General features: G+C 43.6%; 46 protein-coding genes and 2 tRNA genes (1 of these 48 only partly in view). 36 read left to right on the top strand and 12 right to left on the bottom strand.

All coding sequences use genetic code 11. The features are described from left to right. Window positions 1-739 precede the first annotated feature (739 nt). Together ABCW47_RS12380 and ABCW47_RS12375 are read right to left on the bottom strand one after the other, a co-directional pair. Complete coding sequence (locus ABCW47_RS12380) at window positions 740-1,726, bottom strand: DUF4349 domain-containing protein (RefSeq protein WP_343210242.1); 987 nt, start codon at window positions 1,724-1,726, stop codon at window positions 740-742. Window positions 1,727-1,837: 111 nt separating this feature from the next. Continuing rightward, window positions 1,838-2,737 carry an NAD(P)-dependent oxidoreductase gene (locus tag ABCW47_RS12375; RefSeq protein WP_343210241.1) on the bottom strand — a complete coding sequence of 300 codons (900 nt, stop codon included), beginning with the start codon at window positions 2,735-2,737 and terminating at the stop codon, window positions 1,838-1,840. Window positions 2,738-2,948: 211 nt separating this feature from the next. Between ABCW47_RS12375 and ABCW47_RS12370 the strand changes: the two genes are divergently transcribed. Together ABCW47_RS12370 and ABCW47_RS12365 are read left to right on the top strand one after the other, a co-directional pair. Then, entirely contained in the window at window positions 2,949-3,353 is a 405-nt protein-coding gene (locus tag ABCW47_RS12370; RefSeq protein ID WP_343210240.1) for a MarR family transcriptional regulator, read from the top strand. Beyond that, on the top strand, window positions 3,350-4,186 hold the full coding sequence (locus ABCW47_RS12365) for a DegV family protein (RefSeq protein WP_343210239.1): 837 nt from the start codon (window positions 3,350-3,352) through the stop codon (window positions 4,184-4,186). Before ABCW47_RS12370 ends, ABCW47_RS12365 begins: the two co-directional genes overlap by 4 nt. Before the next feature lie 44 nt (window positions 4,187-4,230). Here the strand turns inward: ABCW47_RS12365 and ABCW47_RS12360 are convergent. The 9 genes from ABCW47_RS12360 to dnaA all read right to left on the bottom strand — a co-directional run bounded on the left by ABCW47_RS12360 (window position 4,231) and on the right by dnaA (window position 14,849). Continuing rightward, window positions 4,231-4,318, bottom strand: a tRNA-Ser gene (locus tag ABCW47_RS12360). 144 nt (window positions 4,319-4,462) lie between these two features. Continuing rightward, a complete protein-coding gene (locus tag ABCW47_RS12355; protein ID WP_343210238.1) occupies window positions 4,463-5,032 on the bottom strand; it encodes a Fe-S-containing hydro-lyase in 570 nt (189 codons plus the stop codon). Window positions 5,033-5,186: 154 nt separating this feature from the next. Next, a complete protein-coding gene (locus ABCW47_RS12350; RefSeq protein ID WP_343210237.1) occupies window positions 5,187-6,029 on the bottom strand; it encodes a fumarate hydratase in 843 nt (280 codons plus the stop codon). Window positions 6,030-6,036: 7 nt separating this feature from the next. Beyond that, window positions 6,037-8,550 (bottom strand): DNA gyrase subunit A, encoded by a 2,514-nt coding sequence (gyrA, locus tag ABCW47_RS12345; RefSeq protein ID WP_343210236.1) that lies wholly within the window; start codon window positions 8,548-8,550, stop codon window positions 6,037-6,039. 14 nt (window positions 8,551-8,564) lie between these two features. Further along, window positions 8,565-10,493 (bottom strand): DNA topoisomerase (ATP-hydrolyzing) subunit B, encoded by a 1,929-nt coding sequence (gyrB, locus tag ABCW47_RS12340; RefSeq protein WP_425516085.1) that lies wholly within the window; start codon window positions 10,491-10,493, stop codon window positions 8,565-8,567. Between the two features lie 232 nt (window positions 10,494-10,725). Beyond that, on the bottom strand, window positions 10,726-11,811 hold the full coding sequence (gene recF / locus ABCW47_RS12335) for a DNA replication/repair protein RecF (protein ID WP_343210235.1): 1,086 nt from the start codon (window positions 11,809-11,811) through the stop codon (window positions 10,726-10,728). A gap of 34 nt (window positions 11,812-11,845) precedes the next feature. Beyond that, window positions 11,846-12,061 (bottom strand): RNA-binding S4 domain-containing protein, encoded by a 216-nt coding sequence (locus ABCW47_RS12330; protein ID WP_343210234.1) that lies wholly within the window; start codon window positions 12,059-12,061, stop codon window positions 11,846-11,848. 21 nt (window positions 12,062-12,082) lie between these two features. Further along, window positions 12,083-13,189, bottom strand: a complete 1,107-nt coding sequence (gene dnaN / locus ABCW47_RS12325) for a DNA polymerase III subunit beta (RefSeq protein ID WP_343210233.1) — start codon at window positions 13,187-13,189, stop codon at window positions 12,083-12,085. Between the two features lie 268 nt (window positions 13,190-13,457). Further along, the gene (dnaA, locus tag ABCW47_RS12320; RefSeq protein ID WP_343210232.1) at window positions 13,458-14,849 is read right to left on the bottom strand and encodes a chromosomal replication initiator protein DnaA; all 1,392 of its coding nucleotides are present in this window, start codon (window positions 14,847-14,849) and stop codon (window positions 13,458-13,460) included. 642 nt (window positions 14,850-15,491) lie between these two features. Here dnaA and rpmH point away from each other — a divergent pair. The 22 genes from rpmH to ABCW47_RS12210 all read left to right on the top strand — a co-directional run bounded on the left by rpmH (window position 15,492) and on the right by ABCW47_RS12210 (window position 37,585). Further along, the gene (rpmH, locus tag ABCW47_RS12315; RefSeq protein WP_343210231.1) at window positions 15,492-15,626 is read left to right on the top strand and encodes a 50S ribosomal protein L34; all 135 of its coding nucleotides are present in this window, start codon (window positions 15,492-15,494) and stop codon (window positions 15,624-15,626) included. Between the two features lie 79 nt (window positions 15,627-15,705). Beyond that, window positions 15,706-16,038, top strand: coding sequence for a ribonuclease P protein component (gene rnpA / locus ABCW47_RS12310; protein WP_343210249.1), 333 nt, complete (start codon window positions 15,706-15,708; stop codon window positions 16,036-16,038). Beyond that, window positions 16,038-16,250, top strand: coding sequence for a membrane protein insertion efficiency factor YidD (gene yidD / locus ABCW47_RS12305; RefSeq protein WP_343210230.1), 213 nt, complete (start codon window positions 16,038-16,040; stop codon window positions 16,248-16,250). Before rnpA ends, yidD begins: the two co-directional genes overlap by 1 nt. Window positions 16,251-16,380: 130 nt before the next feature. Next, complete coding sequence (locus ABCW47_RS12300) at window positions 16,381-17,652, top strand: YidC/Oxa1 family membrane protein insertase (RefSeq protein WP_343210248.1); 1,272 nt, start codon at window positions 16,381-16,383, stop codon at window positions 17,650-17,652. Between the two features lie 5 nt (window positions 17,653-17,657). Next, window positions 17,658-18,428 (top strand): RNA-binding cell elongation regulator Jag/EloR, encoded by a 771-nt coding sequence (gene jag, locus ABCW47_RS12295; RefSeq protein WP_343210229.1) that lies wholly within the window; start codon window positions 17,658-17,660, stop codon window positions 18,426-18,428. Between the two features lie 114 nt (window positions 18,429-18,542). Further along, window positions 18,543-19,919 (top strand): tRNA uridine-5-carboxymethylaminomethyl(34) synthesis GTPase MnmE, encoded by a 1,377-nt coding sequence (gene mnmE / locus ABCW47_RS12290; protein WP_343210247.1) that lies wholly within the window; start codon window positions 18,543-18,545, stop codon window positions 19,917-19,919. A gap of 27 nt (window positions 19,920-19,946) precedes the next feature. Beyond that, window positions 19,947-21,833 carry a tRNA uridine-5-carboxymethylaminomethyl(34) synthesis enzyme MnmG gene (gene mnmG / locus ABCW47_RS12285; RefSeq protein ID WP_343210228.1) on the top strand — a complete coding sequence of 629 codons (1,887 nt, stop codon included), beginning with the start codon at window positions 19,947-19,949 and terminating at the stop codon, window positions 21,831-21,833. 7 nt (window positions 21,834-21,840) lie between these two features. Beyond that, window positions 21,841-22,566, top strand: a complete 726-nt coding sequence (gene rsmG, locus ABCW47_RS12280; RefSeq protein WP_343210227.1) for a 16S rRNA (guanine(527)-N(7))-methyltransferase RsmG — start codon at window positions 21,841-21,843, stop codon at window positions 22,564-22,566. Between the two features lie 15 nt (window positions 22,567-22,581). Beyond that, complete coding sequence (locus tag ABCW47_RS12275) at window positions 22,582-23,037, top strand: GNAT family N-acetyltransferase (RefSeq protein ID WP_343210226.1); 456 nt, start codon at window positions 22,582-22,584, stop codon at window positions 23,035-23,037. Window positions 23,038-23,060: 23 nt separating this feature from the next. Further along, window positions 23,061-23,483, top strand: a complete 423-nt coding sequence (locus ABCW47_RS12270; RefSeq protein ID WP_343210225.1) for a hypothetical protein — start codon at window positions 23,061-23,063, stop codon at window positions 23,481-23,483. 252 nt (window positions 23,484-23,735) lie between these two features. Further along, window positions 23,736-24,506 carry a ParA family protein gene (locus ABCW47_RS12265; protein WP_343210224.1) on the top strand — a complete coding sequence of 257 codons (771 nt, stop codon included), beginning with the start codon at window positions 23,736-23,738 and terminating at the stop codon, window positions 24,504-24,506. Beyond that, window positions 24,506-25,396: a ParB/RepB/Spo0J family partition protein gene (locus ABCW47_RS12260; protein WP_343210223.1), complete on the top strand. Its 891-nt coding sequence runs from the start codon at window positions 24,506-24,508 to the stop codon at window positions 25,394-25,396. The genes ABCW47_RS12265 and ABCW47_RS12260 overlap by 1 nt, the downstream gene beginning before the upstream one ends. Window positions 25,397-25,499: 103 nt before the next feature. Further along, window positions 25,500-26,069, top strand: coding sequence for a DUF4446 family protein (locus ABCW47_RS12255; protein WP_343210222.1), 570 nt, complete (start codon window positions 25,500-25,502; stop codon window positions 26,067-26,069). Window positions 26,070-26,398: 329 nt separating this feature from the next. Beyond that, window positions 26,399-27,277 (top strand): DUF3881 family protein, encoded by an 879-nt coding sequence (locus ABCW47_RS12250; RefSeq protein WP_343210221.1) that lies wholly within the window; start codon window positions 26,399-26,401, stop codon window positions 27,275-27,277. A 6-nt stretch (window positions 27,278-27,283) separates the two neighbouring features. Further along, a tRNA-Arg gene (locus ABCW47_RS12245) sits at window positions 27,284-27,357 on the top strand. A gap of 406 nt (window positions 27,358-27,763) precedes the next feature. Beyond that, window positions 27,764-28,816 (top strand): substrate-binding domain-containing protein, encoded by a 1,053-nt coding sequence (locus ABCW47_RS12240; protein WP_343210220.1) that lies wholly within the window; start codon window positions 27,764-27,766, stop codon window positions 28,814-28,816. Window positions 28,817-29,059: 243 nt separating this feature from the next. Next, window positions 29,060-30,580, top strand: coding sequence for a sugar ABC transporter ATP-binding protein (locus ABCW47_RS12235; protein WP_343210219.1), 1,521 nt, complete (start codon window positions 29,060-29,062; stop codon window positions 30,578-30,580). Further along, the gene (locus tag ABCW47_RS12230; protein WP_343210218.1) at window positions 30,564-31,586 is read left to right on the top strand and encodes an ABC transporter permease; all 1,023 of its coding nucleotides are present in this window, start codon (window positions 30,564-30,566) and stop codon (window positions 31,584-31,586) included. The genes ABCW47_RS12235 and ABCW47_RS12230 overlap by 17 nt, the downstream gene beginning before the upstream one ends. Before the next feature lie 236 nt (window positions 31,587-31,822). Next, window positions 31,823-32,293, top strand: a complete 471-nt coding sequence (locus ABCW47_RS12225) for an RpiB/LacA/LacB family sugar-phosphate isomerase (protein WP_343210217.1) — start codon at window positions 31,823-31,825, stop codon at window positions 32,291-32,293. 351 nt (window positions 32,294-32,644) lie between these two features. After that, entirely contained in the window at window positions 32,645-33,595 is a 951-nt protein-coding gene (locus ABCW47_RS12220) for a carbohydrate kinase family protein (protein WP_343210216.1), read from the top strand. Between the two features lie 130 nt (window positions 33,596-33,725). Next, window positions 33,726-35,213, top strand: a complete 1,488-nt coding sequence (gene malQ, locus ABCW47_RS12215) for a 4-alpha-glucanotransferase (protein WP_343210215.1) — start codon at window positions 33,726-33,728, stop codon at window positions 35,211-35,213. A 38-nt stretch (window positions 35,214-35,251) separates the two neighbouring features. Beyond that, complete coding sequence (locus tag ABCW47_RS12210) at window positions 35,252-37,585, top strand: glycogen/starch/alpha-glucan phosphorylase (protein ID WP_343210214.1); 2,334 nt, start codon at window positions 35,252-35,254, stop codon at window positions 37,583-37,585. 96 nt (window positions 37,586-37,681) lie between these two features. On the opposite strand, the gene ABCW47_RS12205 is transcribed toward ABCW47_RS12210, so the two are convergent. Next, window positions 37,682-37,906, bottom strand: coding sequence for a YaaL family protein (locus tag ABCW47_RS12205; protein WP_343210213.1), 225 nt, complete (start codon window positions 37,904-37,906; stop codon window positions 37,682-37,684). A gap of 243 nt (window positions 37,907-38,149) precedes the next feature. On the opposite strand from ABCW47_RS12205, the gene ABCW47_RS12200 reads away from it, so the two are divergent. From ABCW47_RS12200 to ABCW47_RS12145, 12 genes are all read left to right on the top strand, one after another. Beyond that, complete coding sequence (locus ABCW47_RS12200; RefSeq protein ID WP_343210212.1) at window positions 38,150-38,416, top strand: pro-sigmaK processing inhibitor BofA family protein; 267 nt, start codon at window positions 38,150-38,152, stop codon at window positions 38,414-38,416. 85 nt (window positions 38,417-38,501) lie between these two features. Then, a complete protein-coding gene (locus ABCW47_RS12195) occupies window positions 38,502-38,999 on the top strand; it encodes an A24 family peptidase (RefSeq protein ID WP_343210211.1) in 498 nt (165 codons plus the stop codon). A gap of 13 nt (window positions 39,000-39,012) precedes the next feature. Next, window positions 39,013-39,978, top strand: a complete 966-nt coding sequence (locus tag ABCW47_RS12190; RefSeq protein ID WP_343210210.1) for a P-loop NTPase family protein — start codon at window positions 39,013-39,015, stop codon at window positions 39,976-39,978. Between the two features lie 152 nt (window positions 39,979-40,130). Continuing rightward, on the top strand, window positions 40,131-41,222 hold the full coding sequence (locus ABCW47_RS12185; protein ID WP_343210209.1) for a TadA family conjugal transfer-associated ATPase: 1,092 nt from the start codon (window positions 40,131-40,133) through the stop codon (window positions 41,220-41,222). Next, the gene (locus ABCW47_RS12180) at window positions 41,212-41,946 is read left to right on the top strand and encodes a type II secretion system F family protein (protein WP_343210208.1); all 735 of its coding nucleotides are present in this window, start codon (window positions 41,212-41,214) and stop codon (window positions 41,944-41,946) included. Before ABCW47_RS12185 ends, ABCW47_RS12180 begins: the two co-directional genes overlap by 11 nt. 8 nt (window positions 41,947-41,954) lie before the next feature. Then, window positions 41,955-43,268 (top strand): hypothetical protein, encoded by a 1,314-nt coding sequence (locus ABCW47_RS12175; protein WP_343210207.1) that lies wholly within the window; start codon window positions 41,955-41,957, stop codon window positions 43,266-43,268. Between the two features lie 41 nt (window positions 43,269-43,309). Then, window positions 43,310-43,483, top strand: a complete 174-nt coding sequence (locus ABCW47_RS12170) for a Flp1 family type IVb pilin (RefSeq protein WP_343210206.1) — start codon at window positions 43,310-43,312, stop codon at window positions 43,481-43,483. Next, on the top strand, window positions 43,480-45,525 hold the full coding sequence (locus tag ABCW47_RS12165; RefSeq protein ID WP_343210205.1) for a DUF5702 domain-containing protein: 2,046 nt from the start codon (window positions 43,480-43,482) through the stop codon (window positions 45,523-45,525). Before ABCW47_RS12170 ends, ABCW47_RS12165 begins: the two co-directional genes overlap by 4 nt. Before the next feature lie 129 nt (window positions 45,526-45,654). After that, window positions 45,655-46,458 carry a TadE/TadG family type IV pilus assembly protein gene (locus ABCW47_RS12160; RefSeq protein ID WP_343210204.1) on the top strand — a complete coding sequence of 268 codons (804 nt, stop codon included), beginning with the start codon at window positions 45,655-45,657 and terminating at the stop codon, window positions 46,456-46,458. A gap of 21 nt (window positions 46,459-46,479) precedes the next feature. After that, entirely contained in the window at window positions 46,480-46,902 is a 423-nt protein-coding gene (locus ABCW47_RS12155) for a prepilin peptidase (RefSeq protein WP_343210203.1), read from the top strand. Continuing rightward, window positions 46,893-47,450, top strand: coding sequence for a TadE family protein (locus ABCW47_RS12150; protein ID WP_343210202.1), 558 nt, complete (start codon window positions 46,893-46,895; stop codon window positions 47,448-47,450). The genes ABCW47_RS12155 and ABCW47_RS12150 overlap by 10 nt, the downstream gene beginning before the upstream one ends. Window positions 47,451-47,465: 15 nt before the next feature. Continuing rightward, a protein-coding gene (locus tag ABCW47_RS12145; protein WP_343210201.1) for a DUF6382 domain-containing protein crosses the window boundary here: on the top strand, window positions 47,466-48,565 show its 5' portion. Its footprint extends 142 nt past the window's final position; 1,100 of the gene's 1,242 nt are visible here — the first part of the coding sequence; the start codon lies at window positions 47,466-47,468; its stop codon lies off the right edge, out of view.

Raw genomic sequence — 48,565 nt, 5'->3', positions numbered from 1 at the left:
GTTAGGCACGCCGCCAGCGTTCATCCTGAGCCAGGATCAAACTCTCATCTTAAAGTTCTTTCCTTGCCAGTTATCTGGCTTCTTTTACTGCTTCTAGGTTGTAATCTTCTCTCGAAGTTTACGCGTTCTTTTTTCTGAAATCTTTGGATCGAGAATCTCTTCTCTTTCCTGGAATTTTCAAGGTTGTTTTACTGTTCTGTTATCAAGGTTCGCTTGTTACTGTTTTGTCAGCAACTTCTATAGTCTAACATGTATCACCGTCTTTGTCAACAACTTTTTTTCTACATTTAAGCAGTTCTAAATTGTTTTCTTCGTCGGTGAGATTTATTATATAATGGTATGTCCCAAATGTCAACAGTTAATTGTCAATTTTTCTCTAATTAGGGTATCAAAACAGTGCTTCACGCTGGAACATACTATATATAGGTGTGTGATTAGATTTACAAACCTATATATAGAACAGAGTAGAATACCATCGTTGCATTTTGACACGACAATCTAAAAATGGGCCTATATTTTCTGATCTGCACATATTATTAACACAATTTATAAGTAACCCTTGTTTCTCATATATTAAGAAGATATTCTTATAAATAGGGTTTATTTCTTATTTCATTAAGGCCAAAAGACAAAAGACTGAGGTGGGGATGAATTGCTTCATCTCCACACCTGAACAACCTATATAATAAGAAACAACTAATCTTCTTTTCCAAAATCTGTAAACCACATTCATTCTATACTATTCTTTCAATTCTTTCTTTTCGTCCTTACCTTCCTTATCCGTCTGCTCCGTATTCATTTTCTTTATTTTCTTCCTGCTTCTTTTTCTGATCATTTTGATAAGTATAAGGACTGCAATTACCAGTATAGCCACCCAGATCAATATGATTATGATATTGGAGAGAAACCATACCAGGAAGTCTTCTGCTGACAAACGCATCTGGTAGAGTGTGTCGCTGAATCCATTCTGTATTCTGTCCCCCAATGTTTCATTCTGAATACTGGTTTCTCTGGCAACCTCCTGAATGTCCAGGGAGATGGTGCTGTACTCAATCTGATTATCCAGAACCTTTTTTCTCGACTCATAATCCTGAATCTCATACCGTATTTGGGAAAACCGCTCCTCAAGGGCAATGACGTCTTCCATTTTTTCAGCTTTTTTCAGAAAATCAAGCAGTCTTTCCTGCTCTGTTCTAAGGGCCTCCAGCCTGCTTTCTGTGTCCACATATTCCAGCGTAACATTCTCCGCGTAATCACTGTGGCTGAGTACATTAGACTGTCCGGAGATACTGTCTATTATTGAGATTCGTTTATCCGCCGGAATCCTGATTACCAGATTTGCTGACCGGTAGCTCTGGGAACTATAGTAGCTGTTGCCGTATACCTCTGAAGATTCCATGTAACCGCCGGCCTGGCTTACCGTGTCTTTTACAAAGTCCAGCAGCTTGTCAAATTCTTTTGTCTCTACTCTGAGGCTGGATCTGTATATGATTTTCTGATTGGATACTATCGCTTTTCCTCCGCCTGCTTCCTCCGGAGCGCTGGTTTCCATCTCATCCATGACCTCGCCTTTTTCTGTATCCATCCCCGCGTCATGTTTTGAATCAGAAGAGGCGGTATTATCCGTACTCTGAGGCATGGTCTCATACACGCTTTTCGAACAGCCGGCCAGAAGCCCGGCTGTCAATATCAATGCCAGTATTACGTACCATATTTTCTTCTTCATTTCACTTCTCCCCTTTCCATTTCTATGCCTGTACGGCATTCCGTTTTGTTATTTCTGTTACCCTTCTACAATAAATACCGGAAAGAGGAGAAAAAGGTTGCGCTATATGAATTATTTATTTTCTGCTTCTAAAAAAGCCTCGATATTACCGAGTACCTTCTTATTATAACGGCCGATTAATTGATAGGAACTTCCTGCCCCTTTATTCAGGCACAAAACGTTTGGCAGGATCTCCAGGCTTTCGTCTCCTAGACACCATGCCTTATCACACATAAAGTAATTGGAAGAATCCTTGAGCCAGTTCCTCAGCGCATTATCATCTGTAAACGGTCCAATCGATACATTCATCAGGATCTTGCCGTTTCCAAATAAATCGAGCTGTTCCTGATGGACTATAATCGCATTCTTGTTCAGACAGCCTATACAGATATCTACGTTTTGCATCAGATCATCCAGTTCTCTGTATCGGATACCTTCGGCTTCTCTCTCCGGCTTTCTTGTCCGGCTGTAATAAGAAACATCTGCGCCGAAGAATTTCAGAGCCCGGCTGATCAGTGTTCCCAGAGTTCCCATCCCCAGTACGCCTATCTTCTGTCCGGTCAGCTCATAAGGCTCCTGTTTCCACATATTCTTACCAAACCCATGAAGCAGCTGAACTAGTTCACTGATAACATATTCAACTACGCCTTCATCCCCGTAATCCCTGATTCCGGTTACAACAATACCTCTTTCATTTGCAGCTATAATATCAACGTTTGCACTCTCCGGAGAATACAGACTGCAGCACATACCGATATAACGGATATTCGGACACTGCTCAATAACCTTTCTGGTTACCTTAATTTCCAGGGTGACCAGCACACCGTCTGCGTCCCCAATCACACGGGCCAGGTCATCTTCCTCCTCCAGAATCCGCTCATTATATATAACCTCCGAAGCGTATTCTTTCAGCTTTACTTTTGAGTCATCTGTTAATTTTGTAGGGCCTATCACAACCATCTTTTGAAACATCTTTATACCATTCCTTTCCCGTTTTGATCAAAACGTTGAGAAGTTGAAAATAACCTTGCTTTGCTCGGTTATTTTCATTATAACATGGGAGCCGGTTTTTTCCAATAAAACAGAATGTTTGAACCTCAAAGCACTATTGACATTCCAACGGTCACAGGCTATAATGCAATTGTTTTGACAATCGAAATAATTTCTCAGAAAGGCGCAGGATATGAAGCATGATGAATCGGCTCTGAATCATTTTCTCGTAGATGTTTTTAATGAGATACTAAAGACCGAAGAGCTCTGCATTTCCAATTATGGCTATAAGGATCTTTCCATCCGGGAACTCCATGTCATTGAGGCTGTCTGTATAGCGGAAGAGAAAAACAGTGACAATCGGGCCACGAAAATTGCGGCTGCCTTAAATATTACGGCAGGTACCCTGACCACCACTGTTTCTATTTTGGAGCGAAAAGGTTATCTGGCCCGTTTTCACAAAGAGATGGTTGACGATATTTTGGAAAATCTGACCGGGGAAGAAACAGAGGTATTTATCCGCGCTCTTGGTGGGATCAGTTCTTTTTTTCGCAAAAAATATAAAAAAGGAATGAATCATTCCGAGGAGGTTTTATGATACGGATTATTACCGACAGTACCAGTGATATTTCCCAGCAGAAGGGGGCAGATATGGGCATCGATATTATCCCGCTGCTTGTCCATTTTGGTGAGGAAGCTTATCGGGATGGAATTGATATTTCCAATGAAGAATTTTATAAGAAGCTTCAGGAGGCAGATACATTGCCGACTACTTCCCAGTTAAATCCCTTTGACCTGGAAGCCGTGTTTAAAAAATATATCAGCAAGGGTGATGATGTAATTGGCATCTTCATTTCATCTGAATTAAGCGGTACATATCAGTCGGCAGTCATCGCTAAAAATTCTCTGGACAGCGATCATATTTTCCTGATTGATTCTAAAAATGTAACCTTCGGGCTTGCACTTTTGATTGAAGAGGCTGTGATTATGCGGGACCAGGGGAAGACCGCAGAAGAAATTGCCGGAAAAATCGAAGAACTCAAAAGCCGTGTCCGCCTCTATGCAGCCGTAGATACCTTAAAATATTTAAAAATGGGCGGCCGGATCTCTTCTTCAACCGCTATTATCGGAAGCGTACTGGGTATCAATCCAATTGTTTCCATCGAGCATGGCAAGGTGGAATCGGTCGGCAAAGTACGGGGAAGAAAAGCAGCTTTTCGCTGGCTGCTTGAAAAGATGAAGGAAGACGCACCTGATTTTGATTATTCCTTCTTCTTCGGACATACCAATGCGCCGGAGGTGCTTTCTGACTGTATCGAATTTATCACTCCCCATGTAGACAGCAAAAATGTTAAATCCAATGATATCGGGGTCATAGTTGGCACGCATGCCGGTCCCGGAGCTGTGGGTATCGCATACATTGCAAAATAACAAAAAAAGAAGAAAAACCGAATGGTTTTTCTTCTTTTTTTGGACGGAGAAAGAGGGATTTGAACCCTCGCGCCGCGTAAACGACCTACACCCTTAGCAGGGGCGCCTCTTCAGCCTCTTGAGTATTTCTCCTCATCTGAATCTGTAACTGCTATTCAGTTCTGCGCCTGCTTTTGTTGTGTCAAGCGCATATAATATATTAGCAAAGGAAAGATTATTTGTCAACTAAAATCTTCCACTCGCTAGTATATCCTTATTGCAGAAATTTATTACATATCAAACCTTATTCTTATGCTGTCCATTTAAATAATCCGCCACAGCTGTCTCATATAAATTATTTCCTTGACTGTCAATGACTACAATCACCGGGAAATTCTCTACCTCGAGCCGGCGTACCGCTTCTGTGCCCAGCTCGTCATAGGCAATCACCTCTGCTCCGGTGATACATTTGGAAAGCAGCGCTCCTGCCCCGCCGATCGCCGCAAAATATACTGCTTTATTCCGGATCATGGCATCTATGACTTCAGAGCTTCTCTTTCCTTTACCTATCATACCGGCAAGACCCCTGTCTAAAAGCGCCGGCGTATATTTATCCATTCGGCTGCTGGTTGTAGGGCCGGCAGAACCAATTACCCTTCCCTCTCTGGCGGGAGTCGGTCCCAGATAATATAGAAAGCTGCCTTTCAGATCAAAAGGAATCTCTCCTTCCTCCTGAATTGCTTCATACAGCTTTTTGTGCGCGGCATCCCTGGCCGTATAAATTACACCGGTTATGTAGACAAAATCACCGGCATGCAACTGACTGGCTGTCAATTCATCTACAGGTGTAGTAATATACTTTTCCACAATACATCCCCTTTATCCTCAAAGTTATGCACATTTTTATCCACAACAATTATCTGGAAACTTTCCTTCTATTTGGCGGCTTAGCAGACTTATTGTCCTACTTCAAAATAAATTCATCCACAATGCCGCACACTTGTATTTTCAGTTATAAACATTATAGACATCTCTTTACATGCCGATTTACATGGCAGCAAATATTGACTGCCATTGGAAGTCCTGCAATATGAGTAGGATAGGTTTCAATATTCACGCCCAGCGCAGTGGTCTTTCCGCCCAGTCCAGCAGGACCGATGCCAAGTTCATTTATGCGTACGAGAAGTTCTTCCTCCATCTTACGTATATGGGGCAGAGGCGAGCGTTCCTTCAGATCTCTGGTCAGCGCTTTCTTGGCCAGCCAGGCGCACTTTTCAAAACTGCCTCCGATTCCGACTCCCACTACAATGGGCGGACAGGCATTAGGACCGGCTAATTTCACCGTCTCCAATACGGCTTCCTTTACCCCTTCTTCACCGTCTGCAGGCTTGAGCATATAGATCCGGCTCATATTTTCACTTCCAAAACCCTTGGGTGCGACTGTAATATTGACATTTTCACCCGGAACAATAGAGTAGTGAATAATGCCCGGTGTGTTATCCCTGGTATTCTCCCTTAGAAGAGGATCTGCTACTACGGATTTTCTCAGATAACCCTCCTGATAGCCCTGCCGGATTCCTTCGTTGACCGCATCTTCCAGATTATCACCTTCTATATGGACATCCTGACCAATTTCCAGAAATACAACAGCCATACCCGTATCCTGACAGATCGGTATCTGTTCTTCTCTTGCAATCCGGATATTCTCAGTAAGCTGTCCCAGGATTTGTCTGCCGAGAGCTGCTGTTTCGCTCCCGGCAGACTGTAAAATTACAGTTTCCATGTCCTCTGAAAGGATATAATTCGCCTCAATACACATTTCTTTAATATTGCGTATGATTTCATCTGTGTGAATTGTTCTCATCGGCGTTTCATCCCTCCGATTTTTCTGCTTCCGCCTCTTCTTCGGCAGGCGTTTCACCGATCGGGTCCTCTGTGCTGCCCTCTCTCACCTTGGCGATACTGGCTACCGTAACATCATTTTCTGAATCAACGTTAATCAGTTTTACTCCAGAAGTGATCCGTCCCAGATCTGAAATCTGAGAAACCATGATTCGTATTATAATACCCTGAGTCGTAATCAGCATCATTTCATTTTCTTCATTGACTGCCTTGACTCCGACTACATTCCCGGTTTTTTCCGTAATCTTATAACATTTTACACCTTTACCTCCGCGGCGCTGGGGTGTAAATTCTTCCATCTTAGTACGTTTACCCATTCCATACTCTGAAACAAAGAGGAGATAATCTCCCTGGGTATTTAACTGCATACCTACTATTTCGTCGCTGTCATCCAGATTCATTCCGATGACACCCATGGAAGTTCTTCCTGTCGGTCTGACATCCTCCTCATTAAACCGGATACACATGCCATGTTTAGTCACAAGGATAATATCTTTTTCACGGTCGGTAACCTTAACTTCGATCAGTTCGTCGTCCTCCCGCAGATTAATCGCCTGAAGCCCGGATTTCCGGATATTCATATACTCTGCGATTGACGTCTTTTTGACGATGCCCTTCTTGGTTGCCATAAATAAATATTTGGATTCATCGTATTCCCGGAGAGGAATAACCGCGGTTATATTTTCCTCCGGCTGCAGCTGCAGAAGGTTGACGATAGCCGTACCTCTGGCTGTTCTTCCTGATTCCGGAATCTCATATGCTTTCAGCCGGTATACTCTTCCTTTATTGGTGAAGAACATCAGGAAATGATGGGTTGTTGACATAAACAGATCCTCTATGAAATCTTCCTCTATGGTCTGCATTCCCTTAATTCCCTTGCCGCCCCGGTTCTGTGCTTTAAAGTTATCGACGTTCATTCTCTTGATATAACCCAGCTTCGTCATGCTGATTACCACGTTTTCTCTCGGTATCAGATCCTCTGTGGTAATATCATAGATATCATATCCTATGGATGTCCTTCTCTCGTCCCCGTATTTGTCGGAAATAGCGAGAATTTCTTCTCTGATTACGCCTAACAGTTTCTTTTCATCGGAGAGAATGGCCTGATAATATGCAATCTTTTCCATCAGATCCGCGTATTCCGTTTCCAGCTTTTCTCTCTCCAGACCGGTCAGAGCCCTCAGTCTCATATCGATGATTGCCTGAGACTGAACATCTGTCAGACCAAATCTCTCCATCAGATGCTCTTTTGCTTCCGCACCGTTTCTGGAAGAACGGACGATTTTAATTACCTCATCAATATTATCCAGAGCAATAAGCAGGCCTTCCAGGATATGAGCCCTCTCCTGGGCTTTATTTAAGTCATAGCGGGTCCTTCTGGTGACAACTTCCTCCTGATGCTTCAGGTAGTATTCCAGCATCTGGCTCAAATTCAGGACTCTGGGTTCGTTGTTGACCAGAGCCAGCATAATAACACCAAACGTATCCTGCAGCTGGGTATGCTTGTATAATTGATTTAAGATAACATTTGAATTTACATCCCGGCGCAGCTCAATACAGATACGCATGCCGTTCCGATTGGATTCATCTCTCAAATCAGTGATGCCATCTATCTTCTTCTCATGTACCAGCTCTGCAATCTTCTCAATCAGTCTTGCTTTATTCACCATATAGGGCAGTTCAGTGACGACGATACGATTCTTGCCGTTTGCCATCGGCTCTATTTCCGTAACGGCCCTTACCCTGATTTTACCCCGTCCGGTCCGGTAAGCCTGATCAATGCCGGCTGTGCCTAAAATAGTGGCTCCTGTAGGGAAGTCGGGTCCTTTTATTATTTTTAATAATTCCTCAATCGATGTCTGACGGTCTTCCTCTATCCGGTTGTCGATAATCCTGACTACGCCGTTAATAACTTCCCTGAGGTTGTGAGGCGGTATATTTGTAGCCATACCGACAGCAATACCAGACGTTCCGTTAATTAACAGATTCGGGAAGCGGGAAGGCAGAACGGCAGGTTCTTTTTCCGTCTCATCAAAGTTCGGAACGAAATCTACCGTATCTTTATTAATATCAGAGAGCATCTCCATAGAGATTTTGCTCAGTCTGGCTTCTGTATAACGCATGGCCGCGGCGCCGTCGCCATCTACGGAACCAAAGTTTCCATGACCGTCCACCAGGGGATACCTTGTTGACCATTCCTGGGCCAGATTAACCAAGGCCCCATAAATGGAACTGTCGCCGTGAGGATGGTATTTACCCATGGTATCGCCGACGATACGGGCACATTTACGATGGGGTTTATCCGGCCCATTGTTCAGCTCGATCATCGCGTGGAGAATTCTTCTCTGTACCGGCTTCAAACCATCTCTGACATCAGGAAGAGCACGCGCGGCGATAACTGACATAGCATAATCGATATACGATGTCTCCATCGTTTTCTTCAGGTCTACCTCATGGACCTTATCGAAAATAGTTTCATCCATTGTTTTCTCCTCCATCAGATGTCTAAGTTTTTCACATACTTGGCATTTGCTTCAATAAATTCTCTTCTTGGCTCTACTTTATCTCCCATCAGGGTGGTAAAGGTCAGATCAATCTCTGATGATTCCTCTTCATCAATGGTAACACGCAGCAAGATACGTTTCTCCGGGTCCATGGTAGTTTCCCAGAGCTGCTCCGCATCCATCTCCCCAAGTCCTTTATAACGCTGGATCTTATTGTTTCCGTCTCTGCCCACCTCTTCCAGCATGGAATTGAGCTCATCATCGCTGTACGCATAGCGGACCAGCTTGCCCCTCTCCAGTTTATACAGCGGCGGCTGAGCCAGATAGACATAACCGTCTTTGATCAAATCAGGCATAAAACGGTACAGGAAGGTTAATAGAAGTGTGCTGATATGCGCACCATCCACATCCGCATCCGTCATAATAATAATCTTGTGATAGCGGAGTTTACTGATATCAAAGTCCTCCGAGATACCAGTTCCAAAAGCTGTAATCATGGCCTTGATCTCGTTATTGACCAGTATTTTATCCAGTCTTGATTTCTCCACATTCAGGATTTTACCTCTCAGCGGCAGAATCGCCTGCGTAGCACGGGATCTGGCTGTCTTGGCGCTTCCCCCTGCGGAGTCTCCCTCTACAATATATATCTCACAATTCTTCGGGTCCTTATCGGAACAATCTGCCAGCTTACCCGGCAGGCTGACACCCTCCAGAGCCGTTTTTCTTCTGGTCAGATCCCTGGCTTTCCTGGCCGCATCTCTGGCCCGCTGTGCAAGTACTGCTTTCTCACATATAATTTTAGCAACATTGGGATTCTGCTCCAGGAAATAGGTCAGCTGCTCGCTTACAATGTTATCTACAGCCCCTCTCGCCTCCGAATTGCCCAGTTTCTGCTTTGTCTGTCCCTCAAACTGAGGATCAGGCAGTTTTACACTTATAATAGCGGTCAGACCCTCTCTGATGTCCTCACCGTTTAAGTTCTGTTCGTTATCCTTCAAAAACTTCTGCTCTCTGGCATAATCATTGAACGTTTTCGTTAAAGCATTTTTAAATCCGGTGAGATGGGTTCCGCCTTCCGGTGTGGTGATATTATTGACAAAACTGTAGGTTCCGTCTGTATAGGAACTATTATGCTGCATCGCTACTTCCACGTAGACATCATCTTTCTGTCCTTCACAGTAAATAATACTGTCATAAAGGGGATCTTTGTGACGATTTAAATATGCCACATATTCCTTAATACCGCCTTCATAGTGGAATACACGTTCCTCCGGCTCCTCTGCTCTGTCATCTCGGAGTACGATCTTGACATTCTTAGTCAGGAAAGCCATTTCCCGGAGGCGCTGTTTTAACAGATCGTATTCAAATACGGTCTCCTCAAAAATTTCTCCATCCGGTTTGAATGTTACATCCGTACCGGTATGATCTGTATCGCCGATGATTTCCAGCTTTTTAACAACCTGCCCCCGCTCATAGCGCTGTCTGTATTTCTTTCCGTCTGTATGAATCGTTACCTCCAGCCATTCAGACAGTGCGTTGACAACCGATGCACCAACGCCATGCAGACCGCCGGATACCTTATATCCCCCGCCGCCGAATTTTCCGCCGGCATGCAGAATGGTAAATACCACTTCCACACCTGGAAGGCCCGTCTTACTGTTAATTCCAACAGGGATTCCTCTTCCGTTATCACAGACGGTAACGGAATTATCCTTATTAATCACTACCAGAATCGTATCACAGAATCCTGCCAGAGCCTCATCAATTGCGTTATCCACGATCTCTGAAACCAGATGGTGAAGCCCCTTGGAAGATGTACTTCCAATGTACATTCCCGGACGTTTTCTTACCGCCTCCAGGCCTTCCAGAATCTGAATCTGATCCGCACCGTATTCCGTATCCTTGTCCATATTAAAATCCATATTCATTATTACCTCCAATACCGAAACCAAAAGGCTTCCTGCTGCCGCCTTTTCAAACTGCCTCTTTATAATCCTTATCAAATAGTGGATAATGAAGAGTGAAAATAATATTAATTTACAACGAAAATCTGTCTACAATATTAAAATAAATTGTTGGAACGTTTCTTTCCACGTTCTTCATTCTTCATTATAAACTCTTCATTTTATAGATATCTTCATTCTTCATTATTCACTATTCTGTGATAGTTACCTTTCCCTCCGACACATGATACACTTTATTAATCTTCAGCCGGTCACGAATAAATTCTTCCATACCGGTACAAGTTATAATTACCTGAATATCCTGAATCCCATTTAACAGCTGTTTCTGCCTTGTACGGTCCAGCTCCGAGAGCACGTCATCCAGAAGCAGAATCGGCTTGTGCCCTGTCATCCTCTTAACCAATTCAATTTCTGCCAGTTTTAATGACAGCGTGGCGCTTCTTACCTGTCCCTGTGAACCAAACCGGCGGATATCCAGATCATTAATATAAAACACCAGATCATCCCGGTGCGGGCCTGTATTTGTGGTCTTTAAAGCGATATCCCGCTCCCGTCCCTGTTCCAGCTTTGTCAGAAACTCGTCTTTATCCACAGAAGGAACATACTGGATGTGGATTTCTTCCTTTTCTCCGGAGAGCTGATAGTGAATATCCCGAATAACATCATTCAGGCATGTAATAAATTTCTTTCTGCCCTCTATGACCTGATTCCCATATTGTACCAGCTGCTCATCCCATATACTAAGTGTATCCATTAATGAAGGTTTGAAACTGATCTGCTTTAACAGGTTATTTCTCTGCTGCACGGTGCGGTTATAGCCTGACAGAAAATTCAGATAGACCTTATCCAGCTGACACAGCTCCATATCCACAAATCTTCTGCGCTCTCCCGGGCCGTTCTTCACCATAGAAAGATCTTCCGGTGAAAAGAACACTACATTCATAAAACCTACCAGCTCGCTGGACTTGCGGATCGGCATTCCGTCAATAGCCGCTCCTTTTGCCTTGTTCCTCTTCAGATGGATATCGATCCTGTGACCAATCTCTTCCCGTCTCATCTCGATCCGGATATGAGATTCCTCCCGTCCAAGGTGAATCAGCTCCCTGTCCTTATTTCCTCTGTGAGACCTGGTTGTGCTCCCCAGATAAATTGCTTCCAGAATATTTGTCTTTCCCTGTGCATTGTCGCCAAACAAAATGTTGACGTTATCATCAAATTCCATATAAAGATCATCATAATTACGATAATCTTTCAGCTGTAAAGACCGGATGACCATATTATCCTACCTCTGTGATGTCTGCCTGGGAAATTCATTTTGTAATCAGAATCTCTTCTGTTCCAAACGAAACTCTGTCCCCCTCATGCAGTTTTTTACCTCTCTGGAATTCCGGGACGCCATTTACTTTAACTTGGCCGTCCAGAATGGCTCCCTTGGCATCCCCGCCGTTTTCCGCCAGACCGGCCGCTTTCAGCGCCTGACCCAGTTTAATAAATTCTTCTCTCAGCTTCAATTCAATCTCCGCCATAAAATCAAAATCCTTCTTTCTCTATGCTGCCAGGAAGTTAACAGGCAGAATCAGATAAATATAATTTTCTTCTTTGTCTTTGATAAAGCACGGCGCCTTCGGATTAAATAAATAAATATCCACCTCTTCATCGTCAATTACCCGAAGTGCATCCATCAGAAATCTGGGGTTAAAACCAATCAGAATATCTTTACCTTCCTTCGCTATATCAATCTCTTCATTCATAGAACCGATCGCAGAATTAATCTTTAACTCCATTCCCCCATCGGTAATATTAATAATAATAGGCCGCTTCTCGGATTCTTTAATCAGCAGCGTAGCACGGTCGATGCAGCTTAACAGTTCTTTTTTATTGATGGTTATCTTTGTCTCATAGTCATTGGATAACATCTGGTCAATCTTATAATAATCTCCTTCAATCAATCTGGAGAGTACCACAGTCTGAGCAAATTCAAAGACAATGTGCTTGTCGGTAAAGAATATCTTCACCTCATCGGACATCTCTCCGGAGAGAATCTTGCTGACTTCAATTAATGTTTTACCTGGAACAATAACCTGATTGTCATCGTAGGCTTCCTTTAATTTCGTCCTCCGGATAGAAATTCGATGTCCATCCAGTGAAATTACTCTGAGATTATCCTGACGAATTTCAAAAAGTTCACCAGTCATAATCCGGTTGCTTTCACTGTCAGAAATAGAGAATACCGTCTGACGAATCAATTCTTTCAGGGTAAACTGGGAAAGGACTATAGACTGGTCCCGTTCGATCTCCGGAAGGAATGGGAATTCTTCACCGGATTTCCCCAGAATATTAAACTTCGCTTTCTCACATACAATAGATATATTATAATCTTCATCTGCCTGGATCACCACATCATTTTCCGGCAGCTTACGGATGATTTCGGAAAATACTTTTGCATTAACCGCTACCATACCAGGTTCCTCTACAAAAGCATCAATTTCTGTCTGGATGCCCAGTTCCATATCATTGGCAATCATCTGAACAGACTGGTCTGTTACCTTTAAAATGATACATTCCAGTATTGGCATTGTCGTCTTAGCAGGAACCGCCTTCAAAACAATGTTAACACCATTTAAAAGATTTGATTTCGAACAGGTTATCTTCATAAAATGTGTACAACTCCTTTCGGGATTCGATATAGATATAATAATAAAATAGTAAGCAGTAGTAATAATAGAGGGTGTGGAAATGTTGGTAACTCTGCAATCCATTGTGAATGCAGGCTTTTTAAAAAATGAACTGTCCATATTTTTGTGAGTTTATTCGGGACAGGCTGTGGATTACTGTGGACAAGTTTTTAACCTGAAAATGATACACATTTCTTCCACAGTCTATCAACAGATTGTCCACATTTTGTTCATCACTCTGAACCCATCAGGAATTCTTGGGATTTAATTTTTTACAGAGTACCTGTATCGTATTCTGAAGAGTATAATCCTGCTCCAGTGCCGATTCAATTTTCTCAATTCCGTGCATGATGGTGGTATGATCCCGGCCGCCGACCGCTTTTCCGATGTCGATGAGTGAGGAATCGGTAAATTTACGGCAGAGGTACATACAGATCTGTCTGGGAAAAGATATGTTCTTATTTTTCTTCGTGGACTTAATCTCGTCGATTGTAATATTAAAATGCTCTGCGGTTATCGATACAATCAATTCAGGTGTGATCTCAACCTTATCATTGGGAGAAATCATATCCTTTAAGGCTTCTTCCGCAAGATCCATGTTAATCTCACGGTTCTTTAAACGGGAGAAAGCAACAACCTTTGTCATAGCTCCTTCCAGTTCTCGAATATTTGACTTAACATTTGATGCAATATACTCCATAATGCCGTCATCTATATTCAGATTATCCAGCTCATCTTTCTTGCGGAGAATTGCCATTCTGGTTTCATAGTCCGGAGACTGAATGTCTACAATCAAGCCCCATTCAAAACGGGAACGAAGGCGTTCTTCCAGAGTTTCAATATCTTTTGGCGGTTTATCACTGGAAATAATAATCTGTTTTTTCAATTCATAAAGGGCATTGAACGTATGAAAGAATTCTTCTTGGGTTCTCTCTTTCCCGATAATAAACTGGATATCATCGATGAGAAGTACATCCACGTTGCGGTACTTATCCCTGAACTCCGAGGTAGTCATATTCTCATTACGAATGGAATCAATTAATTCGTTGGTGAATTTTTCACTGGTTACATACTGAACCCTGGCGTTGGGATTCTGCTGCAGTATAAAATGGGCGATCGAATGCATCAGATGGGTTTTACCCAGTCCTACTCCTCCGTAAATAAACAGTGGGTTGTAGATGTCTCCGGGTGCTTCTGCAACAGCCAGCGCAGCGGCGTGAGCCAATTCATTGTTATTTCCTACAACAAACGAATCAAAAGTATATCGGGGATTTAAAAACGGATAGTCGTTATTCCGTGTTTCTTCTATATTAATAGTCTTCTTGGTATTGGAAGAACTGTGCTTCTTCGTATAAGTAGAAGCTTCGCTTTTCGGAATAAAGGTAAGGTTAAACTCCTGGTCCAGTGTTTCAGCGATTACAGTAGATAACAACGCACCATATTTTTTATTGACGATATTGACCGCATTGGGCCCAAGTTTGGAATCATCCACAAGAACGATGATTTCATTCTCTTCCGGATAAAGGTCGAGGATTTCCAGTGGTTTGATCCAGGTATTATAGCTGATATCCAGCAGCTCATATTCTTGTTTCAGCGTCTCTTTGATCTCATCCCACTGACTAACTAGTTTTTCTTTCATATCATACCCCAGGCTCTTCATAGTAATAGGCGCATCAATCGATGACCCTCTCTGTACAACAGGACATGTCCACAATCCGGACAGCCTGTCATGAATAAGCCGGCCCGCGTAAGCGCACTGGCAATGTTCTGGATTCACTTCAACTGTACTGAATAAACTGAAAAAGTTGACTGACCCATTTAAGATAAAAAACTTCGTTGTGCTATGGAAAACATAGGGTACGAAGGTTTTCTAATATACCGCCTCCGGAAAGCCTCAGAAGGCAGTTCATCCGTATTAAATATTGGTCTCTAAGTGAATGCCTAAATCCTTAAAAATGTCAAACAGGAGCCGTCTCACGGCTCATACAATACTATCTTATACTATATGGAGGGATTTTTCAAGAATATAAGGAGAATTAGGGATGAGTTTCTTCCTATTTATATAGGAGATATTTGGCAATACAGAAAATGTACCGAGGGAATAGAAATAAGGCTGCAGCATGTACGAAATTGCATGTTTTCGGGTTAATTTTTCTTGACGGAATCAAAGAATGATAGTACAATGAGACGTGATATGGACTAGTTCCTTCATTTAGCCGGATTCAGACGTCTGTTTGGGACCGGCAGCAAATGATATACCAGAAAGGGAGGTGTTTCTCAGATGAAGATGACATTTCAGCCGAAAAAAAGATCCAGAGCCAAAGTTCATGGATTCAGACAGAGAATGAGTACTTCTAACGGCAGAAAAGTATTAGCCAGCAGAAGAGCAAAAGGAAGAAAGAGATTATCTGCTTAGGTCGCAATTATTGTGGCCTTTTCTTCTATGCAGGTACCGCAAAGTCAGATATGGGGAGACCTGATCATTGTCAGAGAGAATGAGAAAAAATCAGGAGTTCCAGGAGGTATATCACCGTGGGACATCCTATGCCAATCGTTATTTGGTTATGTATCTTCTTCCAAATCGCGGGAAGAAGAATTGTATTGGAATATCAGTCAGTAAAAAAGTAGGCAACAGTGTTGTCAGGCATAGGACTAAAAGACTGATTCGGGAGAGTTTCCGGCTTAACGAAGAGAAATGCAAGAGTGGTTACCAGATTGTGGTGGTAGCCAGAGTTCTCTCAAAGGGAAAAGATTATAAGGAAATAGAAGGTGCTCTGCTGCACCTTTTTAAACTTCATGGCATTTTAAAAGAGACGGCGAATTCGTAATGAAACGGATATTGATTTACTTGATTAAATTTTATCGCAGAAATATCTCTTCTTTGAAAGGAAGACCCACCTGTAAGTTCATGCCCACCTGTTCGGAATATGCGATTCAGGCATTAGAAAAGCATGGACTGATTAAGGGGGGCTTTTATGCCTTGTGGAGACTTTTACGATGCAATCCCTTCTCAAAAGGCGGTTACGATCCGGTTCCGTGATGGACGGAATGATCCCCGGAGCAGCCGGGGAGGAAAGTATGGAAAGCCATACATTCTAATTTAGGGAATTTGTCGGATTCCCTTATTCGTGCGTTAGGACGCATGGGCTAGGAGGAAAAAGGTGTTTAGTATGTTTTTGACCCAGTATGACGGGTGGTTTCTGGGACCGATTGCCAAGGTTCTTGGAGTTATCCTCAACGGAATTTATGAGTTGTTCAGTAAAATTGGCATTGAAAACGCGGCGTTATGTATTGTAGTATTTACGGTTTTAATCAACCTGTTAATGACACCTTCTACAATCAAGCAGCAGAAAAGTACGAAACTTACTTCATTGGTTATGCCCGAACTGAAGGTGATTCAGGATAAGTATAAAGGCAAGCGCGATGAAGTTTCAATGAGAAAGCAGAATGCAGAGACGCAGGCGCTGTATGAAAAGTATGGAATTTCACCTACCAGCGGATGTCTGCCGCTCCTGATTACATTCCCCATCCTGTTTGCACTGTGGCGGGTAATGTATGCGATTCCGGCTTATATTCATCCGATGTATCAGCTGTATGAAGAGATCGCTGTGGGAATCAGTACTACACAGGGTTATATTCCGATTATGCAGCAGTATATGGAACAGTTTAAGGTTGTATTCAAGGACTGGGCCGAGGTTAAGGATGGCATAATTATAGGTCAGATGGAGATCAATCATATTATTGATATTCTGTCTAAATTCACGGAACCGGTTCACTGGCAGGCACTTTCGGAACAGTTCCCGGCTCTTGCCAGTGTTATAGCTGTTAATTCGGAGAAGATCATGAGTATCAACTCCTTTGTATTTGGAATGAACATCATAGAGGCTCCGGGATTCTCCTTTCCCGGTATACTGATACCAATATTTGCTGCGGCCTCGCAATGGTATCAGCAGAAGATGATGACGGCCGGCACGCAAAATAAAGATAATCAGACGATGAATACCATGAATGGCGTCATGAAATTCATGCCTATTTTTTCGGGTATAATCTGTATCTCCATGCCGATTGGTCTTGGTATATACTGGATTACCGGATCGGTTGTGCGAATTATTCAGCAGTTTATTGTAAACCGTGTGATGGGCAAGATGGATGTGGATGAACTGGTGGCAAAGAATATGGAAAAGGCCCGGAAGAAGCGGGAACGTAAGGGACAGACAACTTCTGATGTTGAAAAATATTCCAGACAGTCAACCCGTACCATTAAGGATATTGCGTCTGGTTCCACAACCGTGGCAAATAATTATAACAAACCAAATAATAAACCAAACAACCAGGCTAACCAGTCGCAGAAGAGGGAAAGCAAAAACACAAATTATGAGGCGGGAAGTATTTCCGGATATGCACATTTGTTGGATAGTCATAATGAGAAAGAGGAGAAATAAGACTTATGGCAGAGTGGATGGAATTTACAGGGAAAACCGTGGATGATGCCTTAACAGAAGCCTTAATTAAACTGGGGTTAACCAGTGACCAGGTCGAATGGGAAATTCTTGAGAAAGAATCCGGCGGATTTATCGGACTCTTTAAGAAGGCAGCAAGAATTCGTGTAAAAGCAAAATCCAGTATTGAAGATGTTGCAGGAGACTTTTTAAAGAATGTTTTAAGAGAAATGAATATAGCTGCGGACGTTATTGTGACAATGGAGGAAGCAGAGAATACCATGAACATCGAGTTAAAAGGCGAGGACATGGGAATTCTGATTGGTAAAAGAGGACAGACCTTGGATTCTCTTCAGTACCTTACCAGCCTGGTTGTAAATAAGGAGCAGGAAAGCTATCTGAAAGTAAAATTGGATACGGAAAATTACAGGGAGAGAAGAAAAGCAACCCTGGAAAATCTGGCCAAGAATATTTCCTATAAGGTAAAGAGAACAAAACATTCTGTAACGCTGGAACCGATGAACCCGTATGAGAGACGTATTATCCACGCTGCACTGCAGGGAGATAAATATGTTGAGACGCACAGTGAGGGTGAGGAGCCTTACCGCTGTGTTGTTATTACATTGAAAAAAGGGTATCGTGACTATAATAACAGCAGCAGAGGTTCCAGAAGACCTTATAATAATAAACGTAATTATTCCAGACCATACAACAACAAACGGGAAGATGCAGTTCAGACTGAAAAACCCGCGATGTCCGGCAAGGAAGATCAGGAATAAAAGGGATGGAGCAAAAAGGAATCTACCTCTGGATGGTAGATTCCTTTTTCCATAATGATTCAGATTCAGGTTAACAAACGATGTTGCAGATACAGGAAAGGAACAGATATGAGAATGATTTCTGATACAATCGCGGCAATTGCCACGGCTGTAAATAACAGCGGCATCAGTGTAATTCGAATAAGCGGCGAAGAGGCTCTGGCAGTCATAGACCGGATCTATCGCTCGAAAAAGAGCGGCAAAGTCCTTTCCAGGGAAAAGAGTCACACGATTCATTATGGATACATAGTGGATCAGGATCAGATCATTGATGAAGTGATGGTGCTGATAATGAAGGCGCCGAACAGCTATACAAGGGAAGATGTTATTGAGATAGACTGCCATGGCGGTATTGTTGTAACCAGACGTATCCTGGAGACAGTGTTAAAAAATGGAGCCAGGGCTGCGGAACCAGGAGAATTTACAAAACGGGCTTTTTTAAATGGAAGGATAGACCTTTCGCAGGCAGAAGCTGTGATTGACGTGATCCAAGCCAAAAATGAGATGGCTCTGGACAGCTCGGTCAGACAGCTGCGGGGTGGGCTGAGAGAGAAAGTACAAAGTTTAAGAGATAATATTTTAAGAGATGTGGCCTTTATAGAGGCAGCTCTGGATGATCCGGAACATATAAGCGTAGACGGCTTTGCGGAGGATTTGCGGACTCATACGGAGAATAATCTTAATGAGCTGGAAGAACTTTTGATGCGTGCAGAGGATGGACGTATGATCAAAGAAGGTATCCGTACGGTTATCGTGGGAAAACCGAATGCGGGAAAGTCCTCGTTGTTAAATTTACTAGTGGGAGATGAACGGGCCATCGTCACAAACGTGCCCGGAACCACAAGGGATACATTGGAAGAAACCATTATGCTGCGGGGAATCTGTCTGACAGTCATTGATACGGCCGGTATAAGGAAAACAGACGATATTGTGGAACAGATAGGCGTCTTGCGAGCAAAAGAAGTGATGGAACAGGCCGATCTGATTATATATGTGGTGGACGGCTCCCTGGAGCTGGATGAAAATGATCTGGAGATTATTGAACTGCTTCAGGACAGAAAAGCAATCGTCCTGCTGAATAAGACGGATCTGTCCCTGGCATTAAGTCAGGGAGAACTTGAGAAAAAGACAGGTAAGCCCGTTGTTCCGGTGTCGGCAAAGGAAAATCAGGGTTTAGCGGAACTGGAGAGGCTGATTGAGCAGATGTTTTTCCAGGGAGGTCTTACTTATAATGATGAAATATATATTACAAATGAGCGTCATAAGGCTGCGGTCAGGGAGGCTCGGGAAAGTTTAAAACAAGTAATTTCAAGTATAGAGAATGAGATGCCGGAGGATTTTTATTCCATCGATCTGATGAATGCCTATGAAGCACTGGGCGCGATAATCGGGGAAGCGATGGATGAAGATCTGGTAGATATGATTTTCCGGGAATTCTGTATGGGGAAATAACGGAATAGAAAAGGGGAAAGTAAAAGGATGTCTTACATTTACGAGGAATATGATGTAGCAGTTGTGGGAGCCGGTCATGCGGGCTGTGAAGCGGCTCTGGCCTGCGCCCGGCTGGGATTAAAGACGATATTATTTACAATCAGTAATGACAGCATCGCTCTCATGCCCTGCAACCCGAATATAGGCGGCAGTTCTAAGGGACATCTTGTCAGGGAAATTGATGCGCTGGGCGGTGAGATGGGCAAAAATATAGATAAGACCTTTATCCAGTCCAAGATGCTGAATAAATCCAAGGGCCCGGCTGTTCATTCCCTCCGTGCCCAGGCCGATAAACAGGATTATTCCAGAAGTATGCGCAAGATCCTGGAAAATACCCACAATTTAACACTCAGACAGGGGGAAATTGTGGATATCTTAACGGAAAATGGCAAGGTCAGTGGAGTAAAGACCTATTCTGATTCTATCTATCCCTGCAAGGCAGCCATACTCTGTACCGGTACGTATTTAAAAGCAAGATGTATCTACGGGGATGTGAGTAACTATACCGGTCCGAATGGTCTGGCGGCGGCTAATCACCTGAGTGAGGCGTTAAAAAGACTGGGAATAGAGCTGTACCGCTTTAAAACAGGTACGCCGGCCCGCATTGATAAAAGGTCTATAGACTTTACCAAGATGGAGGAACAATTCGGGGATGAGGAAATTGTACCTTTTTCTTTCACAAATAAACCGGAGGACCTTGAGAGAGAGCAGGTTTCCTGCTGGCTGACCTATACAAATGAGAAGACCCATGAAATCATCCGTGCCAATCTGGACCGCTCTCCTCTTTTTTCCGGAAATATAAAAGGAACGGGGCCAAGGTACTGCCCGTCCATTGAAGATAAGGTGGTGCGATTCGCAGATAAAAACAGACATCAGGTATTTATTGAGCCGGAGGGGCTTTATACAAATGAAATGTATATCAGCGGCATGTCCAGTTCTCTTCCGGAAGATGTTCAGTTTCAGATGTACCGGACCGTGCCGGGCCTGGAACATGCGGATATTGTCCGCAATGCATATGCAATCGAATATGACTGTATCAACGCCAATCAGCTAAAATCCAGTCTGGAATTTAAAAAGGTGGAAGGACTCTTCAGCGGAGGTCAGTTTAACGGCAGTTCCGGGTATGAAGAGGCTGCGGCACAGGGACTGATAGCAGGGATCAATGCGGCCAGAAAGATTATGGGAAAAGAGCCTGTGGTTCTGGATCGTTCTCAGGCATATATAGGTGTTCTGATAGATGATCTGGTGACAAAGGAATCTCATGAACCTTATCGTATGATGACGTCCAGGGCTGAGTACCGTCTCATACTGCGCCAGGACAATGCGGATCTTCGCCTGACAGAGCTGGGCTATGAGATCGGTTTGATTGATGAGGATCGCTGTAAGGCTGTGTGTGAGAAGAAACGGCAGATCGCACAGGAGATCGAGCGACTGGAAGGTATTCAGGTGGGGGCCTCGGCACAGATTCAAGAATTTCTCTTAAAGCATGGAAGCTCTGAATTGAAAACCGGAACCAGCCTGGCAGAGCTGATCCGCCGGCCGGAGCTCTCCTATGAACTGACCGGGGAACTGGACCCGGAGCGTCCCGTTCTGCCGGAAGATGTTATCGTTCAGATCAATATTAATATCAAATATGACGGCTATATCAAACGGCAGCTAAAGCAGGTGGAACAGTTTAAAAAGCTGGAGAAGAGGAAAATACCGGAGGATCTTAATTATGAAGATATATCCGGACTCCGCATTGAGGCAAGACAAAAACTGATACAGGTAAAGCCTTCTTCTGTGGGCCAGGCATCCAGAATTTCCGGAGTGTCGCCGGCAGATATTTCTGTTTTGCTGGTTTACTTAAGTGCGGGGAGAACCGCAGATAAATGAGGATAAAATGGAAAAAAGATTAAATGATTATTTAAATGATTGGGATATGTTTCTTACGGACGCGCAGGAGAAACAATTTCAGAAATATTATGAGTTATTGACTGAGAAGAATAAAGTGATGAATTTAACTGCTATTACAGAATATGAGGAGGTTAAATTAAAACATTTTGTCGACAGTCTGTCTCTCATCAAAGCAAAACGGTATCTCCCGGCTTCTATGGAAGGCTTAAGACTGATCGATGTGGGGACAGGAGCCGGATTTCCCGGCATTCCCCTTAAAATATACTATCCTGAGTTAGAAGTGGTATTGATGGATTCGCTGAATAAAAGGATCGGATTTCTAAATGAAGTAATACAGGAACTGGGTCTGCATGGTATTACTGCCGTTCACAGCAGGGCGGAGGAACTAGCACACAAAGTTGAGTTTCGCGAACAGTATAACATCTGTACATCCCGGGCGGTTGCCAATCTGGCCACTTTGTCCGAATACTGTCTGCCGTTTCTGCGCATAGGCGGAGTTTTCATATCCTATAAGTCAGGTAATATAAGTGAGGAGCTTGACAGCTCCAAAAAGGCAATTCAGATTTTAGGAGGGAAAATAAAAGGCATTCAGGAGTTTACACTCCCTGGCAATGAAATAGCAAGATCATTAGTTGTTATAGAAAAAGTAAAACATACAGGCAAGAAGTATCCCCGTACACCGGGCAAACCAGGCAAAGAACCTATTATATAGGAAGGAGATATTCATATGATAAAGGGGCAATTCTTATTTTACGGCAGTGACCTGTCAGATGTACTGCGTATACGTGAGCAGGTGTTTCTGGAGGAACAGAAAGCAGAACAAAGTATGGTCTGGAATGAAGATGATCAGACAGCGGCACATCTTATTATATATGACGGAACTAAACCCGTGGCGACAGGCAGACTGGTGAAGGAGGAAGACGGTTATAAAATCGGTCGTATCGCTGTCTGCAAAGACGAAAGAGGAAAAGAATATGGAGACTTTGTCGTGCGTATTCTATTAGAACGTGCGTTTCAATGTCAGGGAGATAAAGTAAAGGTAACCGCACAGCTGCATGCAGTACCCTTTTATGAAAGATACGGTTTTCAAAAGTCCGGTGAAGAATATTGCTCAGAGGGCCTTATGTGTGTAGACATGTCTGTGAAAAAGGAAAACTGTAATTTTGGCTGTCAGTGCCATTAATGGCAGAAAAGAGGACGAACACAATGGACCGGATGATGAAAGAAATAGAAAAGCTATATGCAGAGAATAAAGAAATAATAGCAGCGATCAGAAAAAAGATAAGCGATGAAGAGAACAATCAGATTCGATTGGAAAAAGAGCTGAATGAGATGCTTGGAATGGGACGTGAAAATAAGGTATACTTCTCTCCTATCGCGGTTCAGACAAAAGATAAGATAGGACAGCTGGAAAAAGAACGTGATGTCAGTATGATGGCAAAATGTCAGCTGGAAAACAGGTTGCAGGGTCTGGAGAGTCGAGATCAAGCATTACAGGCAGTGATCGAACAGAAGGATAGGACGAAACTTGTCGAAAAACTGGTTTTTATTAAAGAAATCATACAGAATGATCCAGAGCGAGCATTAATTGAAATTGGCCAACTAATCTCAAAGCTGGATAAATTGTAAAGAATTTATTAATTTTACTATGTTTCACGTGAAACATTAGTGTCAATACTTGTTTTTAAATAAATAGCCGGTATAATAAAAACTAGCTGAGCGTGAGCGCGAAGCTAGTTTTTATTTCTCAAACGCGAAGCGAATGAGAAAAACCCGTAGAACTGAGCGTTAACGCGAAGCTAGTTTTCATTTCTCAAGCGCGAAGCGAATGAGAAAGTACCCATTATTACATCAATATATGTTATAGGAAGGAGGATTAGAGTGGCACGAATAATAGCAATAGCAAATCAAAAGGGCGGTGTCGGGAAAACCACAACTGCAATTAACCTCTCCGCTGCTTTAGCAGAAAAGAATATGAAAGTGCTGACTGTCGATGCAGATCCTCAAGGAAATACATCAAGTGGGTTTGGAATTGAAAAAGAAGAAATAGAGAATACCATATATGAGTTACTGTTATCTGAAAGCTCTCTATCTGAGTGTATAATAAAAGAAGTATATCCGAATCTGTCACTATTACCGTCCAATATGAATTTATCAGGGGCAGAAATAGAATTAATAGGGATTGATAACAAGGAGTATATATTAAAGAAATCTTTGGACCAGGTGAGAGATCAATATGATTTTATTATAATTGACTGCCCTCCATCTCTGAATACTCTTACAATCAATGCTCTTACAGCTTCTGACAGCGTTATTGTTCCAATACAATGCGAATACTATGCTTTGGAAGGGCTAACGCAGCTTATTCACACGATAGAATTAATAAAGAAAGCACTAAATCCAGCATTAGAATTGGAAGGGGTCGTCTTTACCATGTATGATGCTCGTACCAACTTATCTTTACAAGTTGTCGAAAATGTGAAAGAAAATCTTGACAGGCGGATTTATAAATCAATCATTCCCAGAAATGTAAGATTGGCCGAAGCACCAAGTTATGGTATGCCGATTACAATGTATGATTCAAAATGTTCTGGTGCAGATGCATATCGTGATTTAGCAGACGAAGTAATTGAAAGGGGTATGGACAAATAATGGCGGCAAAAAGAGGATTAGGCAAGGGATTAGGTGCAATCATTCCAACAGAAACGAAAGAATCTCCTGTTAATGAGAAAAATGAAAAAGAAGAAACTGTTTCACGTGAAACATTAGTAGGTATAAATGAGATAGAACCAAACCAGGAGCAGCCAAGAAAAAACTTCAATGAAGATGCGCTTATAGAATTAGCGGACTCTATTAAGCAGTATGGTGTTATACAGCCTTTGATTTTGCAAAAAAGGGGAAAACGGTATGAGATTATTGCCGGCGAGAGGCGTTGGAGAGCTGCAAGGCTGGCAGGATTGAAGGAAGTGCCCGCTATCATAAAGGAATACTCTGATCAGGAAATAGTTGAGATTTCTCTGATTGAAAATATTCAGCGGGAAAATTTAAACCCTATTGAGGAAGCCTATGCCTATCAGAGATTAATGAAAGAGTTTATGCTGAAACAGGATGAAATCGCGGAACGGGTATCGAAGAGCAGAGCCGCGGTTACAAATTCAATGCGGCTACTGAAGCTGGATGAAAGAGTACAGCAAATGCTAATTGATGATATGATTAGCAGCGGACATGCGCGGGCAATATTGGCAATTGATGATAAAGAAACACAATATATGGTAGCACAGGAAGTGTTTGACCACAAAATGAGCGTGCGTGAAACAGAAAAATTGGTTAAAAGACAGGGTCAGCCCAAACCAGCTGCTCCTATTGTTAAGATGGCTGATGACGCTGCCGTTTATCATGATCTGGAAGAGAAAATGAAACAGATTATAGGAAGTAAAGTCAGTATTAACAGAAAAAGCAACGATAAAGGTAAAATAGAAATAGAATATTATTCCATTGAAGATCTGGAGAGAATTATTGATTTAATGGAAAATATTAAATGATAGACGGTTACTGATGAAGTTTCCTCGTTAAGGGGAAATAGTACAAAGGAAAGGAAAAGTGTGTTGCCCTTTTTCTGGCGTCTGTCTGGCAGGAGTACATTATTTGGGCAAGATTTATGCACGGGTGATAAATGTGAAATTATTGGATCAGCTTGGCTTGGACGTGGGATATATTTTACTTGGCCTTGTGGCAGTTGCAGTAATTCTGGCGATACTGGTTTTAGTCTTAATCATACGGCAGAATAAGCTGAACAAAAGATATAAAAAGTTTATGGGAAAAGATGGGGACGGTTCTCTGGAACGGAGAATTCTCGATCGGTTCAGCAGAATTAGTGATATAGAAGAATCCTTGGATAAAATGCAGGAGCGGATGAAATCTCTGGAAAAATCCCAGAGAGGTACCTATCAGAAGTTTGCAATCGTAAAATATGATGCATTTCATGAAGCAAAGGGGAACATAAGTTTTGTTTTGTGCATGTTGGATCATAATAATAATGGATTTCTCTTAAACTCCATGTATGCAAACGATGGCTGTTATGCTTATATTAAAGAACTGAAGTTTGGAATTTGTGAATTCCCTCTTTCTGAAGAGGAAGAGCAGGCCTTTCAGGAGGCTGTTGCAATGGAGGAGAAAAGGGATAAAGAAGAAGAAAAAAGAGAAGAAGAAGTTTAAGACAGGGGGCTCTGGGAACAGAGCCTCTGTTTTATTACATTGAAAGGTCTTTAATTTTTCAGCATTATAAAAAAATGGTATAAACTGCGTATTCTAACAAGTTAAACGTTTTGTAAATATATATGAATAAAGTATTTCATAGGACATAAGACTGCTAGATTATGGTAACCTATTAATATAGAAGAAAGACCTTCAGTATAAAATGACTTGAAAGGTATTATACTGTTAAAAACCATTTTCAATGAGGTTCGAAACTACCTTAACCAGTAGACAAAACGCGGGAATAATGGTATAAATAAAAGACAACAAAAAAGGCAGGTGATCAATCGATGCATCAATTTTTGCGGGCCGTAGGTTTTAAGAGAATACGAAACAGGGAAGAACTGGATTTTGTGCTGAAGCAGGTTATTGCTGAGTCAGGGGGACACAGGCTGACCAGAGGAGAAGACGGCATCCTCAGAGTGCAGATGGAAAAAGAGTTTGCACCTGGTATGGGAATTGCGGTTCGGGGAGAATACGATGAAGACGGCGAATTCCATTTGGACCATTACTACCCGTATTTGAAAAATACCGGGGTGACGGCGGCAGAAGAGATAGTCATCAACAAACGCATCGACACGGATGCCTTTACAGGGATGTGCGAGGATATCAGACTGGGTGTATCCCTTATTTTCTATCTGCAGAACAGCATGGATTATCTGGATAACCAGAGCGTAATCAAAAACGGCAGTTTTATAGCGCCGCTGCATTTGTCCGGGTTGTCGGCCGAGGGTAAGGTTATACTGGGGGTAGACAGCAAGGAGGCGGATCAGGAGACCCATCATCAGGAGACGACAAAGCGGAATCAGCTGATTGCAGAAGCAAGAAAGGGTAATCAGGAGGCCATCGACAGCCTGACTGTAGATGACATTGACCTGTTTGCTTCAATTTCCAGGAGAACTAAAACAGAAGATATTTATTCTATTGTGGAAAGTTCGTTTATTCCCTATGGATCAGAGTCGGATAATTACTCTGTGCTGGGTACAATATTGAGCAGCGAAGAGTACACAAATGAAAATACCGGAGAAAAAATTTATGTCCTACTTGTAAATTGCAACGATTTGGAGTACAGTATTTGTATTAATAAAGAAGATCTCATGGGGGAACCGGAGGCGGGACGACGTTTTCGGGGAACGATATGGCTTCAGGGCCAGGTGGATTTTCAGTAATGATACGTTCCTATAGCTCAGCAGGATAGAGCGACCGCCTCCTAAGCGGTAGGCCGCTGGTTCGAATCCAGTTAGGAACGCGCAGAATAACCGGCGTACGTCCGGTTATTCTTTTTCTTACAATAAGACGGTTCGCGGAGCGCACCGTCGTTTGTTTCTGTTTCATATCCGGCTGACTGGCAAAGAATTCTATACTGTTTATGGAATGACATTTTATATAGTAGAAATAAATTCCATTTTACTTCTCCCCGGCTTCCCCAAAACCCAGATTTTATGCATGATTGGCGGCATTTATTATTATCTGTTAAATATGTACAAAGATTGTTTAGAATTTATTAAAATATGTACAAAATATATATTTTGTTATTGACATCCCAGGACAATGATGATAGTATATCTACAGTATCAAGTCGTTTGGTACATAACCCTATTTATAATTTCCCATCCGGGAATTTATAAAAAAAATAAGGAAAGAGGAGATATCTTATGAAAACAAGCAAGAAATTACTGGCTCTGTTGTTAGTATTTGTTCTTTGTGTAAGTGCTATGGTTGGATGTAGCAAAAAAGAAGAAGAGCCAAAAAATGACACACCGAAGACCGAAGATCAGCAGACACCTGCAACTGATGACAAGACCGATGGCGGAGCTGATGCTGGCAAAGCAGAAGGCCCCTGGAAATTCGCTCTGACACTTCAGAACACATGGAACCCATTCTTCACCGAAATCAAAGTTGGTGTTGAAGGTGCTATCAATGATCTGAACAATGGTTCTACTTTAGCTGTATATGATGCAGATACCAACGTTGCTAAACAGCTGAATGATATTGAAGATGCTGTTGCATCTGGCGTAGATGTTATCTTCGTTAACTGCGTTGACTCCACAGGCGTTAACTCCGCTCTGGAGACCGCTAAAGAAAAAGGTATCATCATGATCGCTATCGATACTCCTTTGGATGATCCTAGCGTACTGGTTAGTACAGTTGCATCCGATAACTATCAGGCAGGCGTTCTTTGTGCTGAGAACTTAGCAAAAGAACTTGGCGAGAAGGGTGAGCTTGGTGCTTACTTACGTTCTACTTCTAAAGTAGCTGCTCTGCGTGGTTCAGGTTTCATGGAGACAATCGAAGCTAACTATCCTGATATGGAAGTTGTTAACAAACAGGAAGGTACAGCAGGTTCTGCTGATGCAGCTCTTCCTTGTATGGAGAACATCCTTCAGGGTACTCCGAACATCACAGGTCAGTTCGCACTGAACGATCCGTCAGCTCAGGGTTGTATCTCTGCTATTAAAGCAGCTGGTAAACTTGACAAGATCAAAGTTGTTGGTATCGATGGTTCCAAGGAAGCTAAGAAACTGATTCTGGATGGCGAGCAGTTAGGTTCTTCCGCTCAGTTCCCTGGCGAAATGGGTAAATTAGCTGTTGCTAGTGCTGTTAAAGCATTAAAGGGTGAGTCCGTTGAAGCTGAGCAGCTGATCCCGACAGAATGGTGTAATAAAGACAATGCTGAAACAATGCAGAACTACGATTACGATAACTAAGTCGTAAGGGTGTTGTCTGAATAAGTAAATTGTAAATAGTATTTAGTCTATATGCTGACGATTCACATACCGCGCAAGCGGTAAGTGAATCGTTAGTTATATGAATCGTATTATCCTATAGTGATATTGTAAAAATATGTAAACCAATCAGATTTAAGATTTAATATTGAGCTTTAATTGGAATATCCTTATTTGGTTATTAGGTAACTATAATACAAATTTTAAATATGAAGGAAGATTGAGATGGCAAATGATTACATTTTAGAGATGGACCACATCGAAAAGACTTTCCCGGGTGTACACGCGTTGAGTGACGTTCATTTCGATCTGATCAGAGGCGAGGTTCACGCACTTGTTGGTGAGAACGGTGCAGGTAAATCTACTCTGATGAAGGTTCTGAACGGTATCTACACAAAGGACTCCGGGACGATCAAGCTGAACGGCAAAGAAGTTCAGTTCAAGGGTGTCCGTGATGCCATGGCGAATGGTATCGTATTTATTCACCAGGAAATCAGTCTTGTTCCTTACCTTACAATAGCGGAAAATATTTTCCTTGGTGAGGAAAAGAAAAAAGGCGGTTTCGTTGATTTTGATGCAATGAGAAAAGAGGCTCAGAAGATCCTGGATCGTCTGAACATGCCTCTGGATGCAGGTGAGTACATCTACCATCTGACAATTGCGCAGCAGCAGATGGTTGAGGTTGCAAAGGCTGTATCCAAGGATGCAAAGATCATCGTTATGGATGAGCCTACCGCTTCTCTTTCAGCCAGAGAGGTAGACAGCCTTTATGATCAGGTTCGTAACCTGAAGAAACATGGTGTATCTATTATTTATATTTCCCATCGTCTAGAGGAATTATACATCGTGTGTGACCGGTTTACCGTACTTCGTGACGGTGGTTATGTTGCTACCAAAGAAGTAGAGGGATCTACCCGTGAAGAAGTAGTCAGCATGATGGTTGGCCGTGAGATGGGAGATAACTTCTACGCGGAGCGTGTATTCGGCTCCAAAGAAGTGATCATGGAAGTGAAGAATCTTTCCAGTGATTATGTGAAAAATGTAAGCTTTGATTTGAGAAAAGGCGAAGTTCTTGGTTTCTCCGGACTGATCGGCGCAGGCAGAACAGAGACAATGCGTGCTATGCTTGGTCTGGACAGAAGAACCGGCGGTGAAGTATTTATCGACGGCAAGAAAGTTTTGATGAAGGGTATGAAAGACGCTGTTGAGGCAGGTATCTGTCTGGTACCTGAGGATCGTCGTGGACAGGGTCTTGTACTGAGCAATACCGTTGGTTTTAATATTATTCTTCCTTCTTTGAAGCGGATTTACAAGGCTTTAAAGATTAATTACAAGCTTCAGGATGAAATTATCGATACGTATTCTCAGCGTATGAGAATCAGAATGTCCGGTCCGGATCAGAGAGCCGGCAACCTGAGCGGCGGTAACCAGCAGAAGGTAGTTCTTGCCAAATGGCTGGCTAAGAACCCGAAGGTATTAATTCTGGATGAGCCTACCCGTGGTATCGACGTAGGTGCTAAAGCCGAGATTTACCAGCTGATGGTTGAGCTGGCGAAGGAAGGCGTTTCAATTATCATGATTTCATCGGAGCTCCCTGAAATTATCAATATGAGCAGCCGTATCGTTGTTATGTACGAAGGTGAGGTACAGGCGATTCTGGATGCGGAGACCGAAGAGGTTACTCAGGAAAAAGTTATGACTTATGGAGCAGGATTAGGAGGAAAGACAAGTGGCGGAGAAAACTAAAAAATCAGGAAATGCCTTTACAAGAGGCTTCAAGAACTTCTTTAGAAATAATGGTGGTATCCTTGTTGGATTCCTGTTACTTTGTATCTTGTGGATCGTTTTAACAGGTGATACATTCTTAACTTATGATAACTTAATTAACGTTGTTCGTCAGGCTGTACAGAATGGTTTGATGGCATTTGGTATGACATTTATCTTGATCGTCGGCTGTATCGACCTTTCTGTTGGTGCAAACTGTGCGACAACCGGTGTTATCCTCGTTATGATTATCAATGCAGGCGTACCGGTATGGCTTGGTGTTCTTCTTACCTTAGTTGCCGGCGCTGCAATGGGATTTGTAAATGGTTACTTTGTAACAGAGTGGAACTTGCTTCCATACGTTGTAACACTTTCTACACAGAATATTTTCCGTGGTTTAGGATATCTGTTAACAGGTGGTCTTCCAGTTAGAAATACAGAGGACTCCTTCTCCTTCATCGGTAATGGTCATGTTGGACCGATTCCGTTCCCGGTTGTTATTCTGTTGATCGCGTTCGTTATCTGTGCAATTATTCTTTCCAGAACTGTACTTGGCCGTCATATGTATGCGGTTGGTGGTAATGAGGAAGCTGCACGTTATTCAGGAATTAACCCGAAGAAGATCAAAAAGATCGCGTATATCTTCTCTGGTATGTTATCTGCATTAGGCGGCTGTGTACTTGCTGCTAAGCTGTATTCCGGACAGCCTTCTTCCGGTGTTGGTTACGAAGGTGATGCCATCGCATCCAACGTTCTTGGTGGTGTATCCATGAGAGGTGGTACAGGTTCTACAGTAGGCGCATTAATCGGTGCTCTGGTTCTGGCTACCATGGTAAATGGTTTCAACTTGCTGCAGATCAACTACTATTGGCAGATGATCGCAAAGGGTGTTGTTATTATCCTTGCAGTTGAAATCGACGTATTAAAGAAAGCTTCCGAAGAAGCAGGTCTGACTCTGAAAGAGTACCTGTTCCCGAAAAAAGCTTGATCTTAGCTTGAATTTCATAAATTAATAATTAGTCCATCGCCATTGGAACATATTTTTACAATGGCGATGGATTTTTTAAGTTTTCTCTATACAAGCCTGTGAAAAAATGTTATAATTTTTGATAGCGGAGTTTGAAAATATTTCATTATAATATTCAACTGAAAAGGAAAGTCGATATTCCGGATATTTCCGCCGCCGTACAGGATAACACGCAGAATATATGGGAGGTTTAAGACATGAAATTGTACATTGGATCAGACGCAGCAGGATACCCGTTAAAGGAAAGTATTAAAAAACATCTGATTGAACTGGGTATGGAATTTGAAGATGTTGGAACACAGGACCCTGAAAAACCGATGGATTATTTTGCAGTATCCGATCTGGTTGCTAACGCAATTCAGGAAGGAAAGGCAGACAGAGGAATTCTGGTGTGCAGCTCCGGTATGGGTATGTCCATTATTGCTAATAAACACAAGGGCGTTTATGCCGCTGTTGTGGAGAGTGAATGGGCCGCATTAAAATGCAGAGCCATCAATAATGCTAACTGTATGTGTATGGGTACAAATCTGGTTGCTCCGTTCCAGGCGAATCTGATGGTAGATCGTTTCCTGAATACAGAATTTACAGAAGGTATGGGAGCACGCTCGGATTATCTGGTATGGGCTTATGCAGAAGTTCAGAAACTGGATGAGAAGCTTTGCAAATAAGCTTTGCGTATTACTATAAGCAGGGTGAGTTTTTATAAAAACGAAAAATGACAGCCGTACGTCTTGCGTATGGCTGTTTTTGCATTTATAATAGATACGGAAAAAGGTACGTATATGGGCTGTATTTATCATGGAAGTAGATAAGACTCCTACCTTTATAGGTGGTGAGTAAATAACAAATTCGTCTTGGTGGGAGCCCAGTCTCCTTCCAAGTTAAAGCCTCCGGCGGATTGCAGAGCCGCACAGATGTATTATGTCATGCAAAGCATGACGTGCGGCTCGCAGCAAGTACGCCGAGGCGTACTTGAATTTGTTCGCGCCCAGGACGGGAAAGGTATAGGTAGTAGTGTAATGTATAAGGATCTGGATGTATTATGCGTGGGAGGGATCACTTCGGATGTTATGATGAAACCGATGGACCCAAGTATATTTGAAGTGGACAAGAGTATTTTATCTACTCTGGACTATCATGTTGGAGGAGATGCCTCCAATCAGAGTATTGTATTTTCCCGTCTGGGGAATGTGACGGGAATCGCTACGGCCCCGGGCGACGATGATACAGGCGCAAGCGTTAGAAAAATGCTGGAGGATGCCGGGGTGGATACCAGCAACTGTGTGGTTATTCCTGGCAGCCGGACCAGGACAAGCTTTGTATTGATTCATGGGGATGGAGAGCGGAATCTGGTATCTTATCAGGCTGGAATGGGAGAGCTTTCCAGAGAACATTTGGACCTGGAGCAGCTGAAACATACGAAGATGGTCAGCATCGGCAGTATTTTCACTTTTCAGGGCCTGGACGAATACCTGCCGGAGTATCTGGCAGAGGCAAAGAAACAGGGCGTTATTACCTGTGCAGATACGATGAGCAACATGCGGGGAGTCAAGATTGAAGAACTGGCAGGAGCATTTGCTTCCCTTGACTATTTTCTGCCCAGCTATGTAGAGGCGCTTGATTTGACGGGAGAAGAGGACGTTGATAAAATGACGGATGTTTTCTTGTCATATGGAATTAAGAATGTTATAATAAAACTCGGAACAGACGGCTGTCTGATCAGAAACGCAAATGAGCGGTATCATATCCCGATTTTCCCGGCTGAATGTGTGGATTCCACCGGTGCCGGAGACAACTTTGTAGCAGGATTTCTGACTGGTGTTTTGAAGGGATGGAACCTGGAGAAATGCGGAACATTTGCATCAGCGGTGGGAAGCATAGCGATCCGCGGGGTAGGAGCCAATACCTGTGTCAAGAATATTGAGCAGGTATATCAGGTAATGCGTGAGGCAGGCAGATACACAGAATAACGAGACATGAATAAGAGTCCTTCGTTCCCCCACTGGGGAGGATGGGCTCTTTTTTGTCCTTATGATCAATAAGTCTTTTATTTAAAAATCAGTATATAATTACGATAGAAATAATGGAGTTAATGAGTATATGAAGGAAAAAGAAAGAGGAGCGGGAATCCTGCTCCCGGTCAGCAGTCTGCCGTCGCCTTATGGCATAGGTACCATAGGGAAGGCTGCTTTCGAGTTTGCAGACCAGCTGGCGGCGGCAGGGCAGAAATACTGGCAGGTACTTCCTGTAGGCCCTACCAGCTATGGGGACAGTCCATATCAGTCATTTTCAGCCTTTGCAGGCAACCCGTATTATATTGATCTGGATTTTCTTGCGGAGGAAGGACTGCTTAAGAAAAATGAACTGGAACAGGACTGGGGAGAACGGGAGGATCATGTCGACTATGAGCTTTTGTTTTCCAAACGGTTTGCCGTATTAAAGAAGGCATTCTTGAGAAGCAAACACAGGAATAAGAGTGCTTACCTGGAATTTGAAAAAGCACAGGAGGCCTGGCTGGACGATTATGCTCTTTATATGGCGGTGAAGGAGAAGTTCGGCCATAAGGAATGGGCGGTCTGGGATGAGGGAATCCGACTGAGGAAACCGGAAAGTCTGAAGCATTACAAAAGGACTCTTGCCGGAGAGATTGAATTCTGGAAATTTTGCCAGTTTAAGTTTTATACGCAGTGGAAGAAACTGAAAACCTATGTGAACGGTCTGGGAATACGGATAATAGGAGATATACCCCTCTATGTGGCTTATGACAGCGCTGATGTGTGGACGCACGGGGATCTGTTCGAGCTGGACGAGAGGAAAAAGCCGATTCATGTTGCCGGTGTTCCGCCGGATTATTTTTCCAGTACCGGACAGCGGTGGGGGAATCCTCTGTATGACTGGGAAGCTATGGAAGATTCTGATTTCGCCTGGTGGAGACTTCGTATGAAGACACTTAAATCCCTCTATGATGTAATTCGGATTGATCATTTTATCGGCATTGTACGTTATTACAGTATACCCGCCGGCCATCCCACAGCGCAGAACGGCACATGGCGGCCGGGTCCGGGCAGTAAGCTGACGAAAGTGATTAAAGAATCGATCGGGGGCGAAACCGAGATCATCGCCGAAGACCTGGGGGTGGTCAGCAAAGGGGTGCGCCGTCTGATGAAGCAGACCGGCTGGCCGGGAATGAAGATATTGCTATTTGGTTTTGACGGCACGCCGGACAGCGAGTATCTTCCTCATAATTATAAAAGCAGCAATCTGGTAGTCTATGGGGGAACCCATGATAATGAGCCCATTGCGGCATATTTTAAGAATATGAGAGGGGAACGGCTAAAAGAAGCAAAAGCTTATCTGGGGGTCGGAAGCAAAAGGGATTTTCCGGATGCTATGATAAAGCTGGGGTATTCGACAATTGCAGATACTGTTATTTTTCAAATGCAGGATATCCTTCACCTGGGCGCGGAATCGAGGATGAACCTGCCTGGAAAGGTGGGCGGCTGGTGGCGCTGGAGAATGGATCAGAATGCTTTTGATACGGAGCGGCAAAGGTTTTTGCTGGATCTGACCGGGCGGTATAACCGTTGATAAACCGGTGAAATAGAACAACAAGCAAGGAGGAGACTATGGCGAAGGATTTTGTATCGAAGGTAAAACGGACGCTGAAAATGGACTGCGGTTTTTCTATCCGAAAGGCCGGGCCGCGGGAGTTGTACAGTGCGGTTTCCAAGGTCTGCAGAAACGAGCTGAACAGGCAGTGGAAAGAGAAGAAGCAGGGCCGGGAAGTGGGATATTTCTCAGCGGAATTTCTGGTGGGCCGTCTGATTTACAGTAATCTGATGAATATGGGCCTGATGGAAGACTTCCATTCTCTTTGTCAGAAATATGAGATTGATCCTAATATATTTGAAGAGATAGAGGATAACGCGCTGGGAAATGGCGGTCTGGGTCGGCTGGCAGCCTGTTTTCTGGATTCCGCGGCTACCATCCATGTTCCGCTGAACGGTTACGGAATACGATACCGCTATGGGTTATTCCGCCAGTATTTTAAGGATGGATTTCAGATGGAGGAGGCGGATGACTGGCTAAAAGACGGTGATCCCTGGTCCGAACGCAGAGAGGATGACAGAGTTCTGATAACATTCCGGAACCAGCAGGTTTATGCCGTTCCTTATGATATGCCTGTTATTGGATATGACAGGCTTCAGATTAACAATTTGAGGCTGTGGCAGGCGGAACCGGTACATGAGTTTGACTTTGGTCTCTTTAATGAGCAGAAATACAGAAAAGCGGTGCAGGAGAGGGATGAAGCCGAGGCTATTTCCATGGTGCTGTATCCCAACGATGATACCAATGCAGGGAAGCGGCTCCGTCTGAAACAACAGTATTTCTTCTCCAGTGCATCTATTCAGGACATGATCCGTACATTCCGGGAACAGGGCGGTGATTTTAACCACTTTGATGATAAATACGTCATTCAGCTGAATGATACCCATCCCGTGATCGCGATACCAGAATTTATCCGTTTGATGATGGAAGAGGAAGGCATGGAATTTGATGCAGCGCTGAATCTGACCAGACGGGTATTTGCCTACACCAATCATACTGTGATGGCAGAGGCTCTGGAGAAGTGGAATGTACGCCTGTTAAAGACAGTCATACCTCATGTGTATCCATATATTGAAATGCTTTCCAGAGCGCTTCACAGGGAGCTGGAAGTGAAGGGAATTGCTTCGGAGGATTTCCCTGCCTATGATATTATCAGTGATAAAATGATTCATATGGCGAGGATGGCCGTATTCGCGTCTCATTCTGTCAACGGTGTGGCGAGAATACATACGGAAATACTGAAAAAGGATGTCCTGAAGGAATGGTTTGCGCTGTATCCGGAGAAATTTAATAATAAGACAAACGGAATTACGCAGAGAAGATGGCTTGCGCTGTGTAATCCGGAGCTGGCTGATTTTATCTCAAAGAAAATTGGAAAAGATTGGGTTTGGGATCTGGATAAGCTGAAGTTTATGAATGCATTTACAGAGCACCGGGACGTGATACGGGAATTTGACCGGATTAAACAGATAAAGAAACGGCAGCTGGCGGATTATGTGGAGAAAAAAGAAGGGATCATCATTAAACCGGACTTTATGTTTGATGTACAGGTTAAGAGGCTGCATGAATATAAACGGCAGCTGCTGAATGCATTTTCTATCCTGGATTTCTACTTTGGCATTAAGGACGGCCGGATTAAGGATTTCACCCCCACAGTATTCCTATTTGGCGCAAAGGCGGCTCCGGGCTATTACCGGGCAAAGGGGATCATCAAGTATATCAATGAAATTGCCGGATTCATTGCGGCAGATGAGGAGATCAGTCAGCTGATCCAGGTGGTATTCGTCTCCAATTATGATGTTTCCTATGCTGAAAAAATAATGCCTGCGGCAGATGTCTCAGAGCAGATATCCACGGCAGGGACGGAGGCATCCGGAACAGGAAATATGAAACTGATGCTGAACGGTGCGGTTACCCTTGGAACCTATGACGGCGCTAATATAGAAATTGTGGAACAGGCAGGGGAAGAGAACAATTATATTTTCGGAGCGAGAGTGGACGATATCGAAGCGATAAAGGAAAGCTACGATCCGATGAAATATTATGAGGATAATCCCAGGATTAAAAAGGTGCTGGATACGCTGGTTGACGGAACTCTGGATGATGGCGGCACCGGTATGTTTCAGGAACTCTATGATGCCATACTAAAGGGGGCCAGCTGGCATAAACCAGATCATTACTATCTTCTGCTGGATTTCCTGCCCTATTGTGATAGGAAACTAAAGGTAAACAGAGACTATAAAGACAGGATGGGATTCCGGCGGAAATGCTATTTGAATATGGTGCATGCCGGGAAGTTTTCCAGTGACAGGACAATACGGGAGTATGCGAAAGATATCTGGAATGTATAAATGGAAACAAAAAAAGTGTCCGCATAATGCGGACACTTTTTCTATGACAAGATAAGGCAAAGAGAAGATATAAAAAAGGATAATTGGCGAATTTTATTAAGAACCCTGATTCTGCCCGGCATAGCGGTTTTCTGCAATACGTAGTAAATATTTATAGCGTTTCTGAACTGCATTTACCTCATAAATATAACAGTCAATCAAATCCGGATCACTCACATTCTCAAAATTGGAGTAAGCAATCGTGAGCGCCCGCTTGGTCTGTTCAATCTCATCAATCAGTGTATCTTTCGCTGTTATTTCCCGTTTCCGAAATAGTCCCATTTTCTTTGTCATGCATTGAACAGAATTATTCTCTGCTCAATCTGCCCAATCGGCTGAAAGAGAGGCAGTCCGCATAGCTCCTTTTACTTTGATTTCTTTCAGTCCTGTCCTTAAAGCCGCAGCTTAAGGTATCAATCCGGTTTACTTGTTGTTTTTATTATAAGCGCCGGAGAGGAAGATTATGCATATTCTGGATAAGTCAGGATATAAATATAATAAATAGTTTCAAAAAGGACAAAGACCATGGGAGAAAAACTTTTTTTGATTCTTCTGGCAGTATGTGCTGTCGTATTTGTGATTTCTCTCTTTGCGAAAAAGGGACAGCTGCTCGGAAATTTCATTTTGCGGAGTATTTTGGGCATTGTAGCGATCTATTTTGTAAATACAATTTTAAGTATGAACGGTGTTGTCTTAAGTGTTGGTATCAATGGGTTAACCATTCTTTTATCGGGGCTGCTTGGGGTTCCTGGTTTGGCACTTTTATACGGAATTTCCTATTTTGTTTTGTGAAAATTCACTCATTGACAATATTTGATGTCCCGTACTATGATAGGAATACATCAAACGAAGGAGGAATGATACGAAAGACTTGTGCGTGATCGGTATTGTCCTTATCGCAGCCGCAGAGGATGTGCGGAAATATCGGATACATAATGGCTGGATTGGCATCGGCCTTTCACTGGGACTGCTTTTCCGAATATGGGAAGCGGGGTGGCGGGGAAGCCTGTTCTGGCTCGCCGGAGCTGTTGTTCCGGTGGTTTTACTTTTTTTACTTTTCACGATTCATGCGGTCGGTGCGGGAGACCTTAAGCTGTTTTCTGTAATCGGCGGTTTCTATGGCGGTTCTGCCGTCATCAGCATCATGCTGCCTGTCTTTGCGGCGGGAGGTCTGATGTCTATTATTCATTTAATCAGGCGGAGGGATCTGAGATCTTATCTGCGCTATCTTAAGATTTACAGTTTCAACACATTTTTAAACAGAAAATGGAAGCCCTATGAGATAAATAGAAGGGACAGGTCTGCTGTAATTCCATTCAGTGCGGCAATCGCGGCGGGGACCATCTACTGGATTATTTTTCAGAGAGGGCTTTGAGGGGAGATTGCCTTTGAAAAGAGGAATTCTGGCTATTTTTGACTATGAAGAAGATTATGTGAACCGTTTTCTGGAATATGTAAACCGGAAGAAACAGTTTCTTTTGGAGACCAGAGTATTTACGGACGCAAAGAAGCTTGCGGATTACTGTGCCCGGGAGTTTATTGACCTGCTGCTCACTGTCGATACCGATATTCTTGCAGGTCTGGACAGGACCCGGATCGGACATGTGCTTGTCCTTTCCGAGGGAATGTGGGTGAGGGAAGGAAGTGATTACCCTGTCATCTACAAGTTTCAGTCTATGGAAGAGATTATGAGGGCCATACTGGATTTCTACGGAACCTTTCACGCAGATTTACCTGTCCTGGCTGCTGCAAGAAGTCAGAAGACCAGGATATATACGGTTTTCTCACCGGAAGGAGGCAGGGAGAGAACCATCTTTTCCATTGCGCTGGGACAGGCCTATGCGAAGGAAAAGGATACGCTCTATCTGAATCTTAATGTCTTTCCGTCGAGTGATATGGAGAATGGGAACGGAGGGATGTCAGAACTGATTTATTATATAAAACAGCGCAGCAGCAACCTTATTGTAAGGCTCCAGTCGCTGGTAAACAGAATGGATCAGCTGTATTATATTGCTCCGGTTTCTCACTTCAAAGATCTGGAGGAGCTGGGAGCCAGAGATTACGGGATGCTTATCCAGGAACTCAGACAGGGCGGTGACTACGATGTTGTCATTATAGAGGCGGGAAGTTTTGGAGAGAGCACAATCGCTCTCATGGATTTGTCAGATCAGGTGTATATTCCGTATGGGGAGGAGGATGCGATGACCAGCATTCAGGTATTTCAGAGAACGCTTGCCCAGGAGGGACTGGACTCGATTTTGGCAAAGCTGGAACTGATTCGATTCCCTCATCGCCGCAAGGCTGAATTAGAGGATTGTACACAGCTTCTGAGTGACCGCCTCAAGGAAGAATAGGAGGTGGGGATTTTACGGAGGACATATTTTTTGAACAGGTATACAAAACTGTACGGGAGCGGATTGATCTGGGGCAGGAGTTATCCAGAGAAGAACTTCTGGAGGTAATAGATTCGACGATCCTGGAAACAGGACGGGAGACTCCGGTAAACGTGGGAAAGAAGATGGAGGTACGCCGGCGCCTATTTCACGATATTTACGGATACGGTGTTTTGCAGGAACTGCTGGAAGATGAAGAGATTACCGAAATAATGGTGAATGGGACACAGAATATTTTTGTGGAACGGGGAGGAGAGATCTGTCAGACCGACTGCCGTTTTGAATCAAGGCAGAGACTGGAAGATGTTATACAGCAGATGGCAGCAGGGGTAAACCGCAGTGTGAATGAAAGCTGTCCTATCGCGGATGTACGGCTGCCGGGAGGGGAGCGGGTAAATATTGTGCTGGATTGTATCGCATTGAACGGCCCGATTGTAACAATACGGAAGTTCCCGGCCGAGGGCATGACAATGGAGAGATTAATCGAGCTTGGCTCTCTCACGCCGGAAGCGGCTGATTTTCTGAATCTGCTGGTTACAGCACGGTATAACATCTTTATAAGCGGCGGAACAGGGTCCGGAAAAACAACCTTTTTAAACGCCCTTGCCGGATTTATTTCCCGGGATGAACGAATTATAACGATTGAAGACTCAGCGGAATTACAGATCAACAACATTCCGAACCTGGTGAAAATGGAAGTGCGCAATTCGAATGTGGAGGGGAAGAATGAGATAACCATACGGGATCTGATTAAGACAAGCCTGAGGATGCGCCCGACTAGGATCATTGTAGGAGAGGTCCGGGACAGCGCGGCCATTGATATGTTAAGTGCTTTGAATACAGGCCATGACGGAAGTCTGAGTACAGGCCATGCCAATTCCCCCGCGGATATGCTGAGCAGGCTGGAATCCCTGGTCCTGATGGGGATGGAGATTCCTTTGCTGGCTGTCAGGAAGCAAATCGCTTCCGCGCTTGACCTGATTATCCACCTGGGGAGGCTGCGGGATCGAAGCAGAAAGGTACTGGAGATCACGGAGGTGCTGGAGTGTCAGGATGGAGAGATTGAGCTGAATCCACTGTTCTGCTTTGCCGAGGAGGGTGAGACAGCGGAGGGAAAAATCTGCGGACAGCTGAAACGGACAACCAATCCATTTGTTCAGATGGGAAAGCTTCAGAGAGCGGGGCTGAGTATCCATGGACTATAAGAGTTATCGTCTGAGCGCAAGGGAGAGTGCCAGGATATTCCTTCAGGGCGCAGGTATTATTCTGATTATTGGGTGGCTTTTCTATCAGAGCCTGCCTGCCGTACTTTTTCTGCTTCCCTTTCTTTTTTTCTGGTTTCATCGTAAAAAGCGAGAGAAAGCAGAGCAGCGCAGGTGGAACCTGATGATAACTTTTATGGATGGCATGACCGGAATTTCTTCCGCACTGAGGGCGGGCTACTCTGTTGAGAATGCTTTCAGGGAAGCTCTCCGAGATCTGGCATTGCTGTATGAACAGGATTCGGATATTATCCAGGAGTTTCAGATGATTTTATACCGGATCGGCAGAAATGTACCGGTAGAAAGGACGATAGAGGATCTGGCGAATCGAAGCGGTCTGGAGGAAATAAGACAATTTTCACAGGTGTTTTCTATTGCTAAACGTACAGGAGGGAATCTGGTACAGATGATACAGGCGTCTGTCTCTGTAATTCAGGACAAAATAGGACTAAAGAGAGAACTGCGAACTGCAGTAGCGGCAAAACGTATGGAGGGAAGAATTATGTGTCTGATGCCGCTGGGAATCATTCTGTATCTCAGGCTGTGTTCTCCGGGTTTTCTGGACCCCCTGTATCATAATACTATGGGAATCTTGTGTATGAGTCTGGCGCTGTTCCTTTATATGACGGCATTTTTCCTGCAGGAAAAGATATTAAATATCGGGTGAGGAGGACTGTGGATACGGAAAAGCTTTTGGTACGATTTCTTAACAGCACAGGCTGGTCAGATAAATTAAACCGGCTTTTTATTGGTGAAAGAGATAAGCAATCCCGCTTTTTGAAAGGGCTTGTGCGCAGGTGGATCATAATTGTAACCGCAGTCGCGGGTTTACTGACGGTGATCGGTATCCGAACATCTGCTGATCAATCCTGGAAGCTGACCAGTCTTTCCAGACCGGGTATGGGAATGGGTTGTACAACGGTCTCCTTTACCGCCGTGTTAAAAGAAAAAGATCAGATGATTCGTACGCCGGTTACGGTAGAACTGGAAGAGAGAGAATATACGGACGAGGAGGTAAGAAAGTTCCTGGATAACGGAGTTTCCTATCTTGAACAAGAACTGCTCGGAGAAAATCCCTCTGCAGGGAGGATTACAGATCCCCTGAACATCATGGAACAGATTCCGGGTACCCCGGTTTCTGTACGATGGGAGATGGACCCAGGGGGTTACCTGAGCGGGGACGGAAGTATCCGTAAGGAGCAGATACCGGAAACCGGGGTAAAAATCACTGCTGCCGCCAGGCTGGAATGTCAGGGACGGAACCGGGTCAGAGTTTTTGAACTATTTCTGCTTCCGGAGGTGAGAACAGAGGAAGAGATTCTGGCTGGAAATCTGAGAGAAAAGATACTCCGTCTGCAGGATGAAAACAGAGATCAGGATCAGATTGCGCTGCCGGATACTTTGAATCAATATCAGGTCTCTTATGAAGCTGAAGACCGGCAACCAGTATTGCCCCAGCTAATGACAGCAGGTATTTTAATGATACCGATATCGGGCTATTGTCTGCTGCGCACGATTGACGAGGGGCTCAAAAAGAAAGAAAAGGAACTGAAAAATGCTTATCCGGAGTTTATTGACCTGTTTGTACTGCTGTTTGGGACAGGGTTGTCGGTGAGAAATATATGGCAGAGAATTATGCTGGAATATGAAAAAAATAAAGAAAGACAATTTCTATATCAGGAGATGTTTGCCTCCTGGAATGAAATAGAACGGGGAAGCTCATTTGAGAAAGCGATTGAAAATTTTGGACGGCGATGCGGAATACAATCCTATATCAAGTTTTCATATCTGCTTTCCCAGAATTTGAAAAAGGGAACCAGAGAGCTCCTGGATATGCTGGATTATGAACGGAAAGAATCGATAAGCGAACGGCAGGAGGAAGTCCGGAAAAAGGGGGAGGAGGCCAGTACGAAGCTGCTGATCCCCATGACAATGATGCTATTTATCGTGCTCATGATTATTATGATACCGGCATTTACAACAATATAAAAGAAAGAGAGGAGGGCACGGCGTTATGCTGTGAATGAAAAATGGAAGAGATAAAACGGTTTATCAGGGAAGAAGATGCAATAGGTGTAGTAGAAATTATATTAATACTTGTAATTTTAATCGGACTTGTTCTGATCTTTAAGAATCAAATTACATCCATTGTCGAGAAAGCGTTTAAGACGATAACAAAAGACAGCAAAGATATTATAGGATGAACAGACAGAAAGGCGGTGTTACCGTATTCTTAAGCCTTATTTTTCTGCTGCTGGCGGCGCTAACGGGATCACTGCTGGAAGCAGCCAGAATAAAAGCAGCCGCTGGAAACGGGGAGAGGCAGCTTTTAAATGCGGAAAATACACTGTTTACTTACTATTATCGGCCTCTTTATGAGCAGTATCATATTTTTGGAACCATACTGCCGGAAGAAAAAATGCGCAGTGTCATGGAGGATACAATCAGGCGATCTATGAACCCGGAAGGCGGCGCCGGTCTGGACCTTTTTAACATGACTCTCAGCGAAATCAGAATCATAGAAAAGGTCCCTTTATCCGAGAATGGAAATCTGCTGTTCCTGAAAGAAGCGAAAGAATATACGAAGTACCATTATAACAAAGAACGAGTGCTTAAAAACGCCGGACAGACAAAGGATCTGCCGGAACAAAAAGAGACAATAGAATTAATGGAGGCGGAAAGTACGCTGGAAACACAGGCGGAACAAGCCGGGCAACTGCTGCTGAAATTTATTGAAGCGGTAGAAGGAATCCATATGGGAAAGGAGGGACCTGGTTACCGAAGCGACGGGAAATTAAAGACAGAACCTATATTTGTCAAGATGTTATATTACGGTTCGCTGACACCTGCCGGACAGGGTATCGGCAATGATTTAGTATGGGAATCACTGCACTCCCGGTACATCGACATTGAAGAACTGCTGGGGCGGGAGGACGGCCTGACACAGTTTCGCACAGTTATACGTCAGATTAAGACTAAGACCACAGAGGCTCTTTCTATTCTGAAACACTTCAAAACCGAGGTTAATGAATTGGAAAAAGCGGTTCAGCGCTGCGAACCAGGCAAGGGACAGACGGGGGAGCGTATTCCGAATAAACTAGAGGGATTGTTTCTCATGGAAGCTGACTTCGGATCAATTGCAGAAAATGCGGACAAAATGGAGGACGCCCTGCGTGAAAATTTAGGGCTGCTGACCGGTATGGAGCAGCTTGCAGCCGGGGCAGCCGAAGATAAAACGGGACCAATCCGGGAACTTTTTTATCACTATCACATTGCAGATATGAGATTTGACTATTCCAGTCTGAAGACTGAAGCAAAGACAGTACGACAATGGAATAAATTAGCCTCGACCCTGGGTAAAGGTATATTAAGCCTTATGGTTGAAGACCGGCAGACGCTTTCTGATAAGTCAATCTCCAAAAATAAAAGTAGTTCAGCCTTACCTTTTTTATCAGCAGAAAATATCCGGGATGGAATCCGGGATGAAAACAGCCGACTGGAAGAACTTACCGGTACAATGGAGGATAAGATCCTGCTGGGAGAATACATCAATGAACATTTTACTAATTATCTTGATTCAGATGATGACAATCACAGACTGGACTATGAGCAGGAGTACCTGATAGGAGGCAGAAGTACGGATCAGGAGAACCTGGCTGCAGTACTGGAACGGATTCTGATTTTCCGCACGGTACAAAACTATATCAGCCTGCTGAAAGATGCGGGCAGCAGAGATAAAGCGGAGGCTATGGCGGCTGCAATTGTGGGATTTACCTGTATGAAACCGCTTGTACTTACAGTTAAACATACAATTCTTCTGGTCTGGGCACTAGAAGAGTCAATGGTAGAGACCTCTTCGCTGCTGAGTCAAAAGCGTATTCCCGCGGTGAAAAAGGCGGATCAGTTTTCTGTTTCCTTTTCCGATATCCTGCTCTTTAATAAGACAATGCTAAAAGAAAAAGCTGCCCGTCTGCCGGACAGTGTGCAAAGAGGGAGTATGTGCTATTGGGATTATATCAGCCTGTTCCTGTTTGCTATGAAAACGGAACTTATCACCTCAAGATGTATGAATCTGATTCAGGTAAATATACAACTTCAGGAGTTTGAAGGATTCACATGGAATCACTGCTATTACGGTATCCATGCACAGGCTGTATTCTGCCTGGAGAATAACCTGCCGGGAATTGCAGTTATTTTTCCGGCAGCAGATACCGTTCATGTTGAATTAAGCGGCACCTATCATTAAGGAGGGGCCGGGATGTTCTTTCTTTTAAAATAAATAAAGTGTTTTCCCACAATAAAATAATACCCCCCAAAATGTATGTAATTAAAAGAAAGAACGTCCCCGCCCTTCTTTAAGGGAGGGAATATTAATATGAAAGAGAAGAAGATTCGGGGCGCGGTTACGGTGGAAACGGCAATAGCACTGCCTTTGTTCTTATTTGCCGTGCTGGCCCTGGCCTATTTAATTCAAATACTTAAAATTCAGGAACAAGTCGGACAGACCTTGTATCAGACAACAAATTGGGCGGCTGCACAGTGTTGTTTGAGAGACGAGGATGAAAAAGAAGTTTCCTATATCAGCCTGGCTGTTCTGTACCAGGCGTTTCAATCATATCTGCCTGAGGGTGATACCGGCTATCAATGCATTCCAAATGGAAGTCAAAGTATTGCTCTCAGGAAATCTTATGATAAGACCACAGAGGAGGTATTCACAGTAAGAGCGGACTATCGGGTCCGTCCTCCCGTACCCTTTTTGCCTTTTGTTTCCTATCCTGTTAGCCAGCAGTTTTGCTCCAGGGAATTCATAGGGGATGATCAGGTTTACGATGAAGGAGAGGCTGGTGTACCGGAGACGGCGCCCGGGGATGACCAAATTGTATATATGACAGAGAGTGGGACGGTTTATCATATTCGAAAGGACTGTTCCCATCTTACCCTTACGATATATGCTACGGCCAAAGACGAAGTGGACCATATCAGAAATGAGTATGGGGCGAAATACTATCCCTGTGAAAAATGCATAAAAAAGAATACTCCTGCCCGGCTCCTGGTAGCCGCGGATGGAAACCGATATCACAGCAGTGAAAACTGCAGCGGACTAAAAAGAACCATAAAAGAGGTTTACCTTCGGGATATCCCGGGGATAAGATCCTGCAGCCGATGCGGAGGGGGTTAAAAACAGTGGAGATAAGTACATATGAATACCGCGATTAAGCTTTTGACATTTGCAGGGCTTACGATCTGCATGATAACAGATATGAAGGACAAAACAATCAGAACCGTTATTCCGGTGGTTTTAATTGTGATAACCGGCCTGTATGGGGTTTTCTTTCAGAGAAGTTTTCTGCCGGACGCAGCAGGAGGATTCTTAATCGGAATGGCTATTTTGGCAGCAGCCTGGCTGACCCGTGAAAAGATTGGTATCGGAGATGGCCTGATATTTTGTACTACCGGTCTGCTGCTTGGCTTCTGGAAGAACTTAAACCTGATCTTTTTCACCTTCCTGCTGGCTTCTATTACAGGCTGCATTTTATTGGCGCTGAAAAAGATAGACAGACAAAGCAGAATTCCCCTGGTTCCCTATATATGGATCTGCTTTATAGGAGTGCTATGGATTTAAGGAAAAGGGTTATGGGCAGCTATACGGTTGAGGCGGCGCTGATAATGCCCATTGTAATCGTCATTATTACCGCTCTGATGATGCTGTGCATGTATCTGCATGACAAAGTGGTTTTGGAAAGTACGGCGGATGCGGTTCTTGACCGCGGCGGCAGACTGATACGAGATGCCGCAGACGTGGAAACAGGGAGATCCGATTACCGGTCCTTGTCCGGCCGAAGCGTTTATTATCCCTTTCAGGATAAAGAAAAGGAAGAGACAGATATAAGCTATCGTGTAATAAATGGTCTGAAAGGAAAAGGAATGCTATTATACGGATCGGGCATGATTATGACAGCGGTTTCGCCGGCGGAAATCACCATAACAGTTACCTATTCAAAAAAGGGAGCCTCTTTTCTTATGCCTGATACAATCAGTCTGACGCGCAGGCTTGCCATGACTGATCCGGAGGAACTTCGCCGGGGGCTTGCCGATATAGATGGCTTAACGGAAAAATCGTATTGGATGCTGCATGAACATCTGGACTATATCGGGGATCTTTTTCGCTGAGGGGAGAGAAGTACAGTGTCTGAATTAATTACAGAACGTAAAAAGGATATACACAAAGAATACCTGATCATCAAAGGTACGGAGGAAACATATCGGAGCAAAATGCTGTGCTATAACGAGATATCAGGGGTTGTGGCACTAGAAATACACCGGATCGACAACAATCTGGAATATCACTATGATATTACCGGTTATACCGATTTAAAACAGTTTCTGAAACAGGGAAATATAGATGCGGATCATATAAAGGACTGGCTGAGAGGTATCTTGCAGACGATAGACAGAGGGGAAAACTTTCTTCTGGCGGAACAGGATTTTATTTTGGACCCGGAATATGTGTTTATCAACAAGAAGAATAAGATTGAGCTTTGTTACCTGGATGGTTATTGCAGGCCGGTTCAGGAACAGCTTACCGCATTATTTGAAGAGCTTATTAATTGTGTGGACTATAAAGATGAGGCTGCCGTTACGCTTGCTTATGAACTATATGACGCATGCCGGAAAAACTGCAGTTATGATGGGCTTATGGATATCTTAAGAAGGAGCGGGACTCCTCTCCTGCTTCCGGAACCCGAGGAATACCAGGAGTCTGAGATGGAGGAATTATCTTCGGATAAGGTTCAGTCCCTGACCAGAAAGGAATTGAATGGACAAGCTAGAATCCGCATAGCGATTTTACTGTTGTGTATGGCGGCAGCCGGGGGAGGTCTGTGGTTTGGCGGTGTTTTTCAGGGGGCGGACGGTTCCGTTGACTGGATAAAGACAGTTGTGTTTCTGGCGGTTTGTATTGTGACTGCGGCCGTAATGTTTTGGCCGTATTTGAAAAGTGAACCGGAAATGGATGAGGCGGATAAGCCAATCTTTTCGGAAATTTCTGCCTTGGGGTATTCTGCTTTGGAAACAGAGAGGACAGAAGAAGACACTGACAAAACGATTATTTTAAGAGAATTCTCCAAACCGACAGGGTACTGTCTGCAATCCGTGGATACGGAGAGAAAGATTATGCTTGAAAGTCCTTGCACGATTATAGGAAAAAAGAAAATGACGGGACAAGGATACCTTGACGACTGTACAATAAGCAGACAGCATGCAAAGTTAGAAGAAGAGGGAGGTAA

The organism is Anaerolentibacter hominis (genome assembly GCF_032380675.1).
In the GTDB taxonomy this organism is placed as follows: domain Bacteria; phylum Bacillota; class Clostridia; order Lachnospirales; family Lachnospiraceae; genus Anaerolentibacter; species Anaerolentibacter hominis.
The sequence above is the reverse complement of the archived record's forward strand: the minus strand, read 5'-3'. Positions and strand labels throughout refer to the sequence as shown.

Coding starts and splice junctions, on each gene's coding strand:
- mnmG (WP_343210228.1), top strand. CDS start 19,947: ATGTCTTACATTTACGAGGAATATGATGTAGCAGTTGTGGGAGCCGGT.
- ABCW47_RS12155 (WP_343210203.1), top strand. CDS start 46,480: ATGAATACCGCGATTAAGCTTTTGACATTTGCAGGGCTTACGATCTGC.
- ABCW47_RS12370 (WP_343210240.1), top strand. CDS start 2,949: ATGAAGCATGATGAATCGGCTCTGAATCATTTTCTCGTAGATGTTTTT.
- ABCW47_RS12205 (WP_343210213.1), bottom strand. CDS start 37,906: ATGGGACTATTTCGGAAACGGGAAATAACAGCGAAAGATACACTGATT.
- ABCW47_RS12160 (WP_343210204.1), top strand. CDS start 45,655: ATGAAAGAGAAGAAGATTCGGGGCGCGGTTACGGTGGAAACGGCAATA.
- ABCW47_RS12375 (WP_343210241.1), bottom strand. CDS start 2,737: ATGTTTCAAAAGATGGTTGTGATAGGCCCTACAAAATTAACAGATGAC.
- ABCW47_RS12220 (WP_343210216.1), top strand. CDS start 32,645: ATGTATAAGGATCTGGATGTATTATGCGTGGGAGGGATCACTTCGGAT.
- dnaN (WP_343210233.1), bottom strand. CDS start 13,189: ATGAAGATAACCTGTTCGAAATCAAATCTTTTAAATGGTGTTAACATT.
- malQ (WP_343210215.1), top strand. CDS start 33,726: ATGAAGGAAAAAGAAAGAGGAGCGGGAATCCTGCTCCCGGTCAGCAGT.
- ABCW47_RS12240 (WP_343210220.1), top strand. CDS start 27,764: ATGAAAACAAGCAAGAAATTACTGGCTCTGTTGTTAGTATTTGTTCTT.
- rnpA (WP_343210249.1), top strand. CDS start 15,706: ATGAGAAAAAATCAGGAGTTCCAGGAGGTATATCACCGTGGGACATCC.
- ABCW47_RS12210 (WP_343210214.1), top strand. CDS start 35,252: ATGGCGAAGGATTTTGTATCGAAGGTAAAACGGACGCTGAAAATGGAC.
- ABCW47_RS12260 (WP_343210223.1), top strand. CDS start 24,506: ATGGCGGCAAAAAGAGGATTAGGCAAGGGATTAGGTGCAATCATTCCA.
- dnaA (WP_343210232.1), bottom strand. CDS start 14,849: ATGAAAGAAAAACTAGTTAGTCAGTGGGATGAGATCAAAGAGACGCTG.
- ABCW47_RS12165 (WP_343210205.1), top strand. CDS start 43,480: ATGAACAGACAGAAAGGCGGTGTTACCGTATTCTTAAGCCTTATTTTT.
- recF (WP_343210235.1), bottom strand. CDS start 11,811: ATGGTCATCCGGTCTTTACAGCTGAAAGATTATCGTAATTATGATGAT.
- ABCW47_RS12270 (WP_343210225.1), top strand. CDS start 23,061: ATGGACCGGATGATGAAAGAAATAGAAAAGCTATATGCAGAGAATAAA.
- rpmH (WP_343210231.1), top strand. CDS start 15,492: ATGAAGATGACATTTCAGCCGAAAAAAAGATCCAGAGCCAAAGTTCAT.
- ABCW47_RS12275 (WP_343210226.1), top strand. CDS start 22,582: ATGATAAAGGGGCAATTCTTATTTTACGGCAGTGACCTGTCAGATGTA.
- ABCW47_RS12330 (WP_343210234.1), bottom strand. CDS start 12,061: ATGGCGGAGATTGAATTGAAGCTGAGAGAAGAATTTATTAAACTGGGT.
- ABCW47_RS12350 (WP_343210237.1), bottom strand. CDS start 6,029: ATGAGAACAATTCACACAGATGAAATCATACGCAATATTAAAGAAATG.
- yidD (WP_343210230.1), top strand. CDS start 16,038: ATGAAACGGATATTGATTTACTTGATTAAATTTTATCGCAGAAATATC.
- ABCW47_RS12250 (WP_343210221.1), top strand. CDS start 26,399: ATGCATCAATTTTTGCGGGCCGTAGGTTTTAAGAGAATACGAAACAGG.
- gyrB (WP_425516085.1), bottom strand. CDS start 10,493: ATGGATTTTAATATGGACAAGGATACGGAATACGGTGCGGATCAGATT.
- ABCW47_RS12380 (WP_343210242.1), bottom strand. CDS start 1,726: ATGAAGAAGAAAATATGGTACGTAATACTGGCATTGATATTGACAGCC.
- jag (WP_343210229.1), top strand. CDS start 17,658: ATGGCAGAGTGGATGGAATTTACAGGGAAAACCGTGGATGATGCCTTA.
- gyrA (WP_343210236.1), bottom strand. CDS start 8,550: ATGGATGAAACTATTTTCGATAAGGTCCATGAGGTAGACCTGAAGAAA.
- ABCW47_RS12235 (WP_343210219.1), top strand. CDS start 29,060: ATGGCAAATGATTACATTTTAGAGATGGACCACATCGAAAAGACTTTC.
- ABCW47_RS12170 (WP_343210206.1), top strand. CDS start 43,310: ATGGAAGAGATAAAACGGTTTATCAGGGAAGAAGATGCAATAGGTGTA.
- ABCW47_RS12150 (WP_343210202.1), top strand. CDS start 46,893: ATGGATTTAAGGAAAAGGGTTATGGGCAGCTATACGGTTGAGGCGGCG.
- ABCW47_RS12200 (WP_343210212.1), top strand. CDS start 38,150: ATGGGAGAAAAACTTTTTTTGATTCTTCTGGCAGTATGTGCTGTCGTA.
- ABCW47_RS12225 (WP_343210217.1), top strand. CDS start 31,823: ATGAAATTGTACATTGGATCAGACGCAGCAGGATACCCGTTAAAGGAA.
- ABCW47_RS12365 (WP_343210239.1), top strand. CDS start 3,350: ATGATACGGATTATTACCGACAGTACCAGTGATATTTCCCAGCAGAAG.
- rsmG (WP_343210227.1), top strand. CDS start 21,841: ATGGAAAAAAGATTAAATGATTATTTAAATGATTGGGATATGTTTCTT.
- ABCW47_RS12180 (WP_343210208.1), top strand. CDS start 41,212: ATGGACTATAAGAGTTATCGTCTGAGCGCAAGGGAGAGTGCCAGGATA.
- ABCW47_RS12300 (WP_343210248.1), top strand. CDS start 16,381: ATGTTTTTGACCCAGTATGACGGGTGGTTTCTGGGACCGATTGCCAAG.
- mnmE (WP_343210247.1), top strand. CDS start 18,543: ATGATTTCTGATACAATCGCGGCAATTGCCACGGCTGTAAATAACAGC.